The 55,639-nt window shown below is 68.6% G+C and carries 56 protein-coding genes and 6 pseudogenes (2 of these 62 only partly in view); 34 read left to right on the top strand and 28 right to left on the bottom strand.

Going from position 1 to position 55,639, the window contains the following annotated elements; genetic code table 11:
- Window positions 1–493, top strand: the 3' end of a protein-coding gene (locus ABZ098_RS31000; protein ID WP_356596744.1) for an amidohydrolase family protein. 644 nt of this gene lie to the left of the window's left edge; only the last 493 of its 1,137 coding nucleotides appear in the window; its start codon lies off the left edge, out of view; its stop codon occupies window positions 491–493.
- 322 nt (window positions 494–815) lie between these two features.
- Here ABZ098_RS31000 and ABZ098_RS30995 read toward each other — a convergent pair.
- Window positions 816–1,006, bottom strand: a pseudogene (locus ABZ098_RS30995) (transposase); the annotation flags it as partial.
- Window positions 1,007–1,666: 660 nt separating this feature from the next.
- Here ABZ098_RS30995 and ABZ098_RS30990 point away from each other — a divergent pair.
- The 3 genes and pseudogenes from ABZ098_RS30990 to ABZ098_RS30980 all read left to right on the top strand — a co-directional run bounded on the left by ABZ098_RS30990 (window position 1,667) and on the right by ABZ098_RS30980 (window position 4,008).
- Complete coding sequence (locus ABZ098_RS30990; RefSeq protein WP_356596742.1) at window positions 1,667–2,494, top strand: IS5 family transposase; 828 nt, start codon at window positions 1,667–1,669, stop codon at window positions 2,492–2,494.
- A gap of 118 nt (window positions 2,495–2,612) precedes the next feature.
- Window positions 2,613–3,128 (top strand): DinB family protein, encoded by a 516-nt coding sequence (locus tag ABZ098_RS30985; protein ID WP_356596740.1) that lies wholly within the window; start codon window positions 2,613–2,615, stop codon window positions 3,126–3,128.
- A gap of 31 nt (window positions 3,129–3,159) precedes the next feature.
- Window positions 3,160–4,008 (top strand): annotated as a pseudogene (locus ABZ098_RS30980) (IS5 family transposase).
- Window positions 4,009–4,019: 11 nt separating this feature from the next.
- Here the strand turns inward: ABZ098_RS30980 and ABZ098_RS30975 are convergent.
- Complete coding sequence (locus ABZ098_RS30975) at window positions 4,020–4,613, bottom strand: dihydrofolate reductase family protein (protein WP_356596738.1); 594 nt, start codon at window positions 4,611–4,613, stop codon at window positions 4,020–4,022.
- Between the two features lie 69 nt (window positions 4,614–4,682).
- Between ABZ098_RS30975 and ABZ098_RS30970 the strand changes: the two genes are divergently transcribed.
- Window positions 4,683–5,261, top strand: coding sequence for a TetR family transcriptional regulator (locus ABZ098_RS30970; RefSeq protein WP_356596736.1), 579 nt, complete (start codon window positions 4,683–4,685; stop codon window positions 5,259–5,261).
- Window positions 5,262–5,588: 327 nt separating this feature from the next.
- On the opposite strand, the gene ABZ098_RS30965 is transcribed toward ABZ098_RS30970, so the two are convergent.
- The 12 genes and pseudogenes from ABZ098_RS30965 to ABZ098_RS30910 form a co-directional block, all read right to left on the bottom strand.
- On the bottom strand, window positions 5,589–6,218 hold the full coding sequence (locus ABZ098_RS30965) for a hypothetical protein (protein ID WP_356596734.1): 630 nt from the start codon (window positions 6,216–6,218) through the stop codon (window positions 5,589–5,591).
- Window positions 6,215–6,517 carry a hypothetical protein gene (locus tag ABZ098_RS30960; protein ID WP_356596732.1) on the bottom strand — a complete coding sequence of 101 codons (303 nt, stop codon included), beginning with the start codon at window positions 6,515–6,517 and terminating at the stop codon, window positions 6,215–6,217. Before ABZ098_RS30960 ends, ABZ098_RS30965 begins: the two co-directional genes overlap by 4 nt.
- A gap of 1,011 nt (window positions 6,518–7,528) precedes the next feature.
- A pseudogene (locus ABZ098_RS30955) lies at window positions 7,529–7,720 on the bottom strand ((Fe-S)-binding protein); the annotation flags it as partial.
- On the bottom strand, window positions 7,711–8,613 hold the full coding sequence (locus ABZ098_RS30950) for an amidohydrolase family protein (RefSeq protein ID WP_356596897.1): 903 nt from the start codon (window positions 8,611–8,613) through the stop codon (window positions 7,711–7,713). The gene ABZ098_RS30950 and the pseudogene ABZ098_RS30955, both read right to left, overlap by 10 nt.
- 5 nt (window positions 8,614–8,618) lie before the next feature.
- A complete protein-coding gene (locus ABZ098_RS30945; RefSeq protein ID WP_356596730.1) occupies window positions 8,619–9,653 on the bottom strand; it encodes an aldo/keto reductase in 1,035 nt (344 codons plus the stop codon).
- A complete protein-coding gene (locus ABZ098_RS30940; RefSeq protein ID WP_356596727.1) occupies window positions 9,650–10,408 on the bottom strand; it encodes an SDR family oxidoreductase in 759 nt (252 codons plus the stop codon). The genes ABZ098_RS30945 and ABZ098_RS30940 overlap by 4 nt, the downstream gene beginning before the upstream one ends.
- A 20-nt stretch (window positions 10,409–10,428) precedes the next feature.
- On the bottom strand, window positions 10,429–11,280 hold the full coding sequence (locus ABZ098_RS30935; protein WP_356596725.1) for a fumarylacetoacetate hydrolase family protein: 852 nt from the start codon (window positions 11,278–11,280) through the stop codon (window positions 10,429–10,431).
- 66 nt (window positions 11,281–11,346) lie between these two features.
- The gene (locus tag ABZ098_RS30930) at window positions 11,347–11,685 is read right to left on the bottom strand and encodes an L-rhamnose mutarotase (RefSeq protein WP_356596723.1); all 339 of its coding nucleotides are present in this window, start codon (window positions 11,683–11,685) and stop codon (window positions 11,347–11,349) included.
- An 85-nt stretch (window positions 11,686–11,770) separates the two neighbouring features.
- Window positions 11,771–12,655, bottom strand: a complete 885-nt coding sequence (locus ABZ098_RS30925; RefSeq protein ID WP_356596895.1) for a carbohydrate ABC transporter permease — start codon at window positions 12,653–12,655, stop codon at window positions 11,771–11,773.
- Window positions 12,656–12,732: 77 nt separating this feature from the next.
- A complete protein-coding gene (locus tag ABZ098_RS30920; protein WP_356596721.1) occupies window positions 12,733–13,653 on the bottom strand; it encodes a sugar ABC transporter permease in 921 nt (306 codons plus the stop codon).
- Between the two features lie 12 nt (window positions 13,654–13,665).
- Entirely contained in the window at window positions 13,666–15,030 is a 1,365-nt protein-coding gene (locus ABZ098_RS30915; RefSeq protein WP_356596719.1) for an ABC transporter substrate-binding protein, read from the bottom strand.
- Window positions 15,031–15,124: 94 nt separating this feature from the next.
- Window positions 15,125–16,240 carry an enolase C-terminal domain-like protein gene (locus tag ABZ098_RS30910; RefSeq protein WP_356596717.1) on the bottom strand — a complete coding sequence of 372 codons (1,116 nt, stop codon included), beginning with the start codon at window positions 16,238–16,240 and terminating at the stop codon, window positions 15,125–15,127.
- A 128-nt stretch (window positions 16,241–16,368) separates the two neighbouring features.
- Between ABZ098_RS30910 and ABZ098_RS30905 the strand changes: the two genes are divergently transcribed.
- The 5 genes and pseudogenes from ABZ098_RS30905 to ABZ098_RS30885 all read left to right on the top strand — a co-directional run bounded on the left by ABZ098_RS30905 (window position 16,369) and on the right by ABZ098_RS30885 (window position 23,299).
- On the top strand, window positions 16,369–17,136 hold the full coding sequence (locus ABZ098_RS30905; RefSeq protein ID WP_356596715.1) for a FadR/GntR family transcriptional regulator: 768 nt from the start codon (window positions 16,369–16,371) through the stop codon (window positions 17,134–17,136).
- Between the two features lie 206 nt (window positions 17,137–17,342).
- Window positions 17,343–20,486 (top strand): right-handed parallel beta-helix repeat-containing protein, encoded by a 3,144-nt coding sequence (locus ABZ098_RS30900; RefSeq protein WP_356596713.1) that lies wholly within the window; start codon window positions 17,343–17,345, stop codon window positions 20,484–20,486.
- Between the two features lie 195 nt (window positions 20,487–20,681).
- The gene (locus tag ABZ098_RS30895; protein ID WP_356596711.1) at window positions 20,682–22,583 is read left to right on the top strand and encodes a right-handed parallel beta-helix repeat-containing protein; all 1,902 of its coding nucleotides are present in this window, start codon (window positions 20,682–20,684) and stop codon (window positions 22,581–22,583) included.
- A pseudogene (locus ABZ098_RS30890) lies at window positions 22,499–22,798 on the top strand (nuclear transport factor 2 family protein); the annotation flags it as partial. The gene ABZ098_RS30895 and the pseudogene ABZ098_RS30890, both read left to right, overlap by 85 nt.
- A 75-nt stretch (window positions 22,799–22,873) precedes the next feature.
- Entirely contained in the window at window positions 22,874–23,299 is a 426-nt protein-coding gene (locus ABZ098_RS30885; protein ID WP_356596709.1) for a PPOX class F420-dependent oxidoreductase, read from the top strand.
- 78 nt (window positions 23,300–23,377) lie between these two features.
- Here the strand turns inward: ABZ098_RS30885 and ABZ098_RS30880 are convergent, their stop codons facing one another.
- Window positions 23,378–23,893 carry a MarR family transcriptional regulator gene (locus tag ABZ098_RS30880; protein WP_356596707.1) on the bottom strand — a complete coding sequence of 172 codons (516 nt, stop codon included), beginning with the start codon at window positions 23,891–23,893 and terminating at the stop codon, window positions 23,378–23,380.
- A 990-nt stretch (window positions 23,894–24,883) separates the two neighbouring features.
- Between ABZ098_RS30880 and ABZ098_RS30875 the strand changes: the two genes are divergently transcribed.
- From ABZ098_RS30875 to ABZ098_RS30825, 11 genes and pseudogenes are all read left to right on the top strand, one after another.
- Window positions 24,884–25,141 carry a hypothetical protein gene (locus ABZ098_RS30875; RefSeq protein WP_356596705.1) on the top strand — a complete coding sequence of 86 codons (258 nt, stop codon included), beginning with the start codon at window positions 24,884–24,886 and terminating at the stop codon, window positions 25,139–25,141.
- Complete coding sequence (locus tag ABZ098_RS30870; protein ID WP_356596703.1) at window positions 25,141–27,435, top strand: heavy metal translocating P-type ATPase; 2,295 nt, start codon at window positions 25,141–25,143, stop codon at window positions 27,433–27,435. The genes ABZ098_RS30875 and ABZ098_RS30870 overlap by 1 nt, the downstream gene beginning before the upstream one ends.
- On the top strand, window positions 27,432–27,971 hold the full coding sequence (locus ABZ098_RS30865; RefSeq protein WP_356596701.1) for a copper chaperone PCu(A)C: 540 nt from the start codon (window positions 27,432–27,434) through the stop codon (window positions 27,969–27,971). The genes ABZ098_RS30870 and ABZ098_RS30865 overlap by 4 nt, the downstream gene beginning before the upstream one ends.
- Before the next feature lie 249 nt (window positions 27,972–28,220).
- Complete coding sequence (locus ABZ098_RS30860; protein WP_356596699.1) at window positions 28,221–28,799, top strand: hypothetical protein; 579 nt, start codon at window positions 28,221–28,223, stop codon at window positions 28,797–28,799.
- A 203-nt stretch (window positions 28,800–29,002) separates the two neighbouring features.
- Window positions 29,003–29,628: pseudogene (locus ABZ098_RS30855) on the top strand (sigma-70 family RNA polymerase sigma factor).
- Window positions 29,629–29,803: 175 nt separating this feature from the next.
- On the top strand, window positions 29,804–30,844 hold the full coding sequence (locus ABZ098_RS30850) for an ABC transporter substrate-binding protein (RefSeq protein WP_356596697.1): 1,041 nt from the start codon (window positions 29,804–29,806) through the stop codon (window positions 30,842–30,844).
- A 56-nt stretch (window positions 30,845–30,900) separates the two neighbouring features.
- The gene (locus tag ABZ098_RS30845) at window positions 30,901–31,866 is read left to right on the top strand and encodes an iron ABC transporter permease (RefSeq protein WP_356596695.1); all 966 of its coding nucleotides are present in this window, start codon (window positions 30,901–30,903) and stop codon (window positions 31,864–31,866) included.
- A gap of 4 nt (window positions 31,867–31,870) precedes the next feature.
- The gene (locus ABZ098_RS30840; RefSeq protein WP_356596693.1) at window positions 31,871–32,695 is read left to right on the top strand and encodes an ABC transporter ATP-binding protein; all 825 of its coding nucleotides are present in this window, start codon (window positions 31,871–31,873) and stop codon (window positions 32,693–32,695) included.
- A 283-nt stretch (window positions 32,696–32,978) separates the two neighbouring features.
- A complete protein-coding gene (locus ABZ098_RS30835) occupies window positions 32,979–33,188 on the top strand; it encodes a hypothetical protein (RefSeq protein ID WP_356596691.1) in 210 nt (69 codons plus the stop codon).
- Between the two features lie 3 nt (window positions 33,189–33,191).
- Window positions 33,192–33,485, top strand: coding sequence for a hypothetical protein (locus tag ABZ098_RS30830; protein WP_356596689.1), 294 nt, complete (start codon window positions 33,192–33,194; stop codon window positions 33,483–33,485).
- Window positions 33,486–33,930: 445 nt separating this feature from the next.
- Window positions 33,931–34,109: pseudogene (locus ABZ098_RS30825) on the top strand (IS5/IS1182 family transposase); the annotation flags it as partial.
- A 93-nt stretch (window positions 34,110–34,202) separates the two neighbouring features.
- On the opposite strand, the gene ABZ098_RS30820 reads toward ABZ098_RS30825, so the two are convergent.
- From ABZ098_RS30820 to ABZ098_RS30800, 5 genes are all read right to left on the bottom strand, one after another.
- A complete protein-coding gene (locus tag ABZ098_RS30820; RefSeq protein WP_356596687.1) occupies window positions 34,203–37,214 on the bottom strand; it encodes an FG-GAP-like repeat-containing protein in 3,012 nt (1,003 codons plus the stop codon).
- Between the two features lie 289 nt (window positions 37,215–37,503).
- On the bottom strand, window positions 37,504–38,112 hold the full coding sequence (locus tag ABZ098_RS30815; RefSeq protein ID WP_356596685.1) for an SUKH-4 family immunity protein: 609 nt from the start codon (window positions 38,110–38,112) through the stop codon (window positions 37,504–37,506).
- A 134-nt stretch (window positions 38,113–38,246) separates the two neighbouring features.
- Window positions 38,247–39,371 (bottom strand): pentapeptide repeat-containing protein, encoded by a 1,125-nt coding sequence (locus tag ABZ098_RS30810; protein WP_356596683.1) that lies wholly within the window; start codon window positions 39,369–39,371, stop codon window positions 38,247–38,249.
- A gap of 301 nt (window positions 39,372–39,672) precedes the next feature.
- Entirely contained in the window at window positions 39,673–40,548 is an 876-nt protein-coding gene (locus ABZ098_RS30805) for a hypothetical protein (RefSeq protein ID WP_356596681.1), read from the bottom strand.
- Window positions 40,549–40,700: 152 nt separating this feature from the next.
- Window positions 40,701–40,922, bottom strand: a complete 222-nt coding sequence (locus tag ABZ098_RS30800; protein WP_356596679.1) for a hypothetical protein — start codon at window positions 40,920–40,922, stop codon at window positions 40,701–40,703.
- Window positions 40,923–41,297: 375 nt separating this feature from the next.
- Here ABZ098_RS30800 and ABZ098_RS30795 point away from each other — a divergent pair, with 375 nt between their 5' ends.
- Together ABZ098_RS30795 and ABZ098_RS30790 are read left to right on the top strand one after the other, a co-directional pair.
- Window positions 41,298–42,221, top strand: a complete 924-nt coding sequence (locus ABZ098_RS30795; protein ID WP_356596677.1) for a hypothetical protein — start codon at window positions 41,298–41,300, stop codon at window positions 42,219–42,221.
- 251 nt (window positions 42,222–42,472) lie between these two features.
- Window positions 42,473–42,607 carry a hypothetical protein gene (locus ABZ098_RS30790; RefSeq protein WP_356596675.1) on the top strand — a complete coding sequence of 45 codons (135 nt, stop codon included), beginning with the start codon at window positions 42,473–42,475 and terminating at the stop codon, window positions 42,605–42,607.
- A 99-nt stretch (window positions 42,608–42,706) separates the two neighbouring features.
- Here the strand turns inward: ABZ098_RS30790 and ABZ098_RS30785 are convergent, their stop codons facing one another.
- Complete coding sequence (locus ABZ098_RS30785) at window positions 42,707–43,426, bottom strand: hypothetical protein (RefSeq protein WP_356596673.1); 720 nt, start codon at window positions 43,424–43,426, stop codon at window positions 42,707–42,709.
- Between the two features lie 550 nt (window positions 43,427–43,976).
- Here ABZ098_RS30785 and ABZ098_RS30780 point away from each other — a divergent pair.
- Entirely contained in the window at window positions 43,977–44,270 is a 294-nt protein-coding gene (locus ABZ098_RS30780) for a hypothetical protein (RefSeq protein ID WP_356596671.1), read from the top strand.
- Between the two features lie 744 nt (window positions 44,271–45,014).
- Window positions 45,015–46,133: a pentapeptide repeat-containing protein gene (locus ABZ098_RS30775; protein WP_356596669.1), complete on the top strand. Its 1,119-nt coding sequence runs from the start codon at window positions 45,015–45,017 to the stop codon at window positions 46,131–46,133.
- Window positions 46,134–46,494: 361 nt separating this feature from the next.
- On the opposite strand, the gene ABZ098_RS30770 is transcribed toward ABZ098_RS30775, so the two are convergent.
- Both ABZ098_RS30770 and ABZ098_RS30765 read right to left on the bottom strand, forming a co-directional pair.
- Complete coding sequence (locus ABZ098_RS30770; RefSeq protein WP_356596667.1) at window positions 46,495–46,710, bottom strand: hypothetical protein; 216 nt, start codon at window positions 46,708–46,710, stop codon at window positions 46,495–46,497.
- A 45-nt stretch (window positions 46,711–46,755) separates the two neighbouring features.
- On the bottom strand, window positions 46,756–47,178 hold the full coding sequence (locus ABZ098_RS30765; RefSeq protein ID WP_356596665.1) for a hypothetical protein: 423 nt from the start codon (window positions 47,176–47,178) through the stop codon (window positions 46,756–46,758).
- Between the two features lie 193 nt (window positions 47,179–47,371).
- Here ABZ098_RS30765 and ABZ098_RS30760 point away from each other — a divergent pair, with 193 nt between their 5' ends.
- The 3 genes from ABZ098_RS30760 to ABZ098_RS30750 all read left to right on the top strand — a co-directional run bounded on the left by ABZ098_RS30760 (window position 47,372) and on the right by ABZ098_RS30750 (window position 48,737).
- On the top strand, window positions 47,372–47,866 hold the full coding sequence (locus ABZ098_RS30760) for a hypothetical protein (protein ID WP_356596663.1): 495 nt from the start codon (window positions 47,372–47,374) through the stop codon (window positions 47,864–47,866).
- Between the two features lie 125 nt (window positions 47,867–47,991).
- The gene (locus ABZ098_RS30755; protein WP_356596661.1) at window positions 47,992–48,477 is read left to right on the top strand and encodes a hypothetical protein; all 486 of its coding nucleotides are present in this window, start codon (window positions 47,992–47,994) and stop codon (window positions 48,475–48,477) included.
- Window positions 48,478–48,563: 86 nt separating this feature from the next.
- Window positions 48,564–48,737, top strand: coding sequence for a hypothetical protein (locus tag ABZ098_RS30750; protein WP_356596659.1), 174 nt, complete (start codon window positions 48,564–48,566; stop codon window positions 48,735–48,737).
- 17 nt (window positions 48,738–48,754) lie between these two features.
- Here ABZ098_RS30750 and ABZ098_RS30745 read toward each other — a convergent pair whose 3' ends face one another.
- From ABZ098_RS30745 to ABZ098_RS30735, 3 genes are all read right to left on the bottom strand, one after another.
- A complete protein-coding gene (locus ABZ098_RS30745) occupies window positions 48,755–48,895 on the bottom strand; it encodes a hypothetical protein (protein ID WP_356596657.1) in 141 nt (46 codons plus the stop codon).
- 214 nt (window positions 48,896–49,109) lie between these two features.
- Window positions 49,110–49,766, bottom strand: a complete 657-nt coding sequence (locus ABZ098_RS30740) for a response regulator transcription factor (protein WP_356596655.1) — start codon at window positions 49,764–49,766, stop codon at window positions 49,110–49,112.
- Entirely contained in the window at window positions 49,763–50,914 is a 1,152-nt protein-coding gene (locus tag ABZ098_RS30735) for a sensor histidine kinase (RefSeq protein ID WP_356596653.1), read from the bottom strand. Before ABZ098_RS30735 ends, ABZ098_RS30740 begins: the two co-directional genes overlap by 4 nt.
- Before the next feature lie 186 nt (window positions 50,915–51,100).
- On the opposite strand from ABZ098_RS30735, the gene ABZ098_RS30730 reads away from it, so the two are divergent.
- Both ABZ098_RS30730 and ABZ098_RS30725 read left to right on the top strand, forming a co-directional pair.
- Entirely contained in the window at window positions 51,101–51,607 is a 507-nt protein-coding gene (locus tag ABZ098_RS30730) for an RICIN domain-containing protein (RefSeq protein ID WP_356596651.1), read from the top strand.
- A gap of 60 nt (window positions 51,608–51,667) precedes the next feature.
- Window positions 51,668–52,042, top strand: coding sequence for a hypothetical protein (locus ABZ098_RS30725; protein WP_356596649.1), 375 nt, complete (start codon window positions 51,668–51,670; stop codon window positions 52,040–52,042).
- Window positions 52,043–52,373: 331 nt separating this feature from the next.
- On the opposite strand, the gene ABZ098_RS30720 is transcribed toward ABZ098_RS30725, so the two are convergent.
- Window positions 52,374–52,814: a hypothetical protein gene (locus ABZ098_RS30720; RefSeq protein ID WP_356596647.1), complete on the bottom strand. Its 441-nt coding sequence runs from the start codon at window positions 52,812–52,814 to the stop codon at window positions 52,374–52,376.
- A gap of 103 nt (window positions 52,815–52,917) precedes the next feature.
- Between ABZ098_RS30720 and ABZ098_RS30715 the strand changes: the two genes are divergently transcribed.
- Together ABZ098_RS30715 and ABZ098_RS30710 are read left to right on the top strand one after the other, a co-directional pair.
- Window positions 52,918–53,139 (top strand): hypothetical protein, encoded by a 222-nt coding sequence (locus ABZ098_RS30715; RefSeq protein ID WP_356596645.1) that lies wholly within the window; start codon window positions 52,918–52,920, stop codon window positions 53,137–53,139.
- Between the two features lie 8 nt (window positions 53,140–53,147).
- Complete coding sequence (locus ABZ098_RS30710; protein ID WP_356596643.1) at window positions 53,148–53,513, top strand: fic family toxin-antitoxin system, toxin component; 366 nt, start codon at window positions 53,148–53,150, stop codon at window positions 53,511–53,513.
- Here ABZ098_RS30710 and ABZ098_RS30705 read toward each other — a convergent pair.
- Window positions 53,480–54,334 (bottom strand): hypothetical protein, encoded by an 855-nt coding sequence (locus ABZ098_RS30705; protein WP_356596641.1) that lies wholly within the window; start codon window positions 54,332–54,334, stop codon window positions 53,480–53,482. The two genes, ABZ098_RS30710 and ABZ098_RS30705, sit on opposite strands and share 34 nt — an antisense overlap.
- Window positions 54,335–54,369: 35 nt before the next feature.
- On the opposite strand from ABZ098_RS30705, the gene ABZ098_RS30700 reads away from it, so the two are divergent.
- Together ABZ098_RS30700 and ABZ098_RS30695 are read left to right on the top strand one after the other, a co-directional pair.
- Entirely contained in the window at window positions 54,370–54,831 is a 462-nt protein-coding gene (locus tag ABZ098_RS30700; protein ID WP_356596639.1) for a hypothetical protein, read from the top strand.
- A gap of 599 nt (window positions 54,832–55,430) precedes the next feature.
- Window positions 55,431–55,639, top strand: partial view of a fumarylacetoacetate hydrolase family protein gene (locus ABZ098_RS30695; protein ID WP_356596893.1) — the start only. It continues 580 nt past the right edge of the window; 209 of the gene's 789 nt are visible here — the first part of the coding sequence; it begins with the start codon at window positions 55,431–55,433; the stop codon falls past the right edge of the window.

Here is a 55,639-nt window from a genome sequence, read left to right as displayed (position 1 = left end):
GGTTTTCCAGATCTACTACAGCAATATGCGGCCGGAATATCAGAAGGAGTTCCAGGATCAGGTTCTCAGCATCTCTGCATATGGATGGCACCAGGAAGTCGTTACCCAGTGCCTCCGAATGATCACCTCGGGAGTATTCGACAGGCATCCCAATCTCCAGATTATCATCGGCCATATGGGCGAGGGCCTTCCGTTCTTCTACGAACGCATCGTGGAGAAGATGAGCGAGGTAACCGAGAAAAGCCTGGACAAACCGTTCGAGCAGTATTTCCATGACAATTTCTGGTTCACAACCAGCGCATTCCCGCAGACTGAACTTCTCGATCTCCTGCTGAAGCACATAAGCGTGGATCGGGTAATGTTTGCCACCGACTACCCGTTTGCGGACATGAAAAAACAGACCGACTGGTTCCGGGCGGTCGCTTTGCCGCGCGAAGTCAAGGAGAAAATCGCCTTCCGAAATGCGGAAAAACTATTCGGAATGAAAGTCTGACACGTCCCGACGGGCAGAATGATGCCCCGTGAAGTGACGCGCCGGTATCGGCAGAAGTGGAGCGCGGAACAAATCGCACGCCAGCACCACCTCTCTGTCCGGCGCCTTCATGCCCTCTCCAAGGGCAGCGACCTGACCGTCGCCGCGTGGGTCCGACATGAGCGCCTGTTACGAATCCGCCGCGACCTTCTCGTCCCCGCCTCCGCAAGCCACCATCGCAGCGCGATGGGGAGTGCACGACACCAAACACCTTGGCAGGGCTGTGAAAAGCGAGTTCGGAGAAACGGTCAACGACCTACGCCGCGGGGGGGGAGGAGCTTGTTCATGGTCTGGGTCGGCCTCGCTCGGTGATGCTCTCCGGTCGTTCCCCGGCCTTGACCAGGTCGTAGCGGTGGCGGGCCGTCGGCTCTCGGAACCAAGTGGGCGTCCAAGTGCGGGAGTTGACGGTTTCCATGCAGGGGCCGGGAACGTGAGACGTGGGCGGAGGTCTCTGAACCCCCGGCGAGCTCGGGCCCGTGGAGTACTCCTGGTCGCCAGCGAGATAGACGTGGTCGCCCCGGTCGACGGAGGGCCGATCGCGCCGGCTCTTGCCGGGCAGGTCGGGGGCTTCGGTACGGCCGCCAGCGACGCACTCGACCTTTGCGACCGGGTGCGTCGTTTTCAAGACCTGAGCCCGTCTGGCCGTCGCAATGGGTCCGCATGGCCCACCGGCTCACTGATCGACGACGATGCCAAGGATGACGGGCACGTCCGCCATCGCTGACCGGCTGACACGGCAGACCGCCAGGAGCCCAACACGGACTCGAGGGAGCCTCCGAGACGCTGGGGCGGCCATCCGGTCCTCGCCTCGAGAGCAGCACCACCCGGCCCGCATCGACGGACAACAGAGCCCTGAACCTGCCTTTCTCCAGACTTCGCCATGTCTCATGAGACAGATGCCGAGCCGGCATGGGGCATCTCGGCAGGTTCGGGTCCTCTCCGAAGAGCGGCCTCGCGTCATCGGATGTCGGTATGCCGCAGCTCGTCGTCGAGTGTGCGGGTGACCACCGGAGTCGGGGGTCACCGTCTGCCACGCCGACCACCCTGCCCAGACAACCGACGCTCTCAACTCCCATCCTGCGGCGGGGGGGCTAGGTCGTGTCCGCAACGTGGTTGGTGCGTTGGTTTGTTGTGGTGCGTCGTAATGAGCTGACAGATCAGGCGTGGGCGGTGATCGAGCCGTTGCCGGCTCCGCCCCGGATGGGCCGTCCGGTGCGGGATCGCCGTCTGGTGGTCAACGGAATCCTGTGGAAGCTGTCGACCGGGGCGGCCTGTCGGGATCTGCCCGAGCGGTACGGGCCGTGGAAGACGGTCTACGAACGCTTTCGCCGCTGGTCGGCCGACGGAACCTGGGACCGCCTGCCGGCCCACGTCCAGCAGCACTCCGATGCCGTCGGCCCTGTCGACTGGATGGTCGTGTGTGTCGACTCCACCACCGTGCGGCCCCACCAGCACGCGGCCGGGGCCCGAAAAGGGGGCTGTGGCCGGGCGAGGCGATCGGCCGGTCCCGCCTGGCTGACCACGAAGATCCACCTCGCCTGCGACGGACAGGGCCGACCGCTCGCCTTCACCATCACCGCCGGCAACGTCAACGACTGCACCCAGTTCGAGCAGGTCATGGCCCGCATCAGCGTCAGCCGGTGCGGGCCGGGCCGCCCCAGAACGCGGCCGGAGCGGGTCGTCGCGGACAAGGGTTTCTCGTCCACGAAGATCCGCTCCTACCTGCGCAGGCGAGGCATCAAGGCAGCGATCCGGGAACGGATCGACCAGATCAACGGCCGCATCCGCAGGGGCGAGAGCCGCTGCCGGCTCGACCGGGCGGCCTACCGGCGCCGCAACGTCGTCGAACGCTGCTTCAACAAGCTCAAGCACAACAAGGCCCTGGCCACTCGCTACGACAAACTCACCCGCCACTACCAGGCCCTGGTCACCCTCGCCTGCCTACGACTCTGGCTGCCCTGACATTGCGGACACGACCTAGGCCTGTCCGGCGGATCCTGCCGACCGGCGTGCAGTGCTCACCGGGGTCCCGCTCGTTAATCACTCGACCGCCCGTCCGACCTGCGGGAAACTCCCCGCGATGACTCAACGAACCGATACGCCTCCCACCTGGGACGAGCGCACGCAGCTGATCACCTTCCTGGAGTACGCCCGTGACACGGCGCGAGCCAAGTGCGAGGGCGTGTCCGCAGAAGACGCCCGCAGGGCCCCGCTCCCGACCTCACCGTTGATGACCCTGTGCGCGCTGATCAGCCATCTGCGGTGGGTCGAGTACCACTGGGTCCAAGTGATGTACCTGGGAGAGGAACCAGCGGGTCCACTCACGCAGGCGAGTGACGACGACCCCGACCCCGAGATGCGGACAGCCGTCGACATCCCGTTGCCCCAGCTTCTCGCCGAATATGAGGAGCAGAGCGACCGCTACCGTCGCCTGCTGTCCGACCACGACGTGAACTCGAGGGCCGAGCGGCCCATCAGCGACGGCCGCCACGTGGACCTGCGCTGGGTGATCCTCCACCTCATCGAAGAGATCTCCCGACACAACGGGCATCTCGACATCGTGCGAGAGCTCGTCGACGGACGGACCGGCGTCTAGGGCGTTTTGTTTGGATCATCGGATCGTTGGTTTGGGCGTGCCGTTGACTGACGTGCAGTGGGCGCGGGTTGAGCCCTTGCTCCCTGCCCGGACGCCAAAGAGGGGCGGCCGCCGGCGAGACCATCGTGAGGTGATCGATGCGATCGCCTTCTAGTTCCAGACTGGTACGCAGCGGGTCCACCTGCCGGAGCAGTTCGGCAACTGGCGAGGCGTCTACAACCGGCTGCGGATATGGGCCCGCGACGGCACCCGGGAGCGGGTGTTCACCACGCTGATCGCCCAGGCCGAACGCAGACGAAGACCTCGATCGGCTCGTGTCGGTGGACTCTACGATCGTGCGTGCCCACCAGCACGCCGCCGGGGCCCGCAAAAGGGGGCCCCGGTCGGCGAACCGGACACCACGCCATCGGCCGGTCCCGAGGTGGACCAACCACGAAGATCCACCTCGCCGCCGACGGCAGCTGCCGCCCCCTGACCTTCCGTCTCACCGCCGGACAGGCGGGCGTCGCACCCGCTTTTACCCAGTGATGGCACGTCTGCGTGTTCCGCGCCGACGCGGACGGCCCCGCACCAGGCCGGACGTGGTCCTGGCGGACAAGGCGTACTCCTCACGCGCGATCCGCGCATACCTGCACAAGCGCGGGATCCGCACGGTGATCCCGTCCCGGCGGACCAGCAGGCTCACCCGCTGCGGCGCAGCAGACAAGGCGGCAGGCCACCGGCCTTCGACCGCGACGCCTACAAACAGCGCAACACCGCTTAGCGGTGCATCAACCGTCTCAAGCTGTGGCGCGGCATCGCCACCCGCTACGAGAAGACGGCGACCATCTACCTGGCCGGACTCCACGTCGCGGGCATCTTCCTCTGGTCCGCCCACTGAACCGAAACCGCCTAGCGGCGGGTGAGGCGGGTGAGGGTGACCCCGTTCGGGAAGGCGGTGCGCTCGGCGACGTCGAAGACAGTGGGGTCGAAGGCACCGTCGACCACCGGGACGCCGGTGCCGACAATGACTGGATACGTCTTGATCAGCAGCTCGTCAATCTCAGGCATCAGGTTGCCCGCGAGCCGGCCGCCCCCGCAGAGCCAGACGTCCAGGACGCTGCCCACCTCGCCCTTGAGCTCGCGGACCAGGGCGAGCGGGTCACTCGGCACGACAGTGACGGCTGCGTCGGTGTCCGGCTTGAGAGTGCTGGACACCACGTACTGGCGCAGGTGCGCGTACGGGCTGGTGATCCCGTTGTCGAGGGCTGGGCGGTAGGTACCAAGGCCCATGACGACGGTGTCGAAACGCCGGTTGGGCGCGTCGGCGACGCCGACGGCCGCGCGATAAGCGGTCGGGATGGTCTCCGGGTACAGCGCGTTCATCCAAGTCGAATAGGCGGCGGCCTGCTGCTCGTCGCCCTGCGGAAAGAAGTCGAACTCGCCGCCGGGACCGGCGATGCGGCCGTCGAGCGAGACGCCTATGTAGTACACGAGCTTTCGCACAATGGTCCCCCACACGTAGTACTCTGCTTGAAGTGGTTTGAACGTAGTACTACATCTGGAGTGGTGTCAATGGTGAGACGGAATGACCGGCGGCGCGCGGCCCTCGTCGACGCGGCGATCGAGGTGCTGGCCCGGGAAGGCGCACGCGGCCTGACCTTCCGGGCCGTGGATGCTGAGGCGGCCGTTCCCGCCGGTACGGCGTCCAACTACTTCTCCAGTCGCGACGACCTGTTCACTCAGGCCGGCGCCCGGGTCTACGAGCGACTCCAGCCCGACGAGGCCACGATTGCCCGACAGCAGGCGGCCGGCCGTGACCAGGACACCTACGTAGAGCTGATGCGCGAACTCGTCGGCCGGATCGCCTCCTTCCGTACCGGTTACCTCGCGCTGCTGGAACTCCGCCTCGAAGCCACTCGCCGCCCCCAACTGCGCAAGGTCCTCACGGAGCGAGTCCGGGCCGACGTGGATGCCAACGTCGCCTATCACGAGACTTCCGGTTTCCCCGGCGACACCACAGCGGTCAAGCTGCTCATACTGACGCTCAACTGGCTGATCGTTGAACAGCTCACCCTGCCGGACGTCTTCACGGAGGCAGAGCGTGAACAACTGGTAAAGGCCGCAGTGGAACGCATCGTGGCGGCGCAGTAGCTGCTCGGCCCGGGAGACTCCAGTCTGCTGCGGTAGAAGTGAGCCGGACCGGACCGGCCTCGGCAGTCACCCGCTCTTGGTTCCGTCTGCTGATCCGAACGAAACAATCCAAGTCCCTGAGATCGCCAACATGCCTGAACCCCCTGGGATAGCCGTCAGGCATGTTGCTGAACTCCAACTTGGCGCACAGGCCCAACAGTCAGCCAGTACCCCGGGATAACGACGCCGCCCGGCCCTGAACCGTCGTACGCTGGCGCCCAGCGGCTGCTCACGCTCGGTACGCCGCCGCCCGCCCGCCGTACGCGAGCCGCGTGACACGGGGTGCTGTTACGGCTGCGCGTGCCGGTTGTTCACCGGGCCGGGCCGGGCGAGGGCGGGGTGTGTGCCGCGGGCGCGGTGCCATGCCTCGCGCCAGGGGCCGAGAGCGTGCTCGGGGATGTGGCAGCCGGTGAGGAAGGCCTCGTACTGGCGTTGGTCGACGGGCAGGCGTACACGGTTGACGATGCGGGAGGCGTTGGCGAGCGGGAGGACGAACACGTCGGTGCCGGCGCGTCCGGCGCGGCGCTGGAGGGTCCGCAGGGGCGGGGCGCCGTCCTTCTCGTAGGCGGCGGCGAGCGCGGCCAGGAGATCGGCCTCGTTGCGCACGTACGCGGGCGCGGGCGCGTTGAGGGCGCGCAGCCGACCGCGTTCCTCGATCCGGGCCCGGCGCCACAACTTGATCGCGTCGGTGACGGCCCGGGGGTCGTCAGTGATGCCTTTGACGTAAGCGATGACGTTCTCCTCCCGTGGCACGGGGCCGAAAGGGCGCGCGGTGCGCTGGAGGGTGGAGACCGACAGGCCGGTGCGGCGGGACAGCTCGGACCAGGCCGGGCCGCCGTATGTCCAGGTCAGCGAGGCAAGGAAGCCGCCCAGGTCCGCCCGGGTCCGGGTGGCGGGCCTGGCGCTCCGGGTGGTCACGGGCGGGGCTCCTGCGCCGCACGGACGGCGGCCGCGAAGGCACCGAGGAGACGCCCGCCGACGGCACGGCCCCTGAGCGGGCCGGCGAGGCGTGCGCCGGCGAGCGCGATCGCGGCGGCGCCGCTCACGCCGCAGCCGCCCACGAGTACGAGGACGTCGCCGACGCTCAGGCCCCTCATGGCGAGCACACCGCCGATGACGGGAAACACGACGACACCGACGACCTGCACCGTCGCGCCGGGACGGGCACGGGTGTCGGGGACGGGTTCGGGCGGGGAAAGGAGGACGGCACGAGACACGCAAACGCTCCTGCAGGCGGGGCGGCACCGCCCGTGCGCGGGCCACCAGGTGATGGACGGGTCGCAAGTCACCGGCATCCGCGGACAGTTGGCGCTGCCCGGGTGCGGGGCCGGTGCCGCCGAGCATGCCACAGGGTGAGGCCCGGTCGCCTTCCCCCAATGTCCTGAATGTCCGCGAGGTGGTCAGGCCTGTTCCAGCATCCGATGTCACGCGGTGACACCGGGCTCCGGGCCTGGAAGGCCTGCTACGGATCTGCCACATCACGACCAGTCGTTCCGGCCGCCGGTCGACTACCGTCCGCCACGACGATGGTCGCCTGTGTTCCAGCTCTGCTTGCCCCCGGATGAGCGCCGGGTTCATGATGCGAGGCACCCGCTGACCGGCTCCCGGCCGGCGGCGCTCCTGAGCTGTACGGGTCGCACCCTCCACATCAGGACATCCCGCAGGCCGTGTTGGCGCACGTCTGCCGCCGGGGCCGGCCGCACCACATGCACCGCGCCCCGGCCCCGCATCCGTCCGACCAGGGTTCCGAAAGGGACCCGGCCTCCATCCCCCCGCCGCCCCGACAGGGGACACGCCCCACCGCCGACCAACGGCCGGCCCCGCTGGCCGACGTGCTGCTCCGTACCCGCTCCGCCCGCTGCTGCGCCCGCCGTTATGAGGCGGCTTCCCTGCTCCGTAAGGTGGCCGGCCCGCCGCTCGCCGTGGTGGTCAGGCGGCGGATTCGGGTCGGGCGGAGCCCATGCCGTGGGTGAGGAGGTTGGTAGTGGTGATCCAGTCGGGTGGGGTGGTGCCGTTGCGGTGGGCCTCCCGGCTGGCCGACCGGAGCCGCTGGTGAGGGCAGTACTTTCGCCGGACCTCCCTCATCCCGACCGCACCACTGAAAAGGCATACCGCGGCCCCGCCATGGCCGGCGCCCCGACCATGAGGCCGACCACAGCAGGTCGCCGCGGCGGGTGCCGTTTCGGTGGCGGGCAGCTGCTGCTCGCCTGCCTGATGCTGGCGATGCTCTCCGCGAAACGGCGCACCATCGGCAGGGTCTCGGGGCGGTAGCCGGTGTTGAAGTGCATCTGGCCGCGGCAGGTCTGGCCCTGCGGGAACTCCACGGTGTGGCCGAGCCGTTCCAGCTGCTCGGTCACCGCTCGGCCGGCACGGGGGAACATCATGTCGGTGAAACAGGTGATGAAGAGAGCTATGCGCATGGTGCGTCCTGAGCGGCCGGGGAGCCGGTGACGGTCAGGCCGTAGGTCCGCAGAGCGGTTCCGGTGAAGACCTCGTGGCGTTCGGCGGGTTGGAGAGCGGACGTCAACTGCCGTGCGGTGGAGATGACTTCGCCGTAGGTGGCGGCCAGCCGGCAGACGGGCCAGTCGGATCCGAACATCAGCCGCCGCGGTCCGAAGGCCTCCAGCACCGTGTCCGCGTACGGCCGGAGGTCCTCGACGCCCCACTGGCCCCAGTCGGCCTCGGTCACCAGGCCGGAGAGCTTGCAGACGGTGTTGGGCAGCGAGGCCAGCCGGCGCACCGCGTCCGCCCACGGCCGCAGCTCGCCCGAGGCGACGGGGGGCTTGCCCGCGTGATCGAGTACGAAGGTGAGGCCGGGAAGCGATCGGGCGGTCTCGTGCGCGGCTGCGAGCTGACGGGGCCTGACGACCAGGTCGTACACGAGCCCCGCGTCGGCCACCGCGGCGAGCCCACGCAGGACGTCCGGCCGCATCAACCAGTGCGGGTCTGATTCGCCTTGCACCTGGTGCCGGATGCCCACCAGGTGCTCCCCACCCGGCCTCTCCCGCAGTGCCGTGAGCGCGCGGGCGACATCCGGGGAGGTCAGGTCGGTCCAGCCCACGACGCCGGCCACGAGGTCGCTGTCCCGGGCCAAGGCCAGGAACTCGGGTGTCTCCTCAGGAACGTCGACCGTCTGGACCAGGACCGTCGCGGTGACGCCGGCGTCGCGGGCCTCGGACTCCAGATCGGCGAGCAGGAAGTCGCGGCGCAGCGGGGCGAGTTCCAGTCCGGTGATCCAGTCCTGGTCGCGAACGGACAGGTCCCATACATGGTGGTGTGCGTCGATGACGGCCTCAGCCGTGTTCGCCTCCATGGCGCTCACCCTGACGACTCCTCTTGCGGTCGATCGGCTCCCTCGACCGGTGCGGCGCTGGGGACGGGGACGTGCCGGGCCAGTAGCCCCTCGGCGCGCAGTCCGTCCCAGAGCGCGGCCGGTACCGTTCGCCGCAGCTGATCCACCGAGTCGCGGACCTCCTCGGGACAACGTGCGCCGGACAGTACGCTCGCGACCGCAGGATGGCCGAGCGGGAAGCGCAGAGCGGCTGCGCGCAGCGGTACTCCGTGGCGTTCGGTGACCGCCTTCATGCGCAGGGCCCGGTCGATGACGGGCAGCGGGGCGGGCGCATAGTCGTAGGTGGCCCCGGGGCTGGGGTCGGTGAGCAGACCCGAGTTGAACACCCCGCCGACGATGACACTCCTGCCACGGGCGGCGGCCTCTGGCAGTACCTCCGCAAGCCCTTCCTGCTCCAGCAGGGTGTAGCGGCCTGCGAGCAGTACCACGTCGATGTCGGTGTCGCGCAGGAAGCGGGCGGGGAGTGCGCACTGGTTCACTCCGATGCCGATCGCTTTGACGACGCCTTCACCGCGCAGCCGTTCCAGCGCCGGATATGCCTCGGTGAGAGCTTGCTCGGCGTGGTGGTCCGGGTCGTGCAGCAAGGCGATGTCGACACGGTCCAGGCCGAGGCGGTCAAGGCTCGCTTCCAGGGAGTGCAGGACTCCGTCGCGGCTGAAGTCCCAGACCCGCCGGTGGGTGTCGCGCACGGCGAAGCCATGCGCGAGATCGTCGCCGCGGCCGCCTTCAGGGTTGGGTTCGAGCAGTCGTCCGACCTTGGTGGAGACGGTGTACGTGTCGCGGTCGCGGTCGCGCAGGGCGGTGCCCAGGCGTCGCTCGGACAGCCCGAGTCCGTAGTGCGGGGCCGTGTCGAAGGTGCGTACACCCACGTCCCAGGCCGCTTCCACCGTGGCGAAAGCGGCCTCGTCGGTGACCGGGCGGAAGAGGTTGCCGATGCCGGCGGCCCCGAACGACAGCTCGGTGACCCTGACGTCGGTGGTGCCCAGCGTGGTCGTTCTCATGAGCCGGCCGCCGGTCGCAGCCGGAGTCCCTGCATGCCGCCGTCAACGGCGAGGGCGATACCGGTGACGGCGGCTGCGGCGGGACTCGCCAGGTAGACCACGGCCGCCGCCACCTCGTCCGCGCTGACCAGGCGGCCCAGGGGCTGGCGTGCGTCGAGGGCGGCGCGTTCCGCCGCTGGGTCGTCCGTGGCGTCCAGGAGCCGGGTCACCCAGGGGGTGTCGGCGGTGCCGGGGGTGACACAGTTGACGCGGACGCCCTCACGGACGTGGTCCGCGGCCATCGCCAGGGTCAGCGACAGCACCGCACCCTTGCTCGCGGAGTACAGGGCGCGCCGGGGAAGGCCCGCGGTGGCCGCGATCGAGCATGTGTTGACGACCGCCGCGCGCGAAGAGTGCCGTAGATACGGCAGGGCGGCCCGGGTGGTGCGCACCGTTCCGAGGACGTTGACGTCCAGGACGCGGTGCCACTCCTCATCCGGGTTGTCCTCGACGGTACCGACGGCGCCGATGCCCGCGTTGTTGACCAGGATGTCCAGGCCACCGAGCTCTACGGCAGCAGTGTCCACGGCGGCACGTACCGAGGCGTCGTCGCCGAGGTCGGCCTTGATGGCGATCAGCGGTTCGGGGGCGCCGGAGGGGGCGAGGTCGAGGACGGCCACGGTGGCGCCTTGCTCGGCCAGCATCCGGGACGTGGCCAGCCCGATGCCGGACGCGCCGCCGGTGACGACGGCCTTGAGCCCGGACAGGCCGCTCATACGGCTCAAAGGGGTGCCTTTCACGCTTGACCGAAACTCTGGCGCTGGGCGCCGAGACCGTCGACGGAGAGCTCGACGGTGTCGCCCGGGCGGAGGTAGGGGGGGCCGGGGAGGCCGAGGGCGACGCCCGCGGGAGTACCGGTGTTGATCACGTCGCCCGGCTCCAGGACCATGTACTGGCTCAGGTAGTCCACGATGTGGTCGACCGGGAAGATCATGTCGCTGGTGTGGCCGTCCTGCCGCTTCACGCCGTTGACGCTCAGATGCAGCCCGAGGCTCTGTGGGTCACCGACCTCGTCGGCGGTGACCAGCCACGGTCCTAGCGGGTTGAAGGTCTCGCAGGACTTGCCCAGGTCCCACTGCGAGGAGTACTCCAGCTGGAACTCGCGCTCGGAGACGTCGTGGCTGATCGCGTACCCGGCGATGACGGCACGTGCGGCTTGTGGTCCGTCGAGGTAGCGGGCCCGCTGTCCTATGACGACCGCCAGCTCGACCTCCCAGTCGGTCTTCACGGAGCCGCGGGGGATCAGTACCTCGTCGTACGGTCCGACCACCGTGCCCGTGTCCTTCATGAACACCACCGGCCGCGGGGGCATCGCCGCACCGGTCTCGGCTGCGTGGTCGCGGTAGTTCAGCCCCACGCAGACGACCTTGCCGGGGCGGGCTACGGGTGCTCGGATCCGCACACCGTCCGCGTCCAGTTCGGGCAGTGCTCCTGCCGCGACCGCCGCCCGGGCCCGATCGACACCCTCCGAGGCGAGGAAGGCACCGTCGATGTCGGAGGTCACGGAGGACAGGTCGAGCAGCCGGCCTCCCCCGGTGCGGACTGCGGGACGCTCCTCGCCGGGCGCGCCTACTCGTAGAAGTTTCACTGGGCGTTCCTTGCCATGGGTGGTTGTCGGGTGGCTCGGGCGAGGGTGGGGGATCAGGGGTGAGCGTCACGGTGTGCCGGGATCGCTCAGATGCCAGATCTCGGTCAGGTCCGACCAGTTGCCTCCGGCGCCGGTATCGGCCCAGGGCTCCTGGCAGGGGCCGGTGAGCTTCCACCAGGCCTGGGTGGTCGGGTCGGCGCCGATCGCGGCCATGTCGGCCTCGAAGTCGTCACCGTGGTACTCGAAGTAGGCGAACAGGGTGTCCTCGCGCAGAAAGATGCTGTAGTTGCGGATGTTCGCGGCCCGCAGCGCGGCCTCCACGCCCGGCCAGACCGCGGAGTGCAGGCGCAGATACGGTTCGCGGTGCTCGGGCCGCAGGCGGATCGTCTGGGCAACCCGTTTCATCGAGGTCCTTCCGGCGAGTGTGGGAGGCGTCGCCCATACAGCGGCGTAGCCACTACGGCGCGGCGCCGAGGGTGTGGCTGCCGGCTCACTCCTTTGTCGCGCCGGCGAGCATGCCGGCCACCAGGGCTCGCTGGGAGAAGAGGAAGACGATCAGGACCGGCACGATGGTCACGAGGGTGGCCAGGGCCAGTTCGGGTCGCATGATCTGGTTTGCCGTGCCGCTGGAGGTGTTGAACAGCGGTGAGGCGGCGAGCAGGTTGTTCAGGCCCACCTGCGCCGGATACTGGGAGTTGTCGGGCAGCATCACGAACGGCAGGAAGAAGTTGTTCCAGTTGCCGACGAAGTTGAAGAAGCCGACCAGGGCGATCACGGGCTTGGCCAGTGGCAGCGCGACGAGCCGGAAGACCTGCCACTCCGAGCAGCCGTCGATGCGCGCTGCGGACAGCAGGTCGGAGGGGACGTTGGAGGAGAAGTAGATGTAGGTGAGGTAGACCCCGAACGGGAAGAACGAGAAGGGCAGGATCACCGACCAGATCGTGCCGTCCAGGTGCACGGCGTTCATCCCCAGGTACAGGGGGAGCACCATCGCCGCGGTCGGCATGAGCATCACGAGCATGGTGATGGTCAGCAGCATCCGGCGCCCGATGAACTGGGTGAGGGCCAGCGCGTACCCGGCGGGGATCGACGTCACGAGGGTCACGGCCAGCGCGCCGAACGTGTAGAGCGCCGAGTTCTGCAGCCAGGTGAGGATCGCGCCGTCCTGGAACGCGTACAGGTGGTGCCAGGCGTCGGCGACCTCGCCGAGCGAGCCGAACGAGAACGGGTTGTCCCGCACGATCTGGCTGTCGGTCTTGGTCGTGGCCAGCAGGAGCCACACCACCGGTACGCAGAAGAACAGTGTGAACAGGCCCATGACGACGAGCCAGGCCAGCCGGGCGGCCAGTGAGCGTGGGCGGCGCGTCCGGCGCATGGGTTTCCTCGGGCTGGTGCGGTCGTCGGCACGGTGGCCCGGCGGGGTTCGGCGGGCTGTGGCGGTGGGAGCTGTGGTCATCCTTTGTCCCTGTCGAACAGGCCGGTGCGGAAGACGACGAGCGCCGCGCAGGCGAGGCCCAGGACGAGGAGGTCGACGGAGAGCGCCGCCGCGCCGTTGAAGTCGCCTGCCTGGAAGGCGTACTGGTAGGAGAGCTGGTTCGGTGACCAGCTGTCGGGGATCATGCCCCAGCTGGCGAGGGAGACCAGTTGCGGCTCGACGAAGAGCTGGGTGCCGGCCGCGAAGGCCAGGATCAGCATGTACGCGATCCACTTGGTCATCATCGGGATCTGGATGTGAAGGGCGATCTGGAGCGTGCTGGCGCCGTCGATGCGAGCGGCCTCCAGGATCTCGTCGGGGATGCTGTTGAGCGCCCCGTACATGACCACGATCCAGCCACCGGCCCCGGTCCAGAAGGCGATGACCGTGAAGAGCACCGGCAGGTGATCGGGGGCGTTGACCTGGGCGAGGGTGTTCCAGCCGAAGCTCTTCAGCAGCCATCCGACGGGACTGGCGGCCGGGTCGAGGAGGATCAGGAAGAGCAGTACGCTCGCCACCCCGGCGAGGGCACCCGGCAGGTAGAACAGGAACCGCAGGCTGGTGGAGGCCCTGCGCATGCGGCCGTGCAGCATCAGGGCGAGCAGCACGACCAGGATCATCAGGCTGGCCAGCCACACCACCAGGTACAGGCCGATGTGGAGGAAGGCCGGTCCGAAGCGGTAGTCGGCGAAGGTCCTGGTGAAGTTGCCGATTCCGACGAGTTGGTTGCGGGAGTTGGACAGCGCCAGCCACACCGCGTAACCGGTGGGCAGGACGCCGAAGGCGAGCAGGAGGAGGACGTAGCCGGAGACGAAGAGGTAACCGGCGCGTCCGACCGGGTTGCGGGCCGAGCGGCCGCCGCGGTGGCCGCTCCGCTCCGTTGCGGGGTGGGTGGTCATCGGTCCGCTTCGCTAGTTGACGGTGTATCCGAGGGACTTGGCCTTGTCGGTGATGGCCGTCTGCCAGGTGTCCAGGGTGTCGGTGAGGGTCTTGCCGGAGTTCATGGCAGGGATCACGGTGGAGGAGTAGATCGCTTCCTGGCTGTACTGGGTGGCGGACCAGCCGGGCCAGATCAGTTCCGCGGATTCCGTGAAGACGGGGCTGACGTCCTCGGCGAAGTAGCCGGTCTTCTTCTGGTTGGCGAGCCAGGTGACCGCGGCCTTCTTGTACGCGGGGTAGGTGCCCGCGGTGCCCTGGTAGGCGTCGGAGGTCGCCATCCAGGTCACCAGGTCGGAAGCCGCCTGGAGGTTCTTGCTGTGGGAGGAGACGAACCACAGACCACCGCCGACGTTGCCGGTGTAGTTCTTGGTGTCGCCCTCGAACTTCAGTGGCGAGGCGGCGGTGATCTGCCCCTTGGGGATCTTGAAGGTGGAGTTGAAGAGCACCTGGCCGAACCAGGAGGGGCCGGGGAGCATGAGGACCTTGCTCGCCTCGTTCTTGACGAAGCCGGCGCTGAAGACGGTGTCCTTGGAGACCGAGCCCTTGGCGATCAGGCTGTCGAGCAGCTTGGCCATCCGGGTGCACTTGGAATCCCGCAGGTCGACCTTGACCTTCCTGGCGCCGGTCGCCGTGCTGGCAGGGCACTGGCTCGCCCAGAAGTACACCTCGGCGCTCCAGGCGTCCCCGGCGGTTCCGACCAGGTAGCCGGGGTGCTCCTTGGCGACCTTCTCGCCGAGAGCCTGGTACTCCTCCCAGGTGGTCGGGACGGAGTACCCGAACTCGTCCATGAGCTTCTCGTTGTACCAGAGCACGTTCTGCGCCAGGTCGTTGCGAACGCAGTAGGTGTTGCCGTTGAAGGTGCAGGGGTTCAGCGCGCCGTCCGCGAAGCCCTTCAGCGTGGACTGGGGTATCACGTCCTGGTTGACGGGTGCGGCGTAGGGGGTCTTGCCCTGGGATGCCCAGGTGCCGTCGTTGACGTTGGCGCTGAAGGCGACGTCGGGCCACCCGCTGCCGGTGCGATCGAACAGCTGGACCTTGGTCTGCAGGTCGTTGGCGCCGTTGGCGTCCCCGCTGTACGTGACGATCTTCAACTTCACGTCCGGGTGCGCCTTCTGGTACGCCTCCACACCGGGCACGCGGGTGGCGTCTGCCCAGACCGTGATCTCACTGCCCTTCTCCTGGGCGACCGGCTTGAAGGCCGCCGGGGAGGAAGTCGCCGCGGGGGCGGGGTCCGCGCTGCCGCAGGCGGCGAGCCCGAGCAGGGAGACGGCGCCCAGGGCGGCGACGGCCGCGTGTCTGAGCTGACGGCGGGAGGAAACCGGAACGTCGTTGTTCATGACTGACCTCGGATCTTGGAGAAGCGGCGCACTGCGGTGAGGGGCGCCGCGTTCGGGGAGTTGGGGACGGGTGGTCGGCCTGGAGTTCCGGTCGTCATGCCCGGGGTGGAGTGACGGTCTCCTTGTCGACAAATGACTGGAGGGCGGGAGGGTAGTCCAGGCCCGCCGGAAGTGCGACGCCCGGAGCAGTGGGAGCGTGAACGAGGCCGCGGGCGTCGATGCCGCTTTCACGGCTGATGGGATTGCCCATGACCAGTGACTCGTAGTAGGTGGTGTTCGAGATGGCCATGCACAGGTGCCGGTTGGGGATCTCCGGCCCGTGCACCTCGGCGCGCAGCCGGTAGGCGTCGGCGAGGTGGGCGGTGCGCATCGCGCCGGTGAAGCCGCCGCGCAGTTGGGTGGAGGCGCGGACGCCGAAGGTGGCGGCGCCGGCCTGGATGAAATCGGCCGAGTTCATGTGCGCCCCGTCGGAGGTCTCGGCCACGAGGAGGGGAACGGCCACCGCGTCGGCGAGGCGCTTGTACGCGGTGACGCTGAACTCCCTCATCGGCTCCTCGTACCAGAGGTAGTCGGCGTCCGAGAGGGCGTGCCCGACGTAGATGGCGTCGGGGAGGTCGAAGCCCGCCGAGCCGTCGAACATCAGTGGGATGTCGTCCCCCACATGCTCGCGCAATGCCACCGACAGGCGGGCATCCCGCCGGGCGTCACCCCACGCGTGGAGCTTGATGGCGGGATAGCCGAGCTCCAGGGCCTGGTCGGCGATGTCCAGGTACTCCTCGATCGAGGAGTAGGTGACGGTGGAGGCGTACGCCGGTATGGAGGTGCGGTAACCGCCGAGCATCTGCCAGGTCGGCCGGTCGGCGAGCCGCCCGGCCAGGTCCCACAGTGCGGTGTCGACCAGTCCCAGCAGGTAGAGCGGTAGCTCCTCCGTGCGGTCCAGCTCCCACATGCGGTGCCAGAGCCATTCCCGCTGCAGGGGATCCTGCCCCACCAACTCGGTGCGGAGCACCCGGTCCAACAGGTCCGCCAGGATGACCCCGCTGCCCCGCCGAGGAGCCATTGCCACCCCCTCGGCCCCTTCGTCCGTGCGGATGCGCAGCACCGCGGCCTCACCGTCGGCCGGGCTGCCCAGGAGCCCGTCCCGCCAGACGAAGGACGGGCTGGCTCCCGGCACCCGGACCAGATGGCATTCGACTGCGGTGATGTGCACGGCTTGCACTCCTTGGGAGCGGGAAGTACTGCTGCGAAATTTTCGTGTAACGTAAGTCGTCATACGAATGCTGTCAAGAAGTTCCGCCCAGTAGACTCGCCGTCATCCGCAGCAGCAAGGGGGTCCGCATGGCCAAGGACAACGTCGGCAGAGCAGGGGAGTCGGCCGTTCTCAAGCCCTGGCCCAAGCGTCCGGCCCGGCTGGCGCAGGCTGTCACGGAAAGCCTTACCGACGCGATCGTGTCGGGCGCCATTCCTCCCGGATCGACCCTGCCCGTCGAACCCGAACTCTGTGAGACGTTCGGCGTCAGCCGCATCACCATCCGCGAGGCGGTCAAGTCCCTGGAGGCCAAGGGGCTGGTCCTCGCCCGGCAGGGTTCCGGCACCACCGTGACCCCGCCCGAGGAATGGAACCTCCTCGACCCCGTCGTGCTCGCCGCCACCGTCCAGCACGACGACCAGCTCGTCGTCCTCGACCAGTTGGTCGACATCCGCTCGACGCTGGAAGCCCAGATGACGGCACAGGCCGCGGAGCTGGCCACCGACGACGACCTGCGAGCCATCGAGCGGTTGCTCGCCCAGCTCGACGAGGAGACCCTCGTCCCGGCACGCTTCATCGAGACCGATGTGGTCTTCCATGACCGGATCATGCAGGCATCCCGCAACAGGCTCGGGCGTTCCATCATCCGGATCCTGCACGCACAGGCGCGCACGACGTACCTCTACAACGGCACACCGGACGCGACCGCGTGCGAGCGGGCCAACGCGGAGCACCGCGCCGTCGCCGAGCGGCTGCTGGACCGTGACCCCGACGGCGCCGCGCAGGCCATGGCGGCACACATCCAGACGGCGTGGAGTCGCCGCCGCTTGCCGAATGTGAGTTCCCCCGTCTCCTGAGGGCACTCCGCCCCCCTCGCCCCCGCGCCGACTGGCCGGGGGCGTTCGCATGTCCGGGCTCCGGCCACCTCTGTGTGCGATCTATTGACGAAATTCATATGACGTCTAATGTTACAGCCCTATTTCCCTTCTCCCTCTGGGTCCTCGGCTCTTCCCTCGGCCTCCATGGGCACGACAGTCCCTCTGAACCACCAGGAAGGTGTCACGTGCGCACAGACCGCATCCGCCCCGCGGTTCCCGACCGTTTCAGAACATGGCTGGCCGCGACTTCCCTGATCGGCGCCTCGGCCGCCGCGGTTCTCGTCCCGGCCGGTTCCGCCTTCGCGGTCGGCACGACGCTCCATGCCTCGCCGAGCGGTTCCGGCACCGCCTGCTCCGCGAGCCGGCCGTGTTCCCTCACCCAGGCCAAGACCACCGTGCGGGCGATCAACCACTCGATGAAGGCCGACATCACCGTCGAGCTCGCCGACGGCGTCCACCGGCTCTCCGCGCCGCTCACCTTCACCTCGGCGGACTCCGGCACCGGCGGCCACACGGTGACCTGGAAGGCCGCGCCCTTCGCGCACCCGGTGATATCCGGAGCGAAGAAGGTCACCGGCTGGACCGTGCAGGACTCCACCAAGAACATCTGGAAGGCCTCGGTCGGCAAGGGGATCGACACTCGGCAGCTCTTCGTGGACGGGCTCCTGGCGACGCGCGCCCGCACCGCGGTGCCACGCTCCAGTCTGACGCCCACCACCACCGGCTACACCTTCACGAGCAGTTCGCTGAGCAATCTGAACAGCCTCGCCGACCCCGGCCGGGTCGAGGTGGAGGGCGCGGACTCCTTCACGAACCGTTATTCGCCGGTCGCCGGCATCAGCAACAACGTGATCACGATGGAGCAGCCGGCCTGGAACAACAACACCTTCGGCTACGACACGATCACGAGCCCGTACCAGGACACCGCGTTCTCTCTCGAGAACGCCTACGAGTTCCTCGACACGGCCGGTGAGTGGAACCTCGACCCGACGACCGGCACCCTGTACTACAAGCCGCTGCCCGGGCAGACCATGTCGAGCGCGGACGTCGAACTGCCGCGGCTGGAGTCCCTGCTGGACATCGGCGGCACGTACGCGAAGCCGGCGCACGACCTGGCGTTCTCCGGAATCCAGTTCTCGCACACCAGCTGGCTGCAGCCCAGTGGCCCGCAGGGCTACGCCAGCCAGCAGACCGGCGCCTTCATCCACGGCAGTTGGGACCGGCCCTCGGACGCGCTGGCCTCGTGCCAGTCCGGCTGCAAGCTCTTCGAGGCCACCCGCCCGCACTGGCACCAGATGCCGGCCGCGGTGCAGGTCTCGGCCGCACACGACGTCGCCTTCACGGGTGACCGATTCACCCAGCTCGGCCAGGTCGCGGTGGGCATCGGCAACGACGCCAACGCGCACACCTCAGGAGTGGGGCTGGGCGCCGACACCGTCAGTGTCACGGGCAGCGTCTTCACCCAGAACGCGGGAGGCGGGGTCGCCGTGGGGGGCGTACAGGCCGACGCCCATCACCCCAGTGACCGTCGGATGACCAACCAGAACATCACCGTCTCCAACAACGTCTTCCACGACATCGCGCTGGACTACCGCGACATGTCGGCGGTGCTGGCCACCTATGTCTCGACGATCGGCATCACGCACAACGAGATCTACAACATGCCCTACTCGGGCATCACCATCGGCTACGGCTGGGGCTCCAACGACCCCGGCGGCAGTCCCGACTACCAGAACCGCGGCCTGTACGACTACCAGCCCGTCTACACCACGCCCACCACGGCGAAGAACAACCACATCGACGGCAACTACATCCATGACGTGATGCAGTCCATGAACGACGGCGCCTGCATGTACACGCTGTCGGACTCACCGGGCAGCACCCTGGACGGCAACTACTGCACGATCAACGACAACTATTTCGGGCTCTACTTCGACGAGGGCTCCCGGCACTACAGCGCGAGCGGCAATGTCTTCCGGCAGACCGGCACCTGGGCCCACGAGAACAACCAGGGCGGCAACTACACCGGTGCCCTCACACTGACCGGCAACTGGACCTCCAACACAGGCACCGACGTCTTCGACGGGCAGCGCGGCAACACGGTCACCGGGACCGTGAACGTCACCGACGGCAACTGGCCCAGCGGCGCCAGGGCCGCCATGGCGGCGGCCGGAGTACAGCCCGCCTACCGGGCGATGACCCCGGGCCCCGTCACCACCCCCTACTCCACCTACTCCTCCGTACCCGCCGACATCGGCCAGTCCGGCACCACCCTCACCCTCACCGACACAGGCAAGGACATCTGGGCGAAGCGTGACTCCTACAGCACCGCGTACATGAAGAAGGCCGCCACCTCGGGCACCACGATCACCGCTCGAGTCGACCACCTGGACGCCACCGATCCGTGGGCCAAGGCAGGTGTGGTCCTGCGCAACAACCTGCGCGGCAGCGCCTCCTCCGCCGGCTACGCGGTCATGGTGTCGACCCCCGGTCACGGAGTCGCCTTCCAGTACGACTCCAACGGCGACGGGCGACTCGACAAGCGAGCCACGGTCTCCGGCACCCCGGCCGCTGTCCGGGTCCGCCTTACCCGCACCGGCAACTTGGTCAGCGGGTTCTACTCGACAGACGGCACCACGTTCACCCAGGTCGGCCACACCGTCGCCCTCGCCAAGGCAGCCACCGACCAGGACGCCGGCGTGATCCACACGGCGAACTCCAGCACTGTGGGCAGCGCGGTACTCAGTGACCTGACCATCACCACCTCCCCCTACAAGGCGTACTCCTCCATCCCCGCGGCCCTCGTCGACCGCGGCGGCAGCTACTCGCTGACCGGCGCGGGAGTGGACACCTGGGCATACGGCACCCAGTACGACGACGAGTACGGGGCGATCTACCGTCCGGCGGCCTTCGCCGGCGGCGACACCGTGACCGTTCGCGTCGACAGCCAGAAGAGCGGCAGCGGCTGGAGCAAGGCCGGCATCATGATCCGCAACAGCGTCAGCGGCACGGGTTCCTCGCCGGGATACGCGGTTCTGGCCCTCACCCCCGGCAACGGCGTCACCCTCCAGTGGGACAGCAACTCCGACGGCTATCTCAACCAGTACACCTCTGCCGCGGCCACCACGACGGCCCCCGTCTGGCTCCGGCTGACCCGCGACGGCACCACTCTGACCGGCTCGTACTCCACCGACGGCGCCTCCTGGACCGCCATGCCCACGACGGCAGCCCTCACCGGAGCGGCGGCCACCCAGGACGCCGGGATGTTCTTCACCGCGCACAGCGGTGTCGCCGGTACCGCCGACATGAGCCACTTCACCATCACCTGAACCGACCGTGGACAGGGGCGGAGCCCCGGCGGCGGCCGGCCCGATACGGGTCGGCCACCGCTCCACAACGTTGCGTTCGCATGTAGGTGCTGACTCCGGCAACTCCGCGTACGGGCAACCCCATGGGCGGGCAACTCCGCGTGCGCGATCTCCCCTTCGTTCGTTTCTCTTCCTCTGGCTTCCAGAAGGTGCCACATGTCAACAAACCGCCTCCGCTCCGCGGGTGCCACCCGCCTGAGATCATGGCTGGCCACGGTCACCGTGCTCGCCGCCTCGACCACCGCGCTCCTCGCCCAGGCAAGCCCCGCCTTCGCGGCCGGCACGACGCTCTACGTTTCGCCGGGCGGCTCCGGCACCGCCTGCTCCGCGAGCCAGCCGTGCTCCATCACCCAGGCCAAGACCAATGTGCGGGCGATCAACAGCTCCATGACGGCCGACATCACCGTCGAGCTCGCCGACGGCACCTACCGGCTCTCCGCGCCGCTCACCTTCACCTCGGCGGACTCCGGCACCGGCGGCCACACAGTGAACTGGAAGGCCGCGCTGGGCGCCCGTCCCGTCATCACCGGGGCGCAGAAGGCCACCGGCTGGACCGTGCAGGACTCGGCCAAGAACATCTGGAAGGCCAACGTCGGCACCGGTTTCGACACGCGCCATCTGTCCGTCGACGGCGTCCTGGCCACCCGGGCCCGCACCGCGCTCACCCGCTCCTACCTGACCGCGACCAGCAGCGGCTACACGTTCACCAACAGCTCGCTGAGCTACCTCAACAGCCTTGCCCAGCCCGGCCGGACCGAGATCCACGGCATCGGATCCTTCACCGACCGCTATGCGCCGGTGACCGGCATCAGCAGCGGCACCATCACGATGGCCCAGCCCTCGTGGGACAACAACACGTTCGGCTACGACACCCTGACGAGCCCCTTCCGGTCCGGCCCCCTCTACATCGAGAACGCCTACGAGTTCCTCGACGCGGCCGGCGAGTGGTACCTCGACACCTCCACCGGCACCCTGTACTACAAGCCGCTCTCCGGGCAGGACATGAGCACGGCCGATGTCGAGGTGCCGAAGCTGCAGTCGATCATCAACGTCGGGGGGACCTACTCCTCACCCGCCACCCACATCGCCTTCTCAGGGCTTCAGTTCTCGGGCACCAGCTGGCTGGACCCCACCACCCACGGCTACGCCAGCCAGCAGACCGGCGCCTACCTCACCGGCACCTGGGACCGCCCGTCGGACGCCCTGACCTCCTGCCAGAGCGGCTGCCGGCTCTTCGAGGCGACACGCCCTCACTGGGAGCAGATGCCCTCCGCCGTCCAGGTCTCGGCCGCCGACCACATCACGTTCACCGGCAACCGGTTCACCCAGCTCGGACAGAGTGGCCTCGGTATCGGCAACGACGCCAACGCCCACACCACCGGCGTGGGTCTCGGCGCCGACACCGTCACCGCGACGGGCAACGTCTTCACCCAGGACGCGGGCGGCGGCATCGTCGTCGGCGGTCTTCAGGCGGACGCACACCACCCCAGTGACAGCCGGATGACCAACCAGAACATCACGCTGAGCAACAACCTCATCCATGACGTGGCGCTGGAGTACCGTGACATGTCGGCCATCCTCGTCACGTACGTGAACGGCGCGACCGTCTCGCACAACGAGGTGTACAACCTGCCCTACTCCGGCCTCACCATCGGCTACGGCTGGGGCACCAACGACATCGGCGGCAGCCAGGACTACGTCAACCGGGGCCTGTACAACTACCAGCCCACCTACACGACGGCGACCACCGCGGCGAACAACCACGTCACCGACAACTACATCCACAACATCATGCAGCAGATGACCGACGGCGGCTGCATGTACACCCTCTCGGCGTCACCGGGCAGCACCTTCGAACGCAACTACTGCCACACCAACAACGGCTACTTCGGCTTCTACCACGACGAGGGCTCCCGGAACTTCACCGACACCAACAACGTCTTCCGCAACACCGGAAGCTGGGGCCAGCCGACATCGTCTGGCATCAGCCCGGCGCCAACCAGTTCTCCGGCGAACACAAGGGTCAGGGCGCCGTCTTCCAGATGCTCGGCAGCATGATGGAGGCCAGCCAGGGCACCTTCGCCATCGACAAGATCCACACCCTCATGGGCAACGGGGACCTGGTCACCGCCACCATCCACTTCTCCGGCCGCCGCGACGACGCGTCGATGAGCATGGACGGCGTCGACCTCCTGCGCATCGAGAATGGCAAGATCACCGAGATGTGGCTCTTCTCCGCCGACCCGGCCGCCGAAGACGCCTTCTGGGGCTAGAACCCGCGGTGTCCGGGGCTGAACTCGGCCCCGGACGCCCACGAACCGATCCGTACGCACACGAAGGGCACCCGCATGCGGAAGATGACCGAGCAGCAGTGGCGGGCGTTCGTCACGTACGGCACTCGCACCGGCAAGCTGTCCACCGCCCGCGCCGACGGCAGCCCCCATGTCACACCTGTCTGGTTCCTCCTCGACGGCCACGACATCGTGTTCACCACCGAGAAGAATGGGGTCAAGGGCCGCAACCTCGCCCGCGACGGACGGTTCGCCCTTTGCCTCGACGAGGACCGGCCCCCGTACGCGTTCGTCCTCCTCCAAGGCCGCGTGACGATCTCCGAACACCCGGACGACATGCTCCGCTGGAGCGGCCTCCTGGGCGCCCGGTACATGGGCGACGACCGCACCGAGGAGTACGCCGCACGCAACGGCGGCCCCGGCAACCTCCTCGTCCGGGGGTGCATCGACAAAGTGATCGCCTTCGCCGGTATCGCCGACTGAAGCGTGGACCGACGGGCCGGGGACTGCGATCATCCGGCCCGGCTGATCAACCCACGAGCACTGCCGCGTCGTCGCGGCTCACGATGCCGGTCGCCCAGGCTGCTTCGGCGCCCGCTTGGCCGGCACCGGCATCTGTGCGGCGGCCTTCCGCTCCGCGTCCAAGGCGCGCCCGGCCGCCCGCAGCGTGCTGAGGACGGCAGTCACCTCGCGGACGGACTGCTCGGGAATCACCGACCCGATACGCAGTTCCAGCTCCTCCTCGAAGACCTTCAACGCCCCGCCCACCAGCTTCCGCCCCTCAGGTGTGAGCTCGACGATCGAGGAACGGCGGTCGTTCGGATTGGCCCGCCGCCCACACAGACCCGCCGCCTCCAGGCGATCGACCACCTTGCTCGTTCCACCCACGGTGATCGAGAACTCCTCCGCGATGTCCTGGATCCGCCGCCCGGGGTGCTGGAGCAGCAGGTGCAGCACCTCGAACGAGGTCAGCGGCAGGTCGTACTCCGCCCTCAACCGCCCCTCGATGCCATCCCACAGCTCGATCTCCAGGGAGACCAGCTCCCGGTACAGCAGCTTCAGGTCAGCGTCAGCCATCACTCATCTTCCGAAGAACCATCTTCCATAGACAGTAAATTGTAGGCCACTGCAGTCCCCGTCCTGCGGACCGGAGTGCCTCACCGTGCGGCCCGTCCCGGTTGCTGCGTTCCCCATCGCTGGGCAGTCGTCCAGGGTCAGTACCCGTCACTCCGTCCGCTTCCTCTCCTTGTGCGACGACCCCGGACCGCCGGATTGTGATTCGGTTCGGCGACGACAGGCGGGTAACTGGTCCGGCTGGTACCGCCTCGTGGTGCCCCGGGCGGAGCGCCGTACGGCGGAGAATCAGAAGCGGATCGATGGATCTGGCCGAGGACTTCGCCTTCACCGGCCGGCGGTCATCGGACTCGGAGCACTGCAGCGCCGAGTGGATAGTCCCTTCCGTCGTACGCCCTGTTCCCGGGCAGCCTGACGCGCCGTAGAGCAACGACCGATGACGGCTGATGACGAGATCTGGCTGAGAGGCTGGCACGTAGCCCCGCTTCGGCGAGTGCGGCCGAAGCATGTCCGTGCGGTCGCCGCGGCTCATGGAGTGCGCAGTGAACAGCGCAAGACGTCCGGCAGTACATTTGCTCGGCTGCGGCGTCCTGTTCCTGGTCCTGGCACTGATCACCGTCAAGCTGCTGCACATATAGGCCGACTGCTCGGACCGGCTGAACCGGTGCGCGAACCGTCCGTGCACAGGCCACCGTGGTAGATGGACTACGCGACTGCGCCGGATTGCCACCCCCAGTTCAAGGAACTGCTCACGCGGGGTGACCGCTTCGTCGTACTGGACCTGTCCGGCGTCGTCCGTTTCCGTTGCCACAACAGTCGGCTGAGCGGAGCCAGAAGTTCCTACGAGCACTGTCCAGAGGCACCCTTTGCAGCCGTGACACACGTCACGACTGCTGGCGGGAACTTGATGTCATGCCTGGCCGACTACTGGTCCGGCAGGTCTTCAACTGCCGTTCTTCGTACGACGGTTCGATGCGACCAGGAAGGTCGAGCATGGCCGAGACCCCGCGACCGCCCAGCTCCGCCGGTGCGATCACCCGCAAGCTGCTGCCACCCCCCGCGCTCTGCGGCTTCCTCCTGTTGCTCGCCCTCGCGTTCACGGTGTCGTACGCCGTCGGGTCGGCCGCAGGGCCGGTGGCGCCTGGCATCCACGGGACCGGGAGCGCCGGGAACGGACGCGAAGAGAAGGAAGGCGGCGGCGGTGGCGGCATGGAGGACATGCCGGGGATGACGGACGGGAGCGGTCACTGATGGTCGGTGACACGACGACCGGCCTTGTCGTAACGGACCTCACCGTCGGCGGGATGACCTGTGCGGCCTGTGTGCGGCGAGTGGAGAAGAAGCTCGCCAAGCTGGACGGCGTCACGGCCACCGTGAACCTGGCCACCGGCATGGCCCGCGTCAGCCATCCCACGAGCGTCGCACCGGAGGAACTCGTCACGGCCGTCGAGCAGGCCGGGTACCAGGCCGCCCTACCCGTGCGCGAGGAGAAGCAGCCGGCCGAGGACAGTACGGAGGACCGGGCCGAGGCCGCCGGCCGGCAGGAGCGCGAGCGGCTGCTCGTCACCGCGTTGCTCGCTGCCCCCGTCCTTGTGCTGTCGATGGTGCCTGACGTGCAGTTCCGCAACTGGCAGTGGCTGTGCTTCGCGCTGGCCGCCCCGGTGGCCGTGTGGAGCGCGTGGCCCTTCCACGAACGTGCGGTACGAGGGCTGCGGCACTCCACGGCCACCATGGACACCCTCGTCTCGCTGGGCGTAGTGGCGTCCTTCGCCTGGTCCGCGTATGCGCTGTTCCTCGGGGGAGCGGGCGATCCCGGCATGCGGATGCCGTTCAGTCTGCTGCCGTCGGCCTCCGACGGGGTGGCCCACGTCTACCTCGAGGCCGCGGTGAGCGTGCCGCTGTTCGTGCTGGCCGGGAGGTTCCTGGAGGCGCGGGCACGGCGGGGGACCGGAGCGGCCCTGCGGTCGCTGGCGGAACTGGCGACCAAGGAGGTGTCCGTTCGCGACGAGCAGGGCGAACACTCCATCACCATCGAGCAGTTGCGGGTCGGGCAGGTCTTCGTCGTGCGGCCGGGGGAGCGTGTCGCCACCGACGGCCGGGTGACCGAGGGAAGCTCGGCCATGGACCTGTCTCTGGTCACCGGTGAGAGTGAGCCCGTCGAGGTGAGCCCCGGCTCGGCTCTGGTCGGCGGGGCCGTCAACGCCGGCGGGCTGCTCCTCGTGCGGGCCACGGCGGTCGGCGCGGACACCCAGCTGGCCCGGATCACCCGGCTGGTGACGGAAGCCCAGGCGGGCAAGGCGCGGGCGCAGCGGCTGGCCGACGCGGTGGCCGGGGTGTTCGTGCCCGTCGTACTGACGATCGCGGTGACCGTCCTCGGGTTCTGGCTCGGTGCGGGGGCCGATCCGCAGGCGGCGCTCACCGCCTGTGTGGCCGTCCTCGTCGTGGCCTGCCCGTGTGCGTTGGGACTGGCCACGCCGACGGCCCTGATGGCCGCGACCGGGCGCGGGGCGCAGCTGGGTGTGCTGGTGAGGGGGCCGCAGACGCTGGAGGCGCTCCAGCATGTCGACGTGGTGGTCCTGGACAAGACCGGCACGCTGACCTCCGGCCATATGACCGTCGCCCGGGTGACCGCGGTGCCCGGCGGGCTGGGGCAGGAGGAGCTGGTCCGGCTGGCCGGTGCGGTGGAGCAGGGCTCCGAGCATCCGATCGGGCGGGCGGTCGCCGCTTACGCGTGCCGCGCGTCGGGCGAGGAGCCGCTGCCGGACGTCGCGGACTTCACCGCGACTCCCGGCCGGGGCGTCCGGGCGCTCGTGGACGGTCGTACGGTCGAAGTGGCCGTGCCCGACGGTGAGTTGCCGCCCGTGCTGGCCGAAGCTCTGGCCGCGGCGGAAGACGAGGCGTACACGTCGGTGCTGGTGTGGGTGGACGGGCGGGCCGAGGCGCTGATCGCCGTCGGGGACCTGCTGCGCCCGGGCAGCTACCGGGCCGTGGACCGGCTGCGGCGCCTCGGTATCCGCCCGGTGCTGGCCACCGGGGACCGCGAGGCTCCCGCGCGGGCGGTGGCGGCTGCTCTCGGGATCGACGAGGTGCACGCACGCTGCTCCCCGGAGGACAAGGCCGACCTCGTCCGGCGGCTACAGGAGGAGGGCTGCCGGGTCGCCGTCGTCGGCGACGGGGTGAACGATGCCGCCGCGCTCGCCGGCGCCGACCTGGGCATCGCCATGGGCAGCGGCACGGACGTGGCCGTCGGGGCGGCCGACCTGACTCTCGTGCGAGGCGACATCGAGGCACTCGTGGACGCCGTCCGGCTCGCCCGGCGCACCCTCGGCACGATCCGCGCCAACCTGGTGTGGGCCTTCGGCTACAACGTCGTCACCGTGCCACTCGCCATGGTGGGGCTGCTCAACCCCATGGTCGCCGCCGCCGCGATGTCGGCGAGTTCGGTGCTGGTGGTGGCCAACAGCCTGCGGCTGCGCGCCTGGCAGCCGTCGTCCGGCGACGGGCGGGCACGCGCCTCGCGCTCGGGGCTGGAGGGAGTTCGATGAGAAAGACCCTGGCCCGGATATCCGCGCGGTTCGGCGACCGGCGGCGGTGGCGGGACGGCGCGCTCGCCGCTCTCGTGCCTGTCGCCGCGTGCAGTGTGGCCCTGGCAGGCCTGACTGCATGGACCGGCACCGGCAGGGCGGGCAGCCCCGCGCGCGTCAGCGTCACCCACGGACGTGTCCTCTTGCCCTCCGCCGGAGTCCCGGAGACGGCGGCGTTCTTCCGTATCGCCAACCAGGGTGGCGCGGACGACAGTCTGTTGCGCGTCACCTCACCCGACGCCTCCGGCGGCATCACGCTCGCCCAGCACCGCATGAACGAGGGGAACGGGGCCTACCGCACCGCCATCGACTCCGTCGCGATACCGGCGGGCGGCAGCCTCGCGATGTCCCCGCATGGGGTGGACCTGACGGTGCCCGTGACGGCCGGGAAGTGGAGTTCGGGCGATCTCGTGCCCTTCACCCTGGAGTTCCGGCGCAGCGGCCGGGTCGAGGTCCTGGCTGTGGTGGCGCCTCCGGGGCGTGTCTCGTTCTATTAGTCGCGCCGCCGGGCTGCCGAGTTCCCGCCCGTCAGGTGTGAGGTGGGTCACCATGCTGGTGCTGAGTCGAGGGCCGGGGGTTCGCACGTACCACCTGACGACGCCAGACACCGGGTGCGAAGATGGGCGCGCTATGACTGTCGAGGGTGGTGCCGAACGCTGCGGGCCGGTGTGTTCGCCGCCGTCTGCGTGCTGCTCGCCGCCCTCGGTCACGTGCTCATGTCGTGAACTCCCGTCCCCTGGTGGGCGATGACCGCCGGTGCGGCCGGGACCGGCACGGCCGGCTGGCTGCTGGCCGGCCGTGAGCGCGGGCGCACGCTGATCGTCGCGGTCGTGACGGCGGCGCAGGCGGTGCTCCACGAGACGTTCGCGCTGGCGCAGTCCCTCGCCCCCGCAGTGATGCCCGGACAAGGCGGCGCGGCCCACGCCTCCGGCTCCATGGACATGAGCGGTATGGACATGGGCTCCATGCACATGGGCGCGATGGACATGGGCTCCATGGCGCACGACATGACCGGTGTCCATCACACCTCTGGCATGGCCGGCATGAGCGGTACCGCCTCGTACGGCATGTTCGCCGCCCACCTCCTGGCCGCGGTCCTGTGCGGGCTGTGGCTGGCCTACGGGGAGCGCGCGTTCTTCCGTGTCCTGCGGATGGCGGTCACCCGGCTGGTGGCGCCGCTGCGGATGCTGCTGGCCGGGCCCGCGCCGCTGAACCGGCCCCTCGCGGGCAGGCGTCGCGCCACCGATGTCCCGACTCCCGCACGCCTTCTCCTGGGCTGCTCCCTCACCTCTCGGGCCCCGCCCACGGGTGCCGCTGTCGCCTGAGACAGCAGGATCCACCGGGGGCCTCACGTCACTCTCGTCCCGCCGCGCGCGCAACGCGGCTCCTTCTTGTCGGCTCCTCACACCGGTACGTCCGCGTGCCGTGGCGAGCCGACATGTCCTGACGGGCCCGGGCATCGCCGTACCCCCGCGTACGGCCGCATCCCAAGTCCCGGTGCATCGCCCCTTGTTGAGGCGGGCCCCGGATGACCCGAGAAGGACATCACGTGACTGTTACCGTCCTGCCCGCTCCCCGCGCCGAACGCGTCTCGGCGGACGCGGCGGCGACCGCCTGGGCGCTGGCCGCCCGCGACGGCGACCCGCACGCGGCCGAGCACTTCGTCCGCGCGCTGCACAACGACGTGCTGCGCTTCGTCGCCCACCTCAGCGGCGATCCCCAGAGTGCCCACGACCTGACCCAGGACACCTTCGCGCGGGCCTTCGGCAGCCTGCACCGCTTCGAGGCCGTGCCTCGGCCCGCACCTGGCTGCTGTCCATCGCACGCCGTACGGTGGCCGACAGCTTCCGGCACGCCGCCGCCCGGCCGCGGCTTGCCGACACATCCGACTGGCAGGCGGCCGTCGAACGCACCCAGCCGTGCGGACTGCCGGGCTTCGACGACGGCGTGGCCCTGCTCGAGCTGCTGGACGCGCTGCCCGATGAGCGTCGTGAGGCGTTCGTCCTGACCCAGGTGGTCGGTCTGTCCTACGAGGAGACGGCCGGCTTCACCGGCTGCCCCGTCGGCACCGTCCGCTCCCGGGTCTCCCGCGCCCGGACGGCTCTGGAACGGCAACTCCTGGACGCCGAGGCGCCGGCTGCCCGGGCGGCCTGACGCGAGCCGCTGCTTCCCGGGGAGGGAAGCACCGGCTGCTGCGGGGAGCGGCCCGCCGGCCGGGCCGACCGAGTGGAGAATCCGGCAACTCCCGGGAACTCAGCGTCACTTCGGCCCGACTACTGCCCAAGAAGCCCCTCAGTCCATGAGTACGGCCCGTACGCAAGGAGTCCGCATGTCGATCAACCGGCCGGTCGCCACCGCCCTGGCCACAGCCCTCTGCTTGCTCACGGCGGCATGCGGCAGCTCCTCCTCCGACGACAAGGCCGGCGACGAGACGACCGCGGTCGCAGCCTCGAAATCCGGCTACCCGGTGACCCTGGAAAACTGCGGCCAGAAGGAGACCTTCCAGAAGGCCCCCAGCCGGGTCGTCGTCATGAACGGCGCCTCGGTCGCCGAGGTCTCCACCCTCCTCGCCCTCGGCCTGGGGGACAAGATCGTCGCCAACCAGCAGGGCTACGGCATGTCCGAGGTGCCCGGCCGGGCCGCCGCCATCAAGAAGCTGCCCACCGGGGACGTCAAGGTCAACGAGGCGTACGACATCCCGCGCGAGGCGATGTTCGGCCTGCGCCCCGACCTCGTCCTGTCCGTCACCACATACGGCTTCGACCAGAAGAACGGATTCGCCACCCGCGACCAGCTGAAGCAGGTCGGCGCCAACAGTTACATCTCACCACAGGGCTGCGACGACGACCCCTCCAAGATGACCATCGCAGACAGCTACCGACTGCTGCGCGACATGGGCAAGGTCTTCAACGCGAGTGACCGGGCCGAGAAGCTGATCGCCGCCTCCGAGAAGAACATCGCGGCGGTCTCCGCAAGGGTGAAGGGTGAGAAGAAGCCCAAGGTCATGGTGCTCTTCTCCAACATGTCCATGGGCGGCAACGACTTCAGCTCGGTCCTCGCCAACGGCATCGTCAACGACATCCTCGCCAGGGCCGGCGCCACCAACGCCTTCTCGGACACGACCAAGGCCACCTTCGCCGACCTGAGCAAGGAGAAGGTGGCCGCCACCGACGTGGACGCCCTCGTCGTCATCAGCTACAACGACCCCAACCCGGCGGCGTACGCCAAGAAACTGCTCAAGGAGTTCCCCCAGTGGCCGGCCGCCAAGAACAACACGTACGTGACGCTGTCCGACTCGATGTACCTGGGCCCGAGCAACGACCTGGCCGTGGAGAAGGTCGCGCAGATGCTGCACCCCGACGCCCTCTGAGCAGGCTCAGGATTCCACTGGCGTTCACGCTCCTGTCCATCGCACTGGGCGCCACCATGGTCGTGGCGATCAGCATCGGCGCCGTCACCATCCCGGTGCAAGACGTGTGGGGGATCGTCCTGCACCACGTCACCGGCGCGGGAACGGCCCCCTCCGACCCCGCGCTCGACCAGATCGTCTGGAACTTCCGCACCCCGCGCGTGGTCCTGGCCGCGCTGGTCGGAGCGGGCCTGGCCGTGACCGGAGCGGTCCTGCAGACCGTGGTGTCCAACCCCCTCGCCGACCCCGTCGTGCTGGGCTTCTCCTACGGCGCCACGCTCGGAGCCGTCCTCGTCATCACCTTGGGCGGGGGCGCGGCACTCGCCGGGCTCGGGGTGTCGGCGGCGGCCTTCCTCGGCGCGGTCGCCGCCGGGGGACTGGTGTTCGCCCTCGGACAGCGGCGGGGGCGACTGGCCCCAACTCGTCTGGTCCTGGCGGGCGTTGCCGTCGGTTACGTCTTCCTCTCCGCCACCAGCTACGTTCAACTCCAGGCGAGTCCGACCGAATTGCGGACGGTGATGTTCTGGATGCTGGGCAGCGTCGCGGGCGCCCAGTGGGACCAGCTCCCCGCGGTCACCGTGGTTGTACTCGCCACGACCACGCTCCTGTCCCTGTTCGGCCGGCGCATCAACGTGCTGTTGGCCGGTGACGAGTCGGCGACCGCCCTCGGCGTCGACGTCAACCGGCTGCGCGCCGTACTCCTCGTCCTCAGCGCACTGCTCACCGGGACCGTCATCGCCGTCGCGGGCAGCATCGGCTTCGTCGGCCTGATGATCCCGCACCTGGTGCGGATGACCACCGGCGCCGACCACCGCCGACTACTGCCCCTGACCGCCCTGCTGGGCGCCGTCTACCTGGTTTTCGTCGACCTGCTCTCCCGCACCCTCGACCGCCCCAACGAACTGCCGCTGGGCATCCTCACCGCGCTCCTCGGCGCCCCGTTCTTCCTGTGGCTGCTGCGCCGCAACAAGGGGATGGACTGACCGCATGAAACTGACCGTCGATCAGCTCCACATCACCCTGGACCGCAACCCGATCCTCCGAGATGTGAGCCTGGCAGCCGCCAAGGGCGACATCGTCGGCCTGGTCGGCCCCAACGGCAGCGGAAAATCAACCCTGTTGCGTACGGTCTACCGCTCACTGCGCCCGGCAGCGGGAGCCGTGCGGGTCGGCGAGGACGACGTGTGGGCGCTGTCTCCGCGCGCTGCGGCCCGCCGTACCGCCGCCGTCCTCCAGGACGCCGGCGGCAACACCACCGGGCTGACCGTCGCCGAGATCGTGGCCCTCGGCCGCGCTCCCCACCACGGCCTGCTGGACCGCGACGGAGCCGAGGACCACCGGGCCGTGGCCGACGCCGTCGACCGCTGCGGCGTACGGCCGTTCGCGGATCGCGACTACGCCTCCCTGTCAGGTGGCGAACGCCAACGCGTCCTTCTGGCCCGCGCGTTGGCGCAGGAGCCACAGCTCCTCGTCCTGGACGAACTCACCAACCACCTCGACATCCGGGCCCGGTTCGAACTCCTCGACCTCATCCGCGCCACCGGCGTCACCACCCTCGCCGTGCTGCACGACCTCGACCTCGCCGCCCGCCTCTGCGACCACCTGGTCGTCCTGCACGAAGGAACAGTGGTGGCGGCCGGACCGGTCCTCGACGTGCTGACCCCGCGGATCCTCGCCGATGTCTTCGGCGTCCGCGCACACACCGCACGGCATGCCGACGGCGTCGTGCGGATCACGTACGCGGCCCGGCCGCTCTCCGACGAGGAGGCCCTCAAGGGCGTCGGTCGGCCCGCAGAGACGGCCAACCACTGATCCGAGGGTGAGCCCGCCTCTACCCCCGGACCGACGACAGGTCAGGACCTGTGACAGGCCCCCTCAAGTAGTCGTGGAGGTAAACGAGTTGGTTCCCACAGGAGGTGGATGAGCGGAAGCACCGGGTGCGAATCGGAGCACAGCCGCACCGGGCCGCGCTCCCGCCGGTCCACACGCGGGCGCGTCCCGTCCTGTACGCGGGGGTATGCCTTGGCCAGCCCCTGCACCCCGGCGGGGCGGCACGAGCCAGGCCGTCCGGTTACCCCGTGAAAGGCAGCCCACCATGAGTGACACCAACGCACTGGAACCGCTGGCGACCTTCTGCGGCGACTGCGACTGCGGTTGTCCGCAGCTGTTCGTCGACCCGCATGCCCCGGCGGAGCGCCGTGTCCTGCTCACCGACGACTTCGGCCAGCGCGTCCAGATGAGCGCCGTCCAGTTCGCCTCGCTGGTGGAAGAGGCCAAGGCGGGGAAGCTGGACGGCATCGCCTGATCGATGGTGTATCCGCGGAATGACGGGGCCCTTCTGGTGTTGCCCTGGGAGGAAAGACCGCGTAGGCGGGCCGGGTTCATCGACTGGGCCGCCGGCCTGGTGTGGCTGTTGCCGCTGGCCACGGTGGCGCTGCTGGCCGCGGGCTACGCATGGATCGGTGCGGTTGCCGGGGGAGCGGCGGGTGCCGTCGTCGGTGGCCTGGTCGGCCTCCTCGTGAGCGGACTGCTCTACCTGATGGTGGAGCGGGCCGTGTCCGGCCGGCGTCGGTCGAGGCCGACCGCACCCCGCCGAAGCTGAGCCCGTACCGGCCGACGCCCCTGCGAGGGCGGCATGCGAACGCGGGGGTGGCCCCGTCCGTCTGAGGCGACGAGCCCATCGGTACGAGGAGTTGAGTGGTGCCCCGCAGGAGCCCTCGCGGCGTCGGCCTGCGCCCCCTGAGGGCGGGCGTCTTCGCCGCCGTCTGCGTGGTGACGAAGGCGCTCGGGCACGCCCTGATGTCCGTCGACCCACTGCCCTGGTGGGCCCTGGGAGCGGCGTTCGCCAGGGCAGCCGGGACGGCCTGGCGGCTCACCAGCCGCGAACGCGGCGCCATGACGGTGGTCGGGACCACGGCACTCGCGCAGGGGCTGCTGCACCAGTGGTTCGACCTGGCCCACACACTCGCGCGCCGGCCGGCTGGCGAGGCCGGGGCGGCCCTGCACATGGGTCATCTGCGCATGGGCCACTCCGGGGCGGCGGGCATGGCAACAGGGCCGACGTCCATGCCTGGCGCGACTCCGGCCTGCCGGAGCAGTGCCAGGGTGTCACGGTGTGCTCGGCGACGGCGCCTACATCAACACTGGCTTGGTCGTCCCGCACCGCAAACGACCCGGCCGGGCGCTGCCGGCCGACGAGGAGGCCGACAACGCCGAGCATCGCCGGGTCGCGCACATGTACAACCGCGCCCCATCCGCGTGATCAGCGCAGCCGTAGACGGGCTCTGACCTGCAAACTCACGGCCTTCTGCAACGCGCTTCAGAAGAGACCCTTGTAGCCCTGCCAGCCGCTCGCGATCTTCGTGCGTGCCCCGTACGACCCCTTGCCGTCACCGTCGTTGCGCCACACCGTGCCGCCGGTGTCCCGGGAGACCAGGTCCGCCCTGCCGTCGCCGGTGATGTCGCCGACGCCGACGACCGCGTTGTACGAACCGCCCCACGCCGTGTACAACTTCGTCCGCGCCGAGAACGTCCCGTCGCCCTTGCCGTAGTACCGGTACAGGTTGTTCGCCGTGTCCTGGGCGAGGAGGTCGCCGACGCCGTCACCGTTCAGGTCACCGGCCCCGACGACCTTCTTGTACGTCTTCCAGTTGTCGTAGAGCTTCACCCGGGCCGACAACGTGCCCGTCCCGGTGCCCTTGTAGAGGTACACGGTCCCGGTCGAGGAGCTGCGCGCGATCAGGTCCGGGCGCCCGTCCTTGGTGACGTCACCGGGCGCGGTCAGCACGTCGTACTGGTTCCAGCCGGACGTGCCCAGCGAGGTGTACGGCGTCGACGGCTTCAGCGCGGCACCGCACCCCGGCTTGTAGGCGCGCAGCGCCCCGCTGCTCAGCCGCACCAGGACGTCGTTGCACCGGTCCCCGCTGAGATCCCCGAACGGCACCGCCTTGACCGAGGTCGCCCAGCCGCTGCCGCTCACCTGGCCGGAGAACGTGCCCCTGCCCGTGCCCGGTTGGAAGGCCAGCGCGCCCGAGGAATCGAGCGTGACCAGGTCACCGATGCCGTCGGACCCGACATGGTCGCGTCTCACTGCGGCGCCACCGGTCAGCTTCAGTGAGCCGGACGCCGTCGCCGGCGCACCCTGCTTGTCATCCGGGGCCACCGTCAGCGTCCAGTCGTACGTGCCGTTCGGCACATACGCGCCGTTCGACGTCCTGCCGTTCCAGGACGTATGGATCGCGTCGTGCGCGGCGCCATCGGACAGCGTGCGCACGGTGGCCCCGGTCGCCTTGTTCCTGAAGACCAGAGTCCACGACGCGGCCGGCTTCGACAGCCACCACGTGCCGTGCCACGAGGACGACGGGTCCACCAGGCTGACCGCGGGTTCCGTCGCCGCCCCCAGGAGCGCGATGTCCGTGGCGGGGACGCCGCTCCGCAGGACGTGGATGTCCTGGGAGGCCGGGTCCACGTAGCCGACCAGGCCGGTGTACGGATCGACGTCCCACCTTCCGGCCTTGGCCGCCAGGGTTCGGCTCACCGCGGAGCCGCTCGTGACGTCCGTGAGGATCAGCGCTGCGGATGTGGAGTCACGCGTGACCAGGAAGCCGTCGCCCAGGTGCGCCTCTCCGCCGGTGGGCACGGCGATGAGCGTCTTCCTGCGGGTGTCGTACACGAAGGCCTTCTGCACGCTGCCCTGGGGAAGATCGCACGAGCCGGACCAGTACACCCAGCGTCCCACCGCCTGGAAGTTGCCCGGTGCGCAGCCGCTGCCGGCCACCCGGAACGACGTGATCGGGTTGCCCGACCGCACCTCCGTGGCCGTGGCAGTGCCGTCCCCGGCCGCCGTCCACAGCGTTTCCCCCCACAGGGCGGAGGGGGCCGCACCGGCTGCGCCCGTACGGGTGAGCACGACCTTGCGTGTGTCCAGATCCGCCACCACCAGGCCGTCTCCCGCGGGCGAGGGCCCATGCCAGGCCGCGTACCGGCCCTCGACGTCCGCGAGGCCATGGTGGTCCTGGAGGCCGGAGGCCACCAGGGTGCCGGGAAGGGACTGCCCTCGGTCCAGGACGGAGATCTCCCCGGCCGTGTTCCCGATGACCGCCCGGCCGTCACCCGTACCCATCAGGTCGGGACAGCTCCCGTAGTCCCCGGCCATGACCCCACACCTCGAGGTCGCTCCCCGGTCCGTGCGAGTGCCCGCCGTCAGCGCCTGCGCCGTGGCCAGCGAGCGGCTGTACAAGTGCGTCGCCCCGTCGCCGGACTCGTAGGTCATCAGCTCACCGCCGCTCAGATCGAGCGACTCGATGCCCATGGGCACGGCCGGAAGGTCCACGATCCGGTGGACCCGGGGCAGACCGTCGGCCCCCGCCTGAACCTTGGCGATGCCGTAGTCCACAGAGGACTCCCCGCCGGCGAGGACCAGACCGCCGTCGGGGGGCATGACGGTAGCGGGATCCGCCCTCTTGAACAGGGGCAGCTCCGCGGAGCCGTCGAAGGGCAGTGCTGACACACTCCAGCCGGAGGAGCCGCTGCGCCGCGCTACGACGAGCGCGTCACCGACGACGCCGAGGATCGTGTTCTCGGAGGTACGGGGGAACGCGACCTCGTGAGTGGGCGAGTCGTAGGAACCCTGGGCGTACACCCGCACCCGGGACGTGCCGTACCAGCTGACCAGGTAGTCGGATCCGACCACGGCGTCCGAGTTCACCAGTGGAGGCAGGATCGTGGCCGCACCGGTCCCGGCATCCACCCAGGCGTAGTGCAGGACATGGTCCGGGCCGTTGTAGTTGACGAGGATGCCGGAGGCGGAACCCCTGGGAAAGAAGGGGAAGACCGTCCCGTCCGGGAATCCGGTCACGGGCTTCTGCACCGTGCTGCCGTTCTCGTTGTGCAGCAGGAACAGCTGAGTCCGTTCCCCACCGGTCGACGTGCTGGTCAAGACAGTACGTCCGTACGTCTGCAGATAGCTCTGGCCTGCTGGGATGGCCACGGTCTCCGTCGTACCGGTTCCCATGTCCCGGAGCAGGACCTGCCCACCACTGCCCTGGGTCGGGCCAAGGGCGACCACGTCCGAACCGGTGCCGTACGAACCCGCAGTGCGCGGCCCGAGTCCCCCGGCACCGTCCACCGGCTTCCGGCTGCCCTCGTAGCTGGTCCACCAGAGGCCGGAACCCTCGGCGGTGGAGCGGTACTCGAGGAAGCCGGAAGCTCCCGCGCTCTGCAGATACGCCGTGCGCGGGGTCGTGCGCATGGTGGCCGGAACGATGATCTCCGTTGCGGTCTCCGCGTGCGCCGGCGCCACCAGCGGCACGGCGGACACAGAGAGCGCCAAACCGATGATCGTGGCAAGGGAGCCACGCATGAAGGTACGACGAGCCACTTGCTTCCCCTCCCCGACGGAGGGCCCCATCCCCCCGAACAGGCGGGCGAATACTAGCAGTTGTTCAAGACGGATGACCTTGCCGAGTTGGTTGGCCGGCCCGTGTGCGGATGGCGCGAGCGGCCGCGTGTACGGCCTCGGGACTGGTGGGCTCGCATGTTGCGGTGTCGCGTATTCGCGAGCCGCTCGACGCGCCGGACACGGTGAGTGATCGCTTGGGGGTCGTGGCGGCCGCGGGCAACTACCAGAGCCAGCGGTCGACGAACTCGGCCCAGATGAACCCGCTGTAGCCGTCGAAGGCAGGTGGATCGATCTTCTTGAGTTCGTCAGCGAGCATGCTGAGCTCGGCCAGGGCTTCGTCCTCGCGGTCATCCGGATCACTGAGGATCTCGGACTCGCTGACGTGCAGGCCGTAGTGGTGAAGGGTCCGCAGCCACAGGCCGATGGAGGAGTTGGCGAACCATGCCTCGCCTTGGGGAAGGACGTAGTGGACCGTGCCTGTCCCAGGTTCGACGCCGAACGACCATTCCATGCCGGGCACGAGGTCACCATGGTGATTCTGGGTGAGGCGGTAGAGCGACCTACCATCTGACGTCTGGAGTGCTGGAGCCGCCTCCACCTGGAACGATACGTACTCGATCAACTGATCGACGATGGGGATCCCGACATCGAGCAGTAGTGCCTTCTGATCTTCGGGGATCTGCCAGCCCGACACGACTGCCGAGTCTGCCCTTATGACGTTCCCTGTGCCGGCCCAGGCAGTGAGCTCGTCAAACGTCGTCGTGGAGTCCTCCACCCAGACCGGGGCAGTGGGGGACGCAGCGGCGGCGGGGGACGAAGAAGCGCTCATGCCGTCAGTGTGCCCGCACCCACTGACAACGCCCGCTGCCGCTCATAGGCATCCAGCACGGAGAACGGCTCGGCACCTGCGGCATCCTTTTCCGCCCGCGGCACGGCAAACCAGGAGCGAGCCACCTCGTTGCGTTAGCCGCGGTGGGAGGCTGGACGTAGGGAAGGCGGCAGGCCGCGTGCACCGTCGAGTGTGGCCCCGTCCAGGTTCGCCCCCTTGAGATGTGCCCCAGCGAGGTTGGCTCCGGTGAGATCAGCCTTTTCCAGGTGTGCTCCGGACAGGTCACAGCGGGACAGTTCCGCCCCGGCGAGGTTCGCTCGGCGCAGATCAACTTTGGCCAGTCGTGCTTCGATCAGGACGGCATCAGCCAGATCCGCCCTGGACAGGTTCAGCCCCTCAAGGTTCGCACGCTGAAGGTCCGTGCCCCGCAGGCGAGCGCACTTGGCACCGACTTGCTTCCCGGATCTGGCGTCCTGGAGAAAGACTCCCACAGTTGGACACAAGGTCGCTTTGGCAAGATTTGCCCCACTGAGAGCGGCCTGACTTAGGTCCGCGCCCGCAAACGAAGCGTCACCCATGTCTGCGCACTGAGCAGGCGTGGAACCATTGCAGAACACTGCACCGCTCAGGTCGGCATCCAGGAAACTCACCCCCCGGAGATTGGTGGCCCAGACCTGAGCATCTCTCAGCCGTGCCTGGGTCAGGTCCACCCCGCTCAAGTCGGCCTCGGCCAGGAACGCATGGTCAAGCTGCGCATAGCTGAGATCGGCCTGCTCGAGTTCGGAACCGGTAAGGTCCGCGCTGACCAGATTGATGCCGCGCCGAGCAGGCGAATACGCCGGTGCCCACCCCCTCAGGTCGATGTGGCTCAAGTTGATCGTCAAGCCTTTGTCGCGCTCGGCTTTGCGTCCTGCCAAGACGTTCATCACCGCATCGACATCAGCGGGCAGTCGGTCGTTCCCGGATTTACCGGATTTCGTCGCAGAAGCATGGAGCCGAAGGTAGGCCGACAGCACTGACACCACCCTCGGGTGATCACGGGTTGAGTCATGCATGATGCGCTCCAAGGCGTAGATCCCACCGAGGCGTACATCTGTGGAGGCGGATCCCAAGTTGTTGATTGCAGCGTTGAACCGAGTTGTGATCTGCCCTTGCTCGCTGATCCGCAGTTCTTTACTGGTTTGTCCCACCTGCATCCACGTGAACAACAGGGCTACGAGGGCGGCCAGTCCGGGAAGGCTGACAAGGAGCAAGGACACCCACTGGACAGGAGCACCGCCCGGATTAGCGCGTGGGCTCTGCCGATACCGGCGCGGACGGGAGGATCGCCGAATTCTCATGCGGTGGAGCCGACCGAGGCTAGGTGTCCGGATCACAAACTAATGTCACAGGCTTCAAGCGTGGCCATCGAGGAGCCACACCGCATGGCATGTTGAATGGACGCGAGGGTTCTTCCAGCAAAGACCGAAGCGGGAGGCAGACACGGCGGCAACCTCCTGGCAGACAAACTCAGTGGTTGCGGAATGGTGCCCAGGGGTCGGGGAGGCGGCGTTCGGGTCCTCACCCCCGGTGGACAGTCCGGCGTAGGCGCGTAGGGCGGGGCGGGGCGGGGCGGGTGCCGGGAAGGCCGTACTGGGTGAACCGCTCGTGGAGGTCTGAGCCGAAGGGCACGGGTTGGAAGTCGTCGGCGGTCAGCAACTCGGCCAAGACTCTCAGCAACTCCCGGCGCCCGGGGGAGAGCTTTGTGAACACCGGTGCGGTGTCCGCGGGGTCGAACAGGGCTTCCAGCAGGTTCGCGGTGCGGGCTGCCGGCGGGTGGGACACGACTCCGGTCTTCTCAAGATGGGGCAGGACGCGGACGATCTCTAGGAGGACCCCGTCCGGGTCCTCGGCGGCGCCCATCAGGTGCAGCAGGCTACGGACGGTGTAGCTGTGCAGATCGCCGGTGTGGTGGGCGGTGGCGGACTTGGGGGCCGGGCCGGCGCCGAAGGCGGCCAGCTCGGCGGCGATGCGCTCCGTCGGCGGCAGTCCGGGCGCGGTGGCCGGGTGGTCGACCGGTATGCGGGTCAGGGCGGTGGCGGCGGCCCAGCGCGGCAAGGGGTGTTCCTGGTCGAGGTGGTGCCGGAGTCGGCCGCCTGGGTCGTGGTCGGCGAGCAGCCCGACCGAGACGAGAACCGTGGCGGCGCAGACGGGGTTCCGCTCGCCGTCGGGGCAGGCGGCAACGGGGACAGGGTGGCCTCGGCCTCCTCCGGGAACCAGCCGAGGAGGTACGCGGTCTCGGTGCGGATCTCTGGATCTCTGGATCTTCGGATCCCGGTCGCCGAGCAGTTCGAGCAGGACGGGAAGCTGGACGCGGACTGCGTCGTAGGAGCGCAGTGCGCCCTCGCGGGCGTCGACGGGATGCCCGGCCGCGCAGTACGCCCGTCCCTCACGCAAACTCTTCAGCCGCTCCTCGTCGGTCTCGGCGGCGATCTGCTCGTCATACCAGCGCAGATACTCTTCGGGGCTGATGGCCGCGGCGCGCCACGCGACGGTGTCGATGCCGAGCGGGAGGTCGTACTCGTCGTGCCAATCAATGGCCAGACGGGTCAGCAGCAGCGATTGACTCGGGCGTCGGCCGGGCCTGCGACAGCGATGCGGGCGAGGAAGGGCACGGCGTACGGAGAGGCCGAGTACTGGGCGCCCTGGTGGGCCGGCCCGCACACCGACCGGAGCTGGCCGGGCACGTCCTCGGCGCTGCCATAGGCCTGCTCCAAGGCTGCCCGGTCGATGTCGTCCAGCCCTGCCAGGAGATCTTCGGATCGCTTCATGATCCTTATGCTCGCAGGCAGCGCTGACACCGATCCCACAGACGATCGATCAAGAGAGCAAGTGCCAGTAGCTGATGCCGACCTGACAAGTCCGGTGGAGGCGTGCCAGAGCTCCGCCGACGGGCTGTGCTGAAGGCCGCCGGAGTCCCGGGCAGCATCGTCACGGCCATGCTGTTCGGGCCTCTCTGGCCGTTCCCTGACCTGAGCCCATGGGTACGAGGGGCCGTACGCGCGGGGATCCGACGGATCAGCTCCTCCCTCCCCGGGATACGCTCGCGCCCTTGCCTGATCGATTTCTCGTTCCAGGCTTCCTGTTCTGACCTTCTTCCGGGGGAAATCATGGGGATATCCGTACGCGGGTCCGTGTCGCGGAGAGTGGCGAGTGCAGCCCTCGGGTGCGTGCTGCTCGGCGGAGGAGCCGGTGCCTGCGGGACGGGTGGCGAGAGTAGTTCCGGCAAGTCCGCGCAGACGTCGGCGCCGGCCCTGACGCCCGCCGAGGCCGTGGCGAAGGCCGCGGAGGACTCCGCCGGCATCACGTCCCTCCGTTACCGGATCACCGGATCCGTGCCGGATCGGGGCCGGTTGACCGTCGACGCGGCCATGAGCACGGCGCCGCTGTCCATGACCATGGAACTGACCATGCCGGACCAGCGCGCGAAGGGCCCGCTGAGCATCCGGTTCGCTGGTAAGGCGATGTACGTCGGCGGTGGCGCCCTCGACATCCGGAAGCTGGGGAGATCGGCGAAGCTGGACCCCGACAAGTTGAACGGCAAGAGCTGGCTACGGATCGAGCCGGCGGCCTGGGGTCTCATCTCCGTGGACAACCAGTCCTACGGCATACTGCCCCACCAGGTCGAGGGCAGCCCGATCGTCCAGTCCACGCTGCTGACCGGCGCCAAGAACGCGAAGAAGATCGGGGCCGAGACGATTCTCGGCGCCCGCACCACGCACTACCGCGGAACCGTCACCTTCGACGGATTGCGGGCCGCCCAGGATGCTGCCACCGACAAGGCCAGCCGGGAACGCCAGACCCGCAGCCTCGACCAGTTCATCGCGCTGGAGCTCGACAAGAACCTCATCATGGATCTGTGGATCGGCGACGACGGGCGCACCAGGCAGTTCCGCATGCGGGGAGCCACCTACAAGATGCCCGTCAAGGCCGGCGAAGAAGCGACCGTCGGCGATCCCGTCGACTTGACCGTCTCCTTCCTCCGGATCAATGAGCCGGTCAGCGTCACAACCCCGTCCGCCGGGGACACCACGGACCTGGGCGCCCTGCTGGACGCGCGGACCGGCTGAGATTGTCCTGCCGTCCAGGCGCCCCGGCGTCGGCACCGAGGCCGGCACCGTGGGCACGGCGCGTCGAGTGCGGCGCCGAGCTCCCTGCCTACCCCGGTCGACCAGGCGAGGGAGGAGCAGGTGCAGCAAAGTCCTCGATGCAGCCGAGCGGATCTTCGTGTCCCTGACCGGCTACACGGGCCTCGACCGCGACCTGTCGCAGGAGATCCTCGCAGTCGTCCTCAAGTCCACAGCCCCAGCAGCAGGACTACGTGCGGCAGCTGGAGACCTTCGCGGACACCTGCCGGGAACGCCTCGTGCAGCTGTACGGGCCGGGCGGGAAGTTCGCGAACGAGAGCCACTGCTACCTGACCCATCAGCCCGAAAGCGTCGTGGTCTGCGAGTGACTGGACAGCGTCCCGATGGGGCTCGAAGCGGTGTGGAACGACGAACTCGGCTGGCTCCGCAATCGGAGGCGGCCCGGCGCGGGTCAAGGGCACCGGGAGTCAGCCGAGCGAGTCCTCGGACGGTAGCGGCGTACCGTGCGTGGGGGATGGCCACGATGGCGAGGGTGGGCCACATACGCGACGAGCGGCCCGCACGTGCAGAGCGGCGAGGGCAGCGTTGGTGCCGCCACCAATCGCGGCGCCGAACCCGAGTGGTGCCACGTGGCCGAGCACGATGATGCCCTCCTTGGTCCCGTGCTTCGTGACGAAGTTCTCTCCCAAGATCCCGTTGATCTGGTGCAGCCTCGTGACAGGGACCTTGGCGACCACCTGCCGTCCCCAGTGTGTTCCGGTGCGTGCGGCGATCCTTGGGATGGCGGCTGAGCCGATCCCGTCGAGCACGATCCCTCCCGCGATCATTCGCAGACGCTCGTCCTCGTCGCCAATTCCGTGGACTTCAGCGATGGAGAGCGCAAAGAGGGTGGTCAGCTGAAGCGACGAGATGGCGTCGCCTGCTGAGACGGATGCCCTGCTGAGACTGGGCGTAGCTGCAACTGCTCCGGCTACAGCGCCTCTTCGGGCAAAGGTCCTGATGTACTTCCGCTCCAGGTCGCGGATGACCTGTGCTGGCGTCGCCTTCGGGTTCCGGCCGCGGGCCCGCGCGATGCTCTTGCGCGCCAGGGGGAGCTGGGTGTCGATGGCCTGGTTCAGGCGATAGAGGACCTGTTGCCCGCGTGGGGCATCTGGCGGAACTGGTCCGTCGAGGGTGCCTGTTGCCATGCCTGGAACTCCCTGGATCGTCACGTTGCGAACGAGTCTGGCACCCGCCCAGCCGATCGGTTCTCGCGCCAGATGGACGGCCGCCGACGGCAACGAGAAGGGAAGCAGGGGTGATTGCTCCATCGCAAGGCGCTGCCCTCTTGATTCGCGCTCCAGTTCGCCTGGTGTGTTGCTGGTCGCAGGTGGACACCGGCGTTGATTCCCCGCGTGGGAGAGTTGCTCCCCGTACGAGAGACCATGCCGACATCTGCTCCCTATTGCGCCGGACATACCCACCAGCTGGGCGGCAGGATGCTGGTGAGGGACTGCCGCGCAGGAGTACGCCGCTTCCTCCGGCCGACGCCTGGCCCGTGCCGGAGAAGGCGTTCAAATTTACTGCTGGTAGGGCCCCGTCTGGGCGCTGAGAGGTGTTGGCTCGGCTAGTCGAAGGAGCACCATCGTGGATCCTCAGCCCCGTAATGACGACCATCGCCAGTCCGTCTTCGTGTCGAACGCCTATCACCGGGATCGTGACCCGCCGCCGCACTGGCTTGTCACGGGAGAGCGTCCCGTGGCGTCGACCGTGGTGGTGGCCGCCGTCGCGGTGGCCGCCGAGGACGGGGTGCGGCTGGCGGACCGTCCCCCGGCCTGTCACGTCGACCACGAGCAGTGCTCCGAGTCGGATCTTGGGCGGTCGCTGTATCTGCGGGGCAGGACCAGCGGGGTGATAGAGCCGCAGTCCGGTGTCACGGAGCATGCGCTCCCGGACGAGTTCGCCGCCAAGGTCCTGGTGGTGCCGCGCAGCTTCCGGTGGAGGGGGGCGATGTGGACGGCCCTGCTGGGCAGTTGGTCCGATCCTCGGTGAGGTCGGCCCCACCGCGATGGCCCGCGTCGACCAGGCGTTGCGCGCAGCCCTGGACCTGTAGTCGCCCCCACGGAGAACCGCTGCTGCGACCTCGATGGCAGACGCAGGCCGCCGCAGGGGTCGTTGCAGGGAAGGCAGGGCGGGACGAGGGTTGAGGTAGGAGACCTACCGCGGTCCAACGGGATGGACCCTGTCCCGCCTCGCGGTCGATGGCCGTGTCGAGACCGGTCCTCTGATCGCAGTCGCGGCCCCGCTTGCGCCCAAGTCCCTTACGCGGCGGCTTCCTGGCGGTTGCCCCGAACGCGCACACGCCCACTACCCCGGCTCCGTCAGACAATGGCAAAGGCCCCAGCCGGGCAGGGGCAGAGTCCTGAATCCCTCAAAGTCGCAGACGAGCAGCCACACGGGCCCGTGATCGTCCCAACCTTCAGTTCAGCGGTGAGCCCGAGTCTGCTGTCGCACTCCTCAAGGCGGCCGGTATAGGGGCCCGCGCTCAGCGGTGCCACACCGCTTGCGGATGACCGTGGCGATTGGGTGCCTCGCCGGTGTGGCATCAGGCCGTTTTGGTGTCTGTCGATTGCCATAGACAGGGTGAGGAGCAATACAGGCCGCAGACGGATGAGTCGGATTGCGCACAGGCGCACGATCCGACAACAGGGTCGCAGCCGCGGTGCGGGCGCGCGTCGTGCTGACGGCTTGGGCCGGCACCAATGGCTAGGGCTCACAGCGGCCACCTTGCCCGGCTTGGCCGCATTGGCGGCGCTGCTGTTCACGTGGAGGGAACTAGGGGTCGCCGAAGAGGGACAGCTCACCAGCCGGTTCAACGACGCGATCACCAACCTCGGGTCGCAGTCGTTGGACGTGCGCTTCGGGGGGATCTACGCGCTGGAGCGCATCATGCAGGACTCGCCCCGAGATCAGCCCAGGATTATCTCGGTCCTGTCGGCGTATGTAAGAACCCACGCACCCGTCCCGACCGGCGGCTTCGCGAAGGAGCCCCAGGACATGGAAGTGGCACTCAAGCGACGCCCGGCCACTGACGTGGCGGCCGTGATGAATGTGCTGGCACACCGCGGGACCGGCCACGACGAAGGCGCGCAGCTCGACTGGAATCGAACGGACCTGCGGGGCCTGGTGCTGTCCACCTGGGGCATCAAGGACATTGCAGCGATCCCCAAGGGCCGCAAGCTTCCCGGCACGCGTGCCTCATTCAGCTACGTGATCATGGCGGGTGCAGACCTGCGGCATGCGGTGCTCGCGGGAGTAGACATGCGCAACGCGTTCGCCAGCGAGGCCAACATGGGCGGAGCGACGTTCCTGCGCGCAAGCCTGAATAATGCCCAACTGGACGGCGCAGACCTGAGCCGCGCGGTGCTTGTGGAAACGGACCTGACTGGGGCCGACCTCAGTAGCGCAAACTTGCACGAGACGGTTCTGGGGTCAACGTCGGACGTACCAATGCGTACCGAACCGTCCAACCTCACCAACGCTGTTCTCTGGGACGCGGATCTCACAGGTGCGAGCCTTGAAGGAACGAACCTGACCGGGGCGATCCTGGTTGATGCCAATCTGAAAGGCGCGCACCTGCCTGGGGCGAAGCTGCACGGCGCGAAGCTCAGCTCAGCTGACCAGTCTCTACAATCCAAAATCCCCTATGGTGCCGTCACGGACGGCGCAAATCTGGCGGACGCCGACCTGACCGGAGCCGACCTGACGAACGCTGACCTGCGCGGCGTGAACCTGACCGGGGCAAACCTCACCAACGCCGACCTGCGAGGGGCACGGCTGACCGGAACTAAGCTCACTGGAGCCAAGACCCGCGGGGCGCGCGGACTACCGCAAACAGGGAATGCCAAGACCTGAGAGTCCTGACCAGGCGGGCCCTGGCCCGCTGCGGTAGCAGGTGAGATTGGTACTGCTTGACCCGCGCGGATGGAACGGCACACCTCTGGAACTTCGGCACTGGCCCTACGTCGAGGTCGCCTGCCGCTGACTGGTGGGCCCGTGTAGTCGCTGCGTGCCCGGCCGCAGCTGTGCGTCTCATGTCTCGTTGAGCCGTAGCGACGAGCGATCATCCTTCCTGCGGTTAACCGGCGACGGAACGGTGCTGGCTCTCCCTTTCGCACGGATTGGGGAGCCGTTCTGCCGGAGTTGGGCGCAGACAGGACGACTTTTGCTGGGCGGGATGCTGTGGGCATGTTCCTTCCGCCCGAAGCATCCTCGCTCAGGTGGTTCCGTCGCTTGAAGGTGGCTTTTCCTGCGTCTCTCTGCGAATGGCGCGGAGTTCGCGTGCCCTGCGGTGCACGGCTTCGCGCAGGCTCTCTTTTCGCGGGTCGGCCGGGCGTGGAGTATCAGGAGAGGCCGTGCGTCCTTTCAGCTGCCCGATCAGCTCACGCATCTGTGCGGCGCGGTTCTTGCCGCGGTTGTCGTCGTCGACCATGGCGCCCTCCCTCAGGTGGGCTGAGCGGTGTCGTTGCCCATTGTCCTACGCGCCGCCTTCCCAGGTGCCCTCGACGACCGGCTCGGTCCGCAGCTGCTGGATGCGGTCGCGCCACCCGCTGGCCCGCGATGACGTGGACCGCTTGGCTGCGGCGGTCAGGGAGCGGGCGGCAGTGAAGCGTTCGGACAGCGGTCCGCTGTGGGCGATGCGCGAGATGGTTCCGGTGCGGGAGTCGATGGCTGCGCGCAGGCTGCCGGCGCGGGCGGTCAGCTTGCCCAGGTCCACGAACTCGGGCTCGTCCGTGCCGAACCAGACTTGCTGCCACCAGTGGTCGCTGACAGGGTCGTGCCAGCTGATGTAGCCGCCGGGCAGGATCTTGCGCGGCCCGTCGAGTTTGCCGGTGAAGCTGTAGCGGACCCCGGGAGCGGTGACGGGGTCGTAGAAGTGCGGCGTGAAGAAGTCCGACATCAACAGGCCATTGATGGTGTAGCCGTTCTCAGGGGCTTCGGACGCAACATGCCGCCCATGAAGATCGACCCCCATAGTCGGGCGGAGCGAGCACCACCCGACTGATTGTGGTGTGGCTGAAGTGATCGCAGCGTTCGGGCCGTAGCACAACGGCCGGGGTCCCCTCCCAGACCTCGTCGTCTACTCTCCGCCCATGTTTTCTCCACGCAGATGGATCTCCGCGACGATCGCCGCACCGATGATGGTCACCGCCATGATGACGGCGGCCTGTTCGGGTTCTGCGGACCCGGGCGCGGACTCCCATGCCGCCGCCCCGTCCACAACGGCCCCGGCGTCGCCGAGCCCTTCACCCACCTCGGCCTTCTGCCTTGATCTGACACCCTTCCAGGTCGGCGTCGTCGTCTACCGGGGCGACCTGGCCGACGCGGTGCACAGCCAGCAGCTGGACCTGAAGGGTCTGCGGCAACGGGCTGCCGCGATAGCTCATATGGGTGAGGAAATGCAGGCGAGCGCTCCATCGGACATCGCCAAGCAATTCCGTACAGTGCTCGGTGCGATCAAGCGTTCGTCGAGCAACCTGAAGCCGCACTCCCCGCTGCGCGATGCGGTGACCCCCGTGTTCAACGAGAAGGTCAATCCGTCCTTCGACGCGGTGAACGAATACGACTGCGGCGCCGAGGACAAATGACGTACGCACACTGAACCGACCCACGGCCGGATCGGGAGCGGAGAGCCGGCCGCCGCTCTGCTGCGGCTTGGCAACGGCCTCAGCTACCGGCATCGAGTTTCGTCGGTGCCCTGACGAGCCGGTGGGTGCCTTCCAACCGGCACCCACCGGTAGTCGTCCTGGTTCCCCCCGCCCTACCGGGCAGATCCGCTTGCCGGCCGCTGTTCAGCCAGGCGTTCGGTCGTGATCGAGTCCTGAGAGGGAGGCCCGGGCCCGCTGGTACCGTCGCTCGTATTGACCAGAACGGACCCGAGGTTGAGCCCTTCGCGCCGGAGGAGTACGCGCGCGTCGAGGCGGCCGCCCACCTCGTCGGCAAGTCACTGAGGACTTTCGTCCGCGACGCGGCGCTCAAGGCGGCCGACGACCCGTTCTACAAAACCCTTGGTAAAATCCGCGACCGCGTTCCGCAGCTCGCCGAGGTCTTCGCCGCGCAGGACACCCAGGCCGCAGACACCATCGATGCCTGGCCTGACCCCGCCCCCATGGGCAGCGGCGACCTGCGCGAGATCCAGCAGCATGGTCACGCCGCGTGTGCGATTCCCCACGCCCAAGAGCTTCTGCAGATCGCATAGACCCTCCCGGGCGACCCGGCCTGTCTCGACCTGGTAGTGCTGGACGCCGTCTGCGCCCGGGCTCAGGCCCACTACAGGGCCGCGACGTGTACGCCAGCGACCGGTTCAAGGCCGCGGCCATGCTGGAGACCATCGCGCTGCACGAACCACTGAAGGCGAAGAACGAGTTCTTCGCCTGGCTGGTCGTCATGCGCGCCAAGCACGAGGGCGCCCGCGTGCAGGAGATCGCCGCGCAGCTGCGCGCCTGGTCCACCGGTTAAGGCCGGCCGAGCCCGGGCTAGCCGTTCTCGTCGTCGGGCACGTCGAACGTGATGGTCTGCTCGTTGGCCGTCTTCTCTGCCGCACTCAGCCGCTCGATTTTGTACTTCTCGTCCAGGACGCGGGCCTTCAGCCCCGAGGACAGAGCGCGAGCCCGCATCCCGTTGTCCCCGGTGACTACTGTGACCGGCGTCATCGACGTGCGACAGTCGAATGTATGAGGGTGGCTGGCCTCAGCGCCCTCTGTAAATGTCTCCGTCCACTGGAAATGTCTCCGTCCACTGGCGGCAGGAGGACGGTGATGGCTGGTCCGTGCCGCAACAGCGATGTCGAACGGGCTTTCAAGCTGATGGGGCCACCAGAGCACCTGGCCGCTATCGGCCCGGGGTCACGAGACCGGATTCGTACGCCACCACTACCGCTTGTGCCCTGCTGTCCAGGTCCAGTTTGGTCATCATGCGGTTGAGGTGGGTCTTGACGGTTGCCTCGCTGATGTAGAGGCGGTCGGCTATCTCCAGGTTGGACAGGCCGCGCGCGATCAGTTTCAGGACCTCCAGTTCGCGGGAGGTCAACGCATCCAGGTCGGCGGGCTGTTCGCTGGCGGTCTGGCGGGCGTACGCCTCGACCAGGCGGCGGGTGACGCTGGGCGCGAAGAGCGCGTCACCGCTGGCGACCGCGGCTACCGCGGCCAGCAGCCGTTCCGGGCCGCAGTCCTTGAGGAGAAACCCGCAGGCCCCGGCGCGCAGTGCCCCGTACACGTACTCGTCGAGGTCGAAGGTGGTCAGCACCAGGATCCGGGGCAGGGGCTCGGCAGCCTGGGCGAGGATGCGTTCGGTGGCATCGATGCCGCTCATGCCGGGCATCCGGAGGTCCATCAGGATCACCTCGGGAGCGGTCTCGGCGGCCAGCGACACGGCTTCCGCGCCGTCGCTGGCCTCGCCGACCACCTCGATGCCGGGTGCGGCGTGCAGCAGGCCCACCAGTCCGGCCCGGATGAGGAACTGGTCGTCGACGACGAGCACGGTGGTCATGTGGTGGCGTCGTCCCCCTGCACGGCGGCCCGCGCGGAGGTCGGCAGGGTCAGCCGCACGGCGAAGCCACCTTGGTCCTGCGGGCCGATGCTGATCTGCCCGCCGTAGAGCTTGGCCCGCTCGCGCATGCCAATCAAGCCGTGCCCGCCGTCGGTTCGTACTCTGTCCAAAATCACCCCCTCTCCGTCGTTCGTGACCGAAACCGTCACCTGATGCGGTTCGTAGCTCAGCCGTACCGTTGCACTCGTGCCGGGCGCGTGTTTCAGGACGTTGGTGAGTGCCTCCTGCACCACGCGGTACGCGCACAGTTCCACGCCTGGGGCGAGCGGGCGCGGGGTGCCCTCGGTGGTGAGGGCGACCGGGACACCGCCGGCGCGGACGCGTTCGGCCATCTCCTCGAGACGGGCCAGGCCCGGCATCGGGCCGACCGGGGCGCCGTCGTCGGCGCCGCGTAGCACCATGAGCATGCGGCGCAGCTCTTCGAGGGCCTCCTTGCCGGTGGCATCGATGGTGTCGAGTGCGGCACGCGTGGTCTGGCGGTCGGTGTCGAAGACGAACCGGGCTAGACCGGTCTGCACCGAGATCACGGACATGTGGTGGGCGACCACATCGTGCAGTTCGCGGGCGATCCGGCCCCGCTCCTCGGCCACCGCTCGCCTGGCCCGCTCGGCCTGTTCCCGGCGCAGCTGCCGGGTCAGCTCGGCCGAGCGGCGGGCGAGAACGCCGAACCGCCACAGCACCGCCGGGTAGACCACAGCCTGCCCGATGACGGACGGCCAGGAGTCGGTGTGACTGACCGCGCCCGCGTAGATCCAGACCCCGCCCATCAGCGCGGCGCAGGGGACGGAGAGGCGCAGCGCTCGCAGGGAGGCGACGGTGTAGACGGCGAGCATGGGGCCGAAGCTGCACACCACGGCCCAGTAGCCGGCGGTGATGTACACCAGCCAGGTCGCGTGCACGAGGCAGCAGACCACGACCGGGGCCCGGCCGCGGAGCACGAGCGGCAGGTGGACCAGGACCACCAGCGCATAGGCGGTCACATCGAGCGGATTCTGCCCCTGGCGTGCGGCCTCCGGGCCCAGCAGCAGGGCCACACTGGTCAGCGCCGCCGCGATCAGCGTGTCGACGGCGAGAGGGCGGATCCGCATCGCAGCAGCGTAAGGCCGGTCGGGCGGACTGGCGTCAAACTTCCGCGGTAACGCGGAAGTTGCAGGAACCGGGCGACTAACGCGCTGGTCTGCGCGGGAGTTCAACCCCGCGTAGGACGCGGGTCGTACGCGGCGGACCGTACATTTCCACCTCGGGCAATCTGTTCGATCTGTCGAAGGAGACTCATGAAACGCCTCATCACGGCTCTGGCCCTGGCTGGGGTCCTCGTCACCGAAGGTTCGCTCCCGGCTGTGGCCGCTCACGCGCCGCCGACCGAGCAGAGGGCCGCAGCGCCGAACAAGTGCGCCCAGAGGAACACCTACAAGAACGTGGGCCGGGGCGACTACTTGTCAGTCTGGGCGAGCGGCGGCAAAGGAGCCAAGATCGTTACCTGGCCGCGGAACGGGGCAGCCAACCAGTCCTGGTGCATGGAGAAGGCACGCGAAGGTGGTTGGTACTTCCACCCCTCCTACAACCTGAGTCTGTGCATGGACTCGCCGAACAGCAGCAACGACGCGCCGATCTTGTGGACGTGCAAGGGAAACGCGAATCAGCGCTTCAACGTAAGCGGCGGCTTCATCCAGTTGCGGCGAGACGGGGACTACGTCACGCATGCCGTAGGTGGCGGGAACGGTCGGCAGGTGTTCATGTCCGGTGGCAGCGGCTGGGGTTCCTTGTCTCGCTGGAGCTAGGGCACTTCCTTCCGGAAGCCAACACCTGTCGGGCAGGACGTATTCACACCAGGAGGACTCATGACCAACCGCTTACTGGCGGGCGTTGCCGCTGCGGCCGTCATCGTCGGAGGCCTGACAATGGCGCCAGCGTCCACAGCAGCAACACTTGCACCGCTCAGCAACTGCAGTCACTCGTGGCGCAATGCCAGTGCAGACTCGGGAAAAATCTCCACCACCGACGTGAATATGCGAAAAGGTCCGCACTTCATGTGCGACATAATAGGGACCTTCAGCAAAAATAAGGTTTACGCACACTGCTGGGATACCGGCAACAAAGTGCATGGAAATCCTCACTGGTGGCACGTCCGTATCGCCGGAACGGACACCAACGGCTGGGTTTCTGAGTACTACCTCTCATACTCGATATCGCGGAGCACCAGCGAAAGGTGCTGACGCTACCCTCGACCCGGTAAGGGGGGAGTCGCAGGGGCCCGCGCGCCGCCGTGTGACAGCGAGGGCCACAGGGTGCGCCGGTAGGTCTCCGTAGGACGCGGCATGGCGTCGTCGAGCAAGTCGTACTGCGTCTCCTGCCGGACCATGCGTGGGGAAGTCCTCGCTGATCATGGACCACCGGAAGGCGATCACCTCGGCGTCGGATGCGTCCGTTCCCGGGGCCGGAGCGTTGACTACGGGCGTGAGCATGCGACTCATCGGGCACCACCAGTGGACTTGCGGGGCGACGGCACCGCGTCCACCGCGTCCCGGAGACGGTCCGGAGCCGGTATCAGGTACGGCGCCGCGATGGAAAGCCGTGCTGGTCCAGCAGGGCAGCGATCTCGTCCTGGCCGCCGCCCGCGTCCGAGAGATTGCTGCCGGCCGCCCGGCGCAGCATTCGCGGTGTGACATTCCGGCCCAGCCCGGCGCGCTTCGACAGCCGCCCGAGCAACTGGGTGATCGAGTCGGCGGTCATCTCGGCGCCGAGCGGCTCAGCGAACAGGTACACCAGCACGAAGTCGCTGCCTGGGCCGTGCGGCAGCGCCATCCGCTCCATCACGTACTGGTCGTAGGCAAGGACCACCAGGCGATCGACAGGCTTCCAACGCCCCGGCGCCGCGGTCGGCTGCCGCTTGGCCCAGGCCCCGTTGACGTTGTCCCGCCGCAGCGTGTGCGGGTGAGAGCCTCGCTTTGGGTAACCGAGCGGCGTCGAGTCCAGCGTGAAGTGCATGTCCTCCCGACGGAGGCCGGCTGCAGCTTTGGCCGCAGCCCGGCCGCCGGCCACTGCGCTCGTCCCCTCCCCGGCAGGGACCGGGTACGGCTACTGTGGCGGCATGGCGAAGGAGATCCGCATCGTGGTCGACGATGAGACGTTCCAGGAACTGCAGCGTCGTGCCGCCGATGACCGTGAAGATCCAGATCAGTACGCAAGTCGGCGACTGACCGCCGACCTCGCCCGGAGCCGCTTCCTCGAAGGAGCGAAGGCCTTCGCCGAGGAGCACGGACAGGCCTTTGTCGACCGCTTCGGGACCGGTCCCAGCAGCCACGCCGCCTGATGCCGCCCGTGGTGCTCATCGATGAGCGCTGGCTGCTGGACATCGCGCAGAACCTCGTACCCGGCGACCCCGACGTCATGGACTACGGCGCGTTGGCTGCCGCCGTCGCCCGCCACCGTCACGAGGTCATGGGAACCCTGGTCTACCCGGCTGTCCATCACCGTGCCGCCGCGCTCCTCCACGCCCTGGCACGGATCCCGGCCCTTGAACACTCGAACGAACTGTTCGCCGCTCAGGTCGCCTACGCCTACCTCCACGCCAGCGGCATCCAGGTCAAGGTCGGCAGCCAGGAAGCGATCACGCTAGTTGCCGAAGTCGTCGAAGGACGCCGCGACGTCCGTCAGGCAGCGGAGGCGCTCAAGGCCTGGGGTTGATGTGCCCGCACGGTGGGGGCTGTCGACAAGGTCGGGAGCATCAGCGGAGGCATCGTGGTGGATGTGGTCGGATGATCTGGCGCTGGCTTCGGCGCGCTGGGTGATGAGGCGAGCGACCCGGGCCGCGCTGTCGCCGTGTCACCGGCACACCGCGTCCATGGCCGTCTTCGGAACGGGCGTGCCCGGTTCAAGCAGTGCGGAGAGCGCTTCGGCGACATCAACAGCGTTGTGGCACCGGGTCGCGAGACCGTGTCCCAGTAGTGGGCGGCCGAGGATCGGGAGCTGATGGCGAGGGCGGCGGGGTAGATCACCTGGTGCCCGTAGCGGGCCCGGGCGCGATCGGCGACGGCTTCGATCGCCAGGGGTTTGTCGTCGTCGGCGTCGAGGGTGAGCTGCCGGGTGGCCCGGTTGTCGGGCCGCAGGGCGTCGGCACGTATCGCGATGCTGCGGCCCGGGGCGCGCTGGAGGCCGAGGGAGTCGTACACGGCGTACGCCGTGCGGGCCAGGAGGACGGTGTGCTGGGTGGCTTCGGGCAGGGTCCTGCTGTGTCGGGTGGCACTGAGATCGGCGTAGCGGACCGTCAAGGTCACGCCCGTGGCGATCTGGCCGGAGGTGCGCAGGCGGGCCCCGAGGTCGTCGGCGAGGGCGATCAGGACGCGTCGGTGGGCGGCCGGGTCGAGTTCGTCGCGGGCAAAGCGGTGCTCCGCGCTGCGGCGCAGGCGGCGCAGGGTGATCGCCGTCCCGGCGGCCGCATCGCCCTCTGACGACAGCCCAGGACGACTCCCCGACCGCCGGCGAGCAGACCGACGGCACGGAAGCACCCGCGACGCCGGCAGCCGCGGCTATCGCCGAGACGGTGGGCCGCGTACTCGCCATGGCCGCCGCGGCGGCGAGCCCGTCGCGGCCCGGCGATGCCGCCGAGATTGAGGCGATCACTGAGGCGATGATCCGTCTCCTGGTGGGCACTTCGCTGCGCTCGGACGGCCAGCTGACGATCAAGTCCCTCGCCCAGGAAGGGGGCCTCAAGCGCAACATGCTCACCCACAAGCACATCGGCCTGAAGGACCTGTTCCATGCCCTGGTGCGCATGCAGGACATGCGGCCGAGGGTGGTCGACGAGCTGAAGCGGACCAATGACGAGCTGCAGCGGAAGCTCGCACGCCTGCGGGCCGAGCGCGACCGTCTGCGCACCGACGTCCAGCAGCTGGTGCGGGTCGTACACGTCCTGGAGGTTGAGAACCAGCAGCTGCGCGAGGCAGCCCGTAGCAACGGCGTCGTTCGTGTACTGCCCGTCCAGCACCGGCCCTCGGATCGCTAGCCCGTGATCATTCAGCATTGGCACAGAACGGCTGCCGCGCACCATCACCGCCTGCCGCACGCTGCAGACTCACCGGGCGTTCCCGATGATCTCGGCCTCATGTCTCGCTATGGCCAACCATGCCGCAGTTCAAGTGCACGCGGTCTGGGACATCACGCGTGAAATCCCATCAGTGGCGGGTGTGGGTGAAGCGGAGCGCCGTCAGCTAGCGCGCGGGGTGGTGTACCGGGCGGCGGGGGTCGGGCGGTTGCCGCCGGTCAGCAGGTTCGGCGTCCAGGAAGGCGCCGAGGGCAGTGGGTTGGTTCTCCAGGCCGGGGATGCAGATCGTCGCTCCTGTCGCACTGCGAGCGGAAGCCGCCTGGGGTGGCGCAACCGCCGGAGCAGGGGAGAAGGGCCTCGCTGCCACCACGCAGCCTGGCCCCGCAGCGGCAGCGACTGGCGCCGACACCGCCCTCGGTGTTCCGCGTCCCGGAACAAAGATTGGTCCATCGCGGTGGTGATGTCTAAACCGGTGTACAACCGCCGCTTCCGCTTCCCTCTGGAGGTACCCCGTGTCGACCAGGCTCGACAACGCAAGCCCAGACTCCGTGCCACCAGCGGTGGTCAAGGCAGCCGACCTGCTGGCGGAAGCTGCCCGCACCGGGGCCTCTTGTCCGCCGGTGCGAACGCTGTTCGACGAAGGCGGCGATCTGGAGACCGCGTACGCCGTGCAGCAGCTGAACGTCCGGCGCGCCCAGGCCGCCGGCCGCCGGATCGTGGGCCGCAAGATCGGCCTCACTTCGGTGTCCGTGCAACGCCAACTGGGCGT

This window comes from Streptomyces sp. NPDC006335, from assembly GCF_040612795.1.
In the GTDB taxonomy this organism is placed as follows: Bacteria; Actinomycetota; Actinomycetes; order Streptomycetales; family Streptomycetaceae; genus Streptomyces.
This window is presented reverse-complemented; position numbering and strand designations above follow the sequence as displayed.

What these genes read in the sequence shown, in the direction of transcription:
- ABZ098_RS30985 (WP_356596740.1), top strand. Translation starts at nt 2,613, where the DNA reads ATGACTCAACGAACCGATACGCCTCCCACCTGGGACGAGCGCACGCAG.
- ABZ098_RS30970 (WP_356596736.1), top strand. Translation starts at nt 4,683, where the DNA reads ATGGTGAGACGGAATGACCGGCGGCGCGCGGCCCTCGTCGACGCGGCG.
- ABZ098_RS30950 (WP_356596897.1), bottom strand. Translation starts at nt 8,613, where the DNA reads ATGGAGGCGAACACGGCTGAGGCCGTCATCGACGCACACCACCATGTA.
- ABZ098_RS30945 (WP_356596730.1), bottom strand. Translation starts at nt 9,653, where the DNA reads ATGAGAACGACCACGCTGGGCACCACCGACGTCAGGGTCACCGAGCTG.
- ABZ098_RS30940 (WP_356596727.1), bottom strand. Translation starts at nt 10,408, where the DNA reads ATGAGCGGCCTGTCCGGGCTCAAGGCCGTCGTCACCGGCGGCGCGTCC.
- ABZ098_RS30930 (WP_356596723.1), bottom strand. Translation starts at nt 11,685, where the DNA reads ATGAAACGGGTTGCCCAGACGATCCGCCTGCGGCCCGAGCACCGCGAA.
- ABZ098_RS30925 (WP_356596895.1), bottom strand. Translation starts at nt 12,655, where the DNA reads ATGCGCCGGACGCGCCGCCCACGCTCACTGGCCGCCCGGCTGGCCTGG.
- ABZ098_RS30920 (WP_356596721.1), bottom strand. Translation starts at nt 13,653, where the DNA reads ATGACCACCCACCCCGCAACGGAGCGGAGCGGCCACCGCGGCGGCCGC.
- ABZ098_RS30915 (WP_356596719.1), bottom strand. Translation starts at nt 15,030, where the DNA reads ATGAACAACGACGTTCCGGTTTCCTCCCGCCGTCAGCTCAGACACGCG.
- ABZ098_RS30905 (WP_356596715.1), top strand. Translation starts at nt 16,369, where the DNA reads ATGGCCAAGGACAACGTCGGCAGAGCAGGGGAGTCGGCCGTTCTCAAG.
- ABZ098_RS30895 (WP_356596711.1), top strand. Translation starts at nt 20,682, where the DNA reads ATGTCAACAAACCGCCTCCGCTCCGCGGGTGCCACCCGCCTGAGATCA.
- ABZ098_RS30885 (WP_356596709.1), top strand. Translation starts at nt 22,874, where the DNA reads ATGCGGAAGATGACCGAGCAGCAGTGGCGGGCGTTCGTCACGTACGGC.
- ABZ098_RS30880 (WP_356596707.1), bottom strand. Translation starts at nt 23,893, where the DNA reads ATGGCTGACGCTGACCTGAAGCTGCTGTACCGGGAGCTGGTCTCCCTG.
- ABZ098_RS30875 (WP_356596705.1), top strand. Translation starts at nt 24,884, where the DNA reads ATGGCCGAGACCCCGCGACCGCCCAGCTCCGCCGGTGCGATCACCCGC.
- ABZ098_RS30870 (WP_356596703.1), top strand. Translation starts at nt 25,141, where the DNA reads ATGGTCGGTGACACGACGACCGGCCTTGTCGTAACGGACCTCACCGTC.
- ABZ098_RS30865 (WP_356596701.1), top strand. Translation starts at nt 27,432, where the DNA reads ATGAGAAAGACCCTGGCCCGGATATCCGCGCGGTTCGGCGACCGGCGG.
- ABZ098_RS30860 (WP_356596699.1), top strand. Translation starts at nt 28,221, where the DNA reads ATGACCGCCGGTGCGGCCGGGACCGGCACGGCCGGCTGGCTGCTGGCC.
- ABZ098_RS30850 (WP_356596697.1), top strand. Translation starts at nt 29,804, where the DNA reads ATGTCGATCAACCGGCCGGTCGCCACCGCCCTGGCCACAGCCCTCTGC.
- ABZ098_RS30845 (WP_356596695.1), top strand. Translation starts at nt 30,901, where the DNA reads ATGGTCGTGGCGATCAGCATCGGCGCCGTCACCATCCCGGTGCAAGAC.
- ABZ098_RS30840 (WP_356596693.1), top strand. Translation starts at nt 31,871, where the DNA reads ATGAAACTGACCGTCGATCAGCTCCACATCACCCTGGACCGCAACCCG.
- ABZ098_RS30835 (WP_356596691.1), top strand. Translation starts at nt 32,979, where the DNA reads ATGAGTGACACCAACGCACTGGAACCGCTGGCGACCTTCTGCGGCGAC.
- ABZ098_RS30830 (WP_356596689.1), top strand. Translation starts at nt 33,192, where the DNA reads ATGGTGTATCCGCGGAATGACGGGGCCCTTCTGGTGTTGCCCTGGGAG.
- ABZ098_RS30815 (WP_356596685.1), bottom strand. Translation starts at nt 38,112, where the DNA reads ATGAGCGCTTCTTCGTCCCCCGCCGCCGCTGCGTCCCCCACTGCCCCG.
- ABZ098_RS30800 (WP_356596679.1), bottom strand. Translation starts at nt 40,922, where the DNA reads ATGAAGCGATCCGAAGATCTCCTGGCAGGGCTGGACGACATCGACCGG.
- ABZ098_RS30785 (WP_356596673.1), bottom strand. Translation starts at nt 43,426, where the DNA reads ATGGCAACAGGCACCCTCGACGGACCAGTTCCGCCAGATGCCCCACGC.
- ABZ098_RS30770 (WP_356596667.1), bottom strand. Translation starts at nt 46,710, where the DNA reads ATGGTCGACGACGACAACCGCGGCAAGAACCGCGCCGCACAGATGCGT.
- ABZ098_RS30765 (WP_356596665.1), bottom strand. Translation starts at nt 47,178, where the DNA reads ATGTCGGACTTCTTCACGCCGCACTTCTACGACCCCGTCACCGCTCCC.
- ABZ098_RS30760 (WP_356596663.1), top strand. Translation starts at nt 47,372, where the DNA reads ATGTTTTCTCCACGCAGATGGATCTCCGCGACGATCGCCGCACCGATG.
- ABZ098_RS30745 (WP_356596657.1), bottom strand. Translation starts at nt 48,895, where the DNA reads ATGCGGGCTCGCGCTCTGTCCTCGGGGCTGAAGGCCCGCGTCCTGGAC.
- ABZ098_RS30740 (WP_356596655.1), bottom strand. Translation starts at nt 49,766, where the DNA reads ATGACCACCGTGCTCGTCGTCGACGACCAGTTCCTCATCCGGGCCGGA.
- ABZ098_RS30735 (WP_356596653.1), bottom strand. Translation starts at nt 50,914, where the DNA reads ATGCGGATCCGCCCTCTCGCCGTCGACACGCTGATCGCGGCGGCGCTG.
- ABZ098_RS30730 (WP_356596651.1), top strand. Translation starts at nt 51,101, where the DNA reads ATGAAACGCCTCATCACGGCTCTGGCCCTGGCTGGGGTCCTCGTCACC.
- ABZ098_RS30725 (WP_356596649.1), top strand. Translation starts at nt 51,668, where the DNA reads ATGACCAACCGCTTACTGGCGGGCGTTGCCGCTGCGGCCGTCATCGTC.
- ABZ098_RS30720 (WP_356596647.1), bottom strand. Translation starts at nt 52,814, where the DNA reads ATGCACTTCACGCTGGACTCGACGCCGCTCGGTTACCCAAAGCGAGGC.
- ABZ098_RS30715 (WP_356596645.1), top strand. Translation starts at nt 52,918, where the DNA reads ATGGCGAAGGAGATCCGCATCGTGGTCGACGATGAGACGTTCCAGGAA.